A 55928-nucleotide genomic window follows, 5' to 3' on the forward strand; every position below is an offset into this window, starting at 1 on the left:
AATTTAGCGATCTCACCTCTAAACCCATTAAAGGCATTTCCCTCACTCAGATCATTTTCTCAGCTCTATTATTTTGATTAAGTCATTGAATGGTTGATGTAAATTTTATGATTTTCAATAAAATTAGAATAATATTGTTTATTATCAGTTATATATAAAATATAAGTACATCTTGATGATTTTTCAAGCTAGTATTTTAATTGGTTATTATTATATTAAATTTAATCAATCTTTTGCTTAGGCTATTTTAAGCGTTAAATTTAAACCTCAACTTGATTTAACCCATATCAGGCACAATTGGAAACGGATGCTGAGCATGTGCAAATGCAGAATCTGGCCACAACTCATAGATGGGAATCTTCACGTCCAATGCTAGCGGCAACTTTTTAGCATTAAATTGCATCTGTTGTAGATCGCGGCCCCATGCAATTAGATCAATATCTAAAGAAATATGATGCGAAGGTCGCACTCGTCCCGCTGCTATTTCCATCTGTTTAAGGTCAGATAAAAGCGCATCTAAGGGAATTTTACTTTTTAATATACATGCCGCATTCCAATAGTCCTCTCCCACGCCATCGCGACACGGAATCAGATAAATATTGGAAAATTGTGCGACGCCCAAAGCTGAAATACAGTGAATTGCATGTTGAAAATGCTGTTTGGGTTGACAGTTACTGGCCAGAGCTAAGACGAATATCGTTTCGGTGGCGTTCAAGACGAATTCCTACAGAATTTGCTTGCGCGATAATGGCAGGCTTGCGGACAGTAATCATAATCGATTCAACCGCAGGAAAGGTAGTAAAAAGCGCATTCAGCACAAGCTTTGCCGCATTTTCAATCAGTTTAGGCTGTGCAGCTTGAATGACGTTTGCTGATATTTCGCAAATTTCGGCATAATTTAGAGTATGTTCTAGCTCATCTGAATTAGAGGCTTGCTCTAAACTGCTATGAATAATTAAATCAAGCATCAAAGGCTGAATAATTTGACGTTCCCAATTAAAACACCCCACCACTGTTTCAACCTTTAGCCCTTCAATGATGATTGCATCCATGATTTTTTCCAATATGCATGTAGATCAAGAAATTCTTTTTTAAGAAAAAATTTAAAGAAAATAGTGTGGTTTTTAACGATCTATGACTAAACAAAATGCTATCTTGGCTGCTTAAAAAAGAACTGAAAACACCTCTCTTTTAAGCACCAACAACTTAAACCATTAGCTTTTTAACAATGAACTTGAATCAAGTGTTTGTATCATCTGTAAACGCTGATCGGCATAGATATCCGTATACGGCGCCAAAATGCGCATAAAGCGATCGAAATACAACATTTGTTTAAACAACAAGGCAAAGTCGCGTGGGAAACGGATGCCATGACGCTCACCCACAGTCACCATATCCATCATGATGTGGTTTAAATCGGCTGGATTTGAGCTGAGGATTTCATGTGGGTCGGTCAGTAATACCCCACTAAATAGACGCTCTAAGTCAGCGGCCAATACTTGCGTATCAATTTTTTGATCGGTCATGCCCATTTTTAGCATATTTTCAGCCATGAGATGATAGTCCGTTCTTTGCAGCGCATCCATAAAGGCAATACTGGCCGTCCAAACTTGAGGGTTTAACTGCCCCACAATGCCAAAGTCGATAAATCCAATTCGACCATCTTCAAGCAGCATCAGATTACCGGCATGTAAATCGGCATGGAAGCTCTTACACATCATTAAGCTACCAAACCAAGTATTCATGGCAGTAATTAACACCTGCGATGGATCTTTAGAGACTTTTTTCACCACATCAAAGTCGGTTAATGGCACGCCATATAAACGCTGCATGGTTAAAACGCGGCGGGTAGAATGTTGATGATAAACTCTTGGCGCTGTGGCTTGATGATTTTGCGTAACATTCAGATAGTTTACGAAATCATCAATATTTTGTGCTTCTTCAATAAAATCAACTTCGCGCACCATACGAGTTTTAATTTCATCGACAATATCCGCCAGTGAGGCAAATTTTACTTTTGGCACGACTTTTTCTAAAACCTTGGTGGCCCAGTGCAAAACATTTAAGTCGGTGTACAAAATGGTTTCTACACCGGGTTTTTGTACTTTAATGACCACATCTTCACCGGTGACCAATTTGGCCGCATGCACTTGTGCGATAGATGCAGATGCCAAAGGTTTTTCGTCAATTGAGGCAAAAATTTCATCTAAATTTCTACCGGCAAATTCAGAGGCTAAAACACTCTGCACATAACTAAAAGGCAAAGAAGGGGTTTGATCTAAACAACCTTGAAACTCTTCGACATATTCACGTGGAAATAATGACGGCGTACTGGCAATAAATTGCCCAAGTTTAATATAAGTTGAGCCTAATGATTCAAAAGTTTCACGCATAAGCTTTGCGTTGCTGGGTTTTTCTGTGGCGTATTTAATGCCGGCTTTTGCTGCAATAAATGCAGTTTCGCCCACACGGCCCACTGAACGCAGGCCATCTAACCAGATATTGTTTTTCATAATGTCAGCTTAGAATTAAATTATAGCGAGTGTAGCAAAAAAATATTCTTTTGCAGGATTATCTTGCCTGACAGTTGGGACAATCTGTATCTTTTTCGAAAGCCACAATACGCTGTTTCAGCGTCAGACCATCCCATAACATGAGTTTTTGCTTCAGCGCAGTGTTGTTTAAGCCTAAATACAATAAGGCATGATGTGCCTGTAAACTGGCCATGACATTTGGCGTGGTGGCCAACACACCTGAATCTGCGCAGCGTAAACTTTCACTGGCGTGCTGTTGTTTGGGAAATAGGCATTCATAGCAAGCCGACTGCCCTTCAACCATCAACAATTGTCCCTGAAAACCAATGGCAGACGCACTAATTAAAGGCACATTAGCTTGTTTACAGATCTGATTGACCAAGTAACGCGTAGTGAAATTATCACAGCCATCCAACACCAAATCTTGACTGGCAATAAGCTGCTGGGCATTCTGTTGATCTAATTTTGATGTTTCTACCAGCACACGAATATGTGGATTAATCCGCTTTAAGCGTTTGGCCAGCACTTCAGCTTTATAAAAACCGATATCTTCTGCTACATAGGCAATTTGACGTTGTAAATTACTCATCTCAACGGTATCCGCATCAATTAAAGTAATTTGTCCAACGCCAGCGCGCGCCAATAATTCTGCACTGCTACAGCCAATTCCACCACAGCCCACAATTAAGATATTGGCAAGTTTAAGTTTTTCTTGCGCGTCTATATCCCAACCCTCAAGCAAAATTTGCCGAGAATACAGATGCATTTCATCATCACTTAACGCTAAGTTCATGTCGATTGAATGAGTCATGAGTTTATTCCACTTGCAGCATTACTGATTTAAAAGCTGGGCGAATTATAAAGCATATTGAGCGATTATTCTGTGCCGTTTAAAATCAGCAGCGGATAAAGGCACGGCTATATAAAGACTTCAACACCCGAGCTTATTTTATTTAAATTGTTGAAATTTGACAAATTTTTATTAAAACGTATACTAGGTGCAGTATTCAGTTGATAAATGAATATCTTAGTCTGCCATTGACTAGGCCTTTATCCACTTATAACAAATTCATTTTAATACGCATCAAATAAATGTGATGCCTGTTGAATGAAGAGTCTTTCCAAAGAATCAAGCTGCAAGCTGCCCCGTCGTGAGACGTTTTTTATGTTTGGAGTACAAAATATGTTCGTCGTTGTTAAACAATTAATCTGTAGACATCAATTTATTGAATATGAAACCAAGCATTTATATGTCGCAGAATGCTTAAAATGTGGTCTAACCTTCCCGCATTAAGAAAATCAATACTTTAAAAAAACCGTCATTAAGACGGTTTTTTTAAGCGATCGTTATTGAATGGCTGCTAACCGACCTTTTGAATGCCCTGCGCTTTAGCAATTTCTTGCTGTTTAAGCAAATTACGTTGAATTTTCCCACTTGAGGTTTTTGGCAACTCGCTGACAAACTCAATTTCCTTCGGATAAGCATGTTTAGATAAACGTGAGCGCACATAGTCTTGCAGTTTATGATTTAGCGCATCGGAAGCTGAAAATTGCGCTTTAAGCACCACAAATGCTTTTACCACTTCAGTACGCTCTGGATCCGGCTTACCAATCACTGCAGACTCAAGCACTTCTTCGCATTCAAGTAAGGTACTTTCCACATCAAAAGGCCCAACACGATAGCCTGACGTTGTAATGACATCGTCTGCACGTCCAATAAAGTCGATGCCACCGAATTCATTTAAACGTACCGTATCGCCAGTTAAATAATAATGCCCGACAAATGATTTACGATTATGTCCATCGTAGCCATTAAACCAAGCCAAAGGTGACTGAGCGTAATCAATGGCCAGCGTGCCAATACCACCCGCCTCTACTTCTTGATGGGCATGATTTAACACTGCAAAACGGTGCCCCGGAATGGCATAACCTGCCGAGCCAACTTTCTTTTCATGCGCTAAAGCATGATGATTGGCAATCACCATTCCCAACTCAGTTTGACCATATTGATCATAAATATTAACGTTTAAATCGTGGTTAAACCAATGAATCACTTCTGGGGTTAAAGGCTCACCGGCACTACTGACCACACGTAAATGTGCTTTGATTGAAGGATCGAATTTTTCTTTAAAGCCAAAGAACATACGAAAAGCTGTTGGTGAACCAGTTAAGTTACTGACTTTATATTTTTGAATAATTTGCACGGCGTTATCTACGCTAAATGCACGTTCATCCATAATAATGCTGTGACCTAAACTTAACGGTCCGGCAATACCATAATACAAACCATAGGCCCAACCGGGATCTGCCAAATTCCAGAAAGAATCCTCTGCACGTAAATCCACCGCATAGGTCATATAGCCCTTAAAGGCCAACAATGCTTTAAGTGGCACAGGAACGGATTTTGCTAAACCTGTGGTGCCTGAGGTGAACATCATTAAAAAATCATCTTCAAAGCTTGCCATCACGGATTCAAAGCTTGCAGATTGTAAGTTGATTTCCGTCCAAAAATCATCATCTTGCTGACTTAAGGTGTCTAATTCATGCACCGTTAAAACATGTTCTATAGCAAGATTATTCAGTTTTGATCGCTGCTCTTCATTGGTGACAATTAATTGCGTTCTTGCCGTATTAATACGATGTTCTATGGCCTTGGATTCAAAAGCGGTAAATAACGGCTGGTAGATTGCGCCCATACGCCATGTGGCTAAAATGGTAATGAGTAACTCTGGAGTACGGGGCAGTAAACCGGCAATGCAATCGCCGGCTTTTAAACCCAAGGAACTAAAATAATGCGCCAATTTACCCGATGCTTCTGCCAATTGTTCAAAGGTCCAAGTGGCGGATTGACCATTTTTACCTTGCCAAATTAAGGCGGTTTTATTTAAACCGACGTAACGCTGGCAACACTCCACATAGGCATTCACAGCACCAGATGAACCCACCAGTTGTTCACTTAAAAATCTCTCAAAATCAAACTCTTGATGTGCTTGTTGTAATGTTTTCATCCTGATCCACCTCTTATCCATTTTAATAATAAAGACATAGCTTTCAGTGGCTATGCACGTATGTCCTATTAATCTATTTTGATTGTTGTTGTGAGTTTAAATACACATTACTTGCGTATTTTTTAAGTCGAAATCCAGTTCTTTAGCTAGCTAAACATTATTAACGATGTGCGACAATTTCCATATCCATCAATATAAATGCCACTTTTGGACAAGCACGCAAAATCAAAGATTCGTCGCTTTAGGTTTTGGTCACTTCACGCGCAATCACCAACCGTTGGATGTCTGATGCACCTTCATAAATTTGGCTGACCCGAACATCACGGTAAATACGCTCTACAGGAAAATCTGATACATAGCCATAGCCGCCATGAATTTGAATCGCATCTGAACAGACGCGCTCCGCCATGATAGATGCAAAGAGTTTGGCCATAGAGGCTTCTTTTAAACAGGCAAAACCGGCATCTTTTAAAGTGGCCGCATGCAATACCAACTGACGCGCCGCTTCAATTTGAGTGGCCATATCCGCCAAACGAAATGCCACCGCTTGATGCTGCACAATTTCCACACCAAAGGCTTTACGTTGATTGGCATATTCTACCGCCGCATCAAAAGCGGCACGTGCCATCCCTACCGATTGTGCAGCAATACCAATTCGACCAGACTCTAAATTAGATAAAGCAATCTTGTAACCTTCACCTTCTTGACCGAGTAAATTTTCCGCTGGAATACGGCAATTATCAAAGATAATAGTGGCGGTATCTGAACAATGTTGCCCCATTTTTTCTTCTAAACGCGAAACAATATAGCCCTCAGTATCGGTCGGCACTAAAAAACACGAGATCCCTTTTTTACCTAACGTTTTATCCGTCACCGCAAAAACCAAAGCAATTTGCGCATTTTTGCCGGTGGTAATAAATTGCTTGATACCATTTAGCACCCACTCATCACCTTGACGTTCGGCCTTACACTCCAAGGCGCTGGCATCCGATCCGGTTTGCGGCTCGGTCAGACAGAAACAGCCCAGCCATTCACCTGTCGCCAATTTGGTTAAATAGCGCTGCTTTTGCTGCTCTGTTCCGTAGCGCTGGGTAATGCCACACGGCAGTGAGTTTTGTACACTAACAATAGTGGAAATCGCGCCATCTCCGGCCGCAATTTCCTCTAAAGCCAGCACCAACGAAACATAATCTAAGCCTGCACCGCCCCATTGCTCAGACACGGTCATACCCAAAGCACCCAGCGCACCCAATTCTTTTAGTTCTTCCGCCGGAAATTGGGCCGTTTTATCGCGTTGTGCGGCCGTCGGTTTCAGCTTGTTTTGTGAATAACTGCGCAGCATTTGCTGCACCATTTTTTGTTCGTCATTTAAAATCATTGAGCATCCCTTTTCAGATTCATTTTCTTATTCAATTTTTAAAGCGCACGCGCCTTTAAATCACCACAGGAATCAGATTTATTTTTTAAATCTGATTCCAAAAAGAATTTTAACTCCAAGACAGCAAATCATTTTTGCTACGCATGCATCAAGCAAAGACATCGCCACTGTTGTGTTTTCATCATATCCAAACCACATCAATACAGCCTGATTTTCAGTTACTTTGGTTGCATACGAATTGCACCATCTAAGCGGATCACTTCACCATTTAAATAGCTGTTTTCAAAAATATGCCCCACCAAATGCGCAAACTCTTCAGGTTTGGCTAAACGGGGTGGAAACGGCACCATTTGCCCCAGTGCATCTTGTACATTTTGTGGCATAGCTTGTAACATCGGGGTTTCCATAATGCCCGGCGCAATCGTCATCACCCGAATTGCCTCACGTGCCAGTTCGCGTGCCAGTGGCAATGTCATCGCCACCACAGCACCTTTAGAAGCCGCATAAGCTGTTTGTCCAATTTGGCCTTCAAATGCCGCAACTGAAGCAGTGTTGATAATCACGCCACGCTCTTCTTCGCCCGCTTGCAGCGCGTATTTGGCCATCAGGCTGACTGCAAAACGAATCATGTTAAATGTGCCACTTACATTAATATTTAAGACTTTTTGAAACAGCGTCAGCTCATGAATAGCATCACGTCCTAACACTTTGGCCGATGGTGCAATGCCAGCACAATTTACCAGCCCATTAAGCTGGCCATATTGCTGTTCAATATTTTCAAAAAACACTTTAACTGCATGCTCATCGGTCACATCTAATTGTACAAATAAAGCATCTGGCCCTAGACGCTGTTGCATTTTTAAACCCAGTTCTTGATTCATATCCACCAGAATCACTTTGGCATTTTGACCCGCCAAATAAGTGGCCGTGGCTGCACCTAGTCCTGATGCTGCACCGGTAATGACAAATACTTTCCCTTGAATTTTCATTTTATTTTCCTATTCATTTTTTTGAATAAACACACGACTTAAGATGCAGAGTAAATCCAGTTCAGCTAAAGTACAATTTCCAAATATGGCATCTGATCTGATGCTTTTGGACAATTGAATTTATCTTCATCAAGCATAGACATAAGATGAGCATGGACAGCAACACATGAGTGACGTAAATCTAGAGGACAGCAAAGGTACAATTTCAATCAGTCTAGTGCATGAAGCACTCTGCTCTGCACAGCAACGCGGCCTAAATATAGAGGCAATGTTGCTTAAAGCCGGCATTACGCTTGAGCTACTCCACTCAGCAAAGGCGCGTGTTTCTATTTCTCAATACGCACAGCTTTGGGTAGAAATTGCCGATGTCATGAATGATGAATTTTTTGGCATGGACAGTCATGCCATGCGCCGTGGTAGCTTTAAACTTTTATCTCAATCCGTGATGCAGGCAGAAACCTTAAAAAAAGCACTACAGCATATTTTACAATTTTTAAACTTACTGCTAGATGATTTTATCAGCCAGCTTTTTGTGCAAGAAAACTATGCTTATATCGTTATTTATGAGCAAAAACAGACCAAGAGAATGTTCAGTTATGCCACCTATTTAATGCTCATTCATGGCTTAATGTGTTGGCTGGCTGGACAAAGAATTTTAATTAAACAAATCCAATTAAAATGCGATGCGCCGCTAGATGATCAAGATTATAAAGTGCGTTTTTGCCAAGATATTCAATATAATTGTAGTGAAAATTATATTCAGTTTGATGCTAATTATTTAAATATTCAGATTAAACAAGATCAGCAATCTTGGTATCGATTTATTCAACAAACGCCACAGAACTTATTGGTTCGTTTTAAAAATCCGCATGCTGTGAGTTCACAAATACGTAAACATCTGATGAATGTTGCACCTACTGACTGGCTAGAACTCAATGAAATTGCGCAGCGCCTGAATATGTCCGATGCCACCATTCAAAGACGTCTAAAAAGTGAAGGTGTGAGTTATCAACAACTCAAAAATGATATCCGCCGTGATAGCGCTATTGAGTTTCTAACCAAAACCGAAAAAAGTTTACAAGACATTAGCGATGAACTGAGTTTTCACGATCCCAGCGCATTTCATCGTGCTTTTAAGAAGTGGACCGGTGTCAGTCCGGGTGCATATCGACAAAATAAGCTCTAGTGGACAGTTTATATTTACTCAACGCCATTGGTTGTTAATAACCACTCAGTTTTTGATTGCTTTAAAATTAAAATAATCCACTTATCTGAAGATATTTGCAAAATCCCTTAAAATAGGTTATTTTTCACTCAATTTAACAGCATACTTTTATGCTGCTCCTGCTGTACTCTCCCTGTGAAACCACCTGAGATTAAAGGTTCTATCATGCTTAAAATGATTGATGTACTAGAACACAATTTAGTGCAAAATTTCTCCCACTCTCTTAATACGCACAGCGCTCAATTTGATGTGCTATTTCGTGACGGCATTTTAAATGCTCCAGATAACGCACTTCAAAATACTGTCGCAAGATTTTTTGCACAAGAGGATGCGATTGCAACGGCGCAAGCACTTGATATTACGCTGGAGAATATTCAAAACTTACAATCCGGTCTGGCCTTAAAAGAGGCTACATCGCTTGCAGATACTGCAAAAATTGTAGCACTGTGTTTAGCGCTTGAAACCAATGCACTTGCGCAGCTTGAAATCCCTGATGCTTTACATGATTTTCCGATGTAAAAAAGAATCAATAAAAAACGACTTAACCAAGTCGTTTTTTTAAATCAATCTAAACACCAAGATTTAATGTGTAATGACAAAAGAATGACATTGTGGTTACATATGTATATTTTTGATGCTGATGGGCTCAAATAAACAACGATTGTAATAGCTATCATCTCTACGCTTACGGCATTGATACCAATTCTGTATCATCGCCCAGTTCAGTCAATCATGTTTAACATCAGTAAAAACCACAGCAAAAACCACAGCAAAAACCACAAAAAATAACGTCATTTCAAACACATTAAGCCATAAAAAAACCCTATTCATAAGAACAGGGATTTTTGATTTTAAAACATTTAAGGCATCTTCAGAAAATTAATTCTGCCACTGCCCTAATGTCACACGGTCATTGCCGCCATAATCTTTAACGGTATCAATCTTACGAAAACCAGCATTGGTAAAGATGGTTCGCACCGCATCCGCCTGATCATAACCATGCTCAATGACGATCCAACCTCGTGCTGCAAGCCATTTTTTACCTTGCTGCACAATAAATTCAATATCTGATAAACCATGCTTGTCTGCCACCAATGCACGTTTTGGCTCCGCTGCCAAATTCGACATATGCTTGTCTTCAGCATCAATATAAGGTGGATTAGAGGCAATCACATCAAAGAATTGATTACGCTCTAATGCTTTAAACCATGAACCACAGGCAAATTTTACCTGCGTTAAATCATGCTGTTCCGCATTAAAACGTGCCACTTCTAAAGTGGGCTGATAAATATCGGTGGCCGTAATTGCCCAATCTGGACGTTCACTGGCAAGCGATAAAGCAATTGCACCGGTGCCTGTGCCTAAATCCACAATGCGTGCATCCTCAGGCAAATCTAAACGTAATACCGTTTCCACCAACACTTCGGTATCTGGGCGCGGCACCAAGGTATCTTTGGTCACTTTTAAATCTAACGTCCAAAATGGCTGTGAACCTGTGACATACGCCAACGGTTCACCCGCTTCAATACGTGCCAAACTGGCCACATATTCTTGCTCTTGCTCTGGCGTTAATTCTTGCTTTAATTTCATCACCAAATCAAAAGAATCAATTTTAGTAATATGTTCGAGCAACCACGCATTTTCTTGGCGCTCATAACTTTCTGCTTCACCACGTAAGGCCAACGCCTGTGCAATATTCATTAACCACCATTCTGCTGTGCAAGCATCGCCAATTGATCCGCTTGATATTCACGATGTAAACTGTCTAATAATTCGGTTAAGTCGCCTTCCATCACCGCATCTAACTTATACAAGGTAAGATTAATACGATGATCGGTCATGCGGCCTTGTGGATAGTTATAAGTCCGAATACGCTCTGAACGATCGCCGGAACCAACTAAATCACGGCGCATCTCTGAAGTGGCTGCATCTACCGCAGCACGTTTGGCATTTTCTAAACGCGACACCAATAAAGCCATCGCTTTGGCTTTATTTTTATGTTGAGAACGTTCATCCTGACATTCAACCACAGTACCCGTGGGTAAATGGGTAATACGTACAGCGGAATCGGTCTTATTAATATGCTGACCACCAGCACCTGAAGCACGGTAAGTATCAATGCGCAGCTCAGATGAATTGATTTCAACCGAGGTATCGACATCTACTTCAGGTAAAATGGCCACGGTACATGCAGAGGTATGCACACGACCTTGCGATTCTGTTGCCGGCACACGCTGTACGCGGTGCGCGCCACTTTCAAATTTTAAACGACCATACACGCCTTCACCATTAATCAGGCAAATCACTTCTTTGTAGCCGCCATGTTCGCCATTATTTTCAGACAACACTTCTAAACGCCAACCTTGGGTTTCAGCGAATTTACTGTACATGCGATATAAATCACCGGAGAAGATCGCAGCTTCATCGCCACCGGTTCCAGCACGAATTTCCAAATAGGCAGAGTTGGCATCATTGGGATCTTTGGGAATCATTAAGATATTTAACGCAGCTTCAAGCTGAGCAATAATGGCTTTATTGTCCTTAATCTCTTCTTGTGCCATTTCTTTAAAGTCAGGATCAGACAGCATTGCTTCTGCCGTTTCGATGTCCTTTTCTGCTTGGGTATACTTTTTCCAAACGTCAGTTAATTCTGATAAGTCATTGTGCTCACGTGATAATTGACGAAAGCGTTTATTATCAGAAATGACTTCTATATCTGCAAGTAATGCATTTAATTCTTCATGACGGTCAGAAAGTTGATCTAATCGTAAACGTAACGATTCTTTCATGTTAAAAAATATCTCAGTACAAAGGCCATCTCTATGTCTAAATTGAACATAGATCAGCGAAAAAATTGTGCTTAGTGTAACGATTCTACGGCTTAAATGACATAGATATCGTAAGCACAGCACCGTTTATCCAAAAGCCATGACAGACAAATAAAGTGAATAATTCACTATTTGATTAGCCTTTGCTCAACAAATACATCTTTCATGCACTTTTCTCCATCGTGTTAAAAAAAACTTACAAAGCAATCACCAAACCACATAACTCTAGTAGATGATCTCCATATTGTTTGAAAATATTTTTGTTACATTCACCTCATCGAAATAATTTAATTATAACGTCTGTTTCTTGGACACGGAGTTAATCATGAAAATGAATGCATTGTTATTAAGCGCGACATTGGCTGTATCTTCTATGATGGCAGTGAGCGCACATGCCAACAATACTGCTCGTGTTGCAGCCACTTCGGCATTAGGTAGTGTTGCAGGAACAGCGCTAGGTAAACAAATGGGCGGTAATACCGGCGCAATGATTGGTTCAGCCATTGGTGGTGCAGGTGGTGCAGCTATTTCAGCCAACAAACGTGATCGTACAGGTGCTGCAATTGGTGGTGGTCTAGGCGGTGTTGGTGGTTATGCAGTCGGTAAAAATGTCGGCGGAACAACCGGTGGTTATGTCGGTTCTGCTTTAGGTGCTGCTGGTGGTTCTGTACTGGGTAAAAAAGTATCGCAAGATCGTCGTGCTGACCAACGTTCATACAAAAAACGCTCTAAAAAACATTATCGTCATTATCGTTAATTCCCAGTGAGTTAACTAAAATAATATAAGCACCTTCGGGTGCTTTTTTGATGCGCAGCAAATTCCCGTCATCAATTGATAATCGTACAGCTTCAGGCAATAGCTTTTATTGAATAAAAATATGCGTCATCTGTCCTGTCTATCCTAACCTCTTACCTGAGATGTGAAATTTCACTCTAGATCAAGCAAATGTGGCTTGGATTGGATTGATTATTTTGTATCCGCAGCGATTGATTGCTCTTGGTTCACTTTTTATTTTTATAGTTTTACCGATTGGCAATATGTGGATTATTGCTCTATGAAAATAACGTAATAGTTCGCATTTAGAAATTATGAATGAAATAAGCAGATAAAAAATACAGAGCGCTAACATCCTATCCATCTTCCTTTCGAAATTTTTCATTACATTAGAATGAAGACAAAATAACACCTTCGCAAAGGAGTGTACGATGAAATTTAATTCAATTCTTTTTGCTGCTGTCATAGCAACTTCAGCACTCGGCGCAACCACAACCTATGCAGGCAATAGCACCAATGTCGCTTTAACATCCGCTTTAGGTAGCGTTGTAGGTACAGCCATCGGTAAAAATATGGGCGGCAATACCGGTGCCATGATTGGTTCAGCCATCGGTGGCGCAGGCGGTGCTGCTGTTTCAGCCAATAAACGCGACCGTACTGGTGCAGCTATTGGTGGTGGTTTAGGTGGTGTGGGCGGTTATACCTTGGGCAAAAATGTAGCAGGTACTACCGGTGGCTATGTGGGTTCAGCTTTAGGTGCTGCAGGCGGTTCATTATTAGGTAAAAAGGTCAGCGAAGATCGTCGTTATAATGATGATGACTACGACAATGACGACCGTTATCGCTATAATAAAAAAGGCTATCGCAACAGTAAATATCGTTACAACGATCGCAATTACAGCGGCAATTATCGTCGTCGTTAAACCTATACCAATCAAAGATTCATTAAATTTAAAGCACTTTTGAGTGCTTTTTTAATGCCGATCAAATTATAAAAACACATAAAGACCTCAATATATCGAAAAAAAACGATATACAAAATCAATCCATCGTCGTATGCTATTAGTTAACTCTAATGACTGAGAAAACAGATGCGCTTATTAAAAGACACTCCATTTTCAATTCTTGAACTTGCTCCTGTTCGTGATGATAAAAGCATTCAGTTTTCACTTCATCATGCACTGGACGTTGCAAAAAAAGCAGAACAATTGGGCTATAAACGGTTGTGGCTTGCAGAACATCACAATATGGATGGCATTGCCAGTTCAGCTACGGCAGTTTTATTGGGCTATATTCTGGCCAATACAGAAAGCTTAAAGGTGGGTTCTGGCGGTATTATGTTGCCTAATCATGCACCGTTAGTGGTCGCAGAACAATTTGGCACCTTGGCCACACTATATCCTGATCGCGTCGAATTAGGCTTAGGTCGAGCACCCGGCACCGATCAAATCACCATGCGCGCCCTGCGCCGTGGTCGCCAAGAAACCGAAGATCAGTTCCCGCAAGATGTACAAGAAATTCTACAATATTTTAAAGCACCCACTGCACAACAACGTATTGTGGCTACACCGGGTCAAAATACCCATGTACCAGTATGGTTGTTGGGTTCGAGCTTATTTAGTGCACATTTGGCTGCTAAATTAGGCCTGCCCTATTCATTTGCTTCACATTTTGCACCGCGCATGTTGCAACAAGCCATTCAAGTTTATAAAGAGAATTTTCAGCCGTCTGAATATTTAGATCAACCTTATATTTCTATGGGTGTGCCTGTGGTGGTGGCAAAAACGGATGAAGAAGCACAATACTTGGCCACCAGTGCTTATCAACGTGTACTGGGCTTAATGCGCGGACAAAGCTTAAAACTAAAAGCTCCTGTTGAGAGCATGCAAGGTTTGTGGTCGCCAGCAGAGAAAATGTCAGTCGATAATTTTTATGCAATGGCACAAATTGGTTCAGAGCAAACGGTTAAAGCTGGTTTGCAACAACTGCTAGAACAATACGACGTAGATGAGTTTATATTCACTTGTGATATTTACGATACCGATAAGCGTCTTGAGAACTTTGAACGCTTAATGAATATTAAAACGGCATAAGCCTGCTTTATGTTGTAGTGAAATAGCACCTATCTCAGGTGCTATTTTTTATGGTGCGTGATTCATGTCGCCCGATATCTGAGTTTATTTCAATCAGCGCAAACAATCTTTGCGATCTGCTGTAACTTCGGCATAATAGTGATATAAAAACAAGCTGATATAAAAATGGAAACCCGTATGAATCAATATATTAATAAACCAACCTCGGCATTCATTGCCGCAAGTTGGGTTGCCCTGATTGCAGGTGCTGCTGCTTATATTATTGGCTTATTCAATGCAGATATGCTGCTAAATGAAAAAGGCTATTATTTGATCTTAATTTTATATGGCCTATTTGCTTCAATTTCCTTACAAAAGATTGTCCGCGATAAACTTGAAGGCGTACAAGTTACCACTATCTATTATGGACTGTGTTGGGCCTCTATCATCATTTGCGTGGCTTTACTTGCAATTGGTCTATGGAATGCCTCACTTCAATTAAGTGAAAAAGGTTTTTATATTATGGCTTTTTTACTGAGTCTATTTGGGGCTGTGGCAGTCCAAAAAAACATTCGTGATTTAGATTATTTACGCACACATACCCAGCTTCCACATGTACCCAACTACGGCGCTAGCGAATTTGAAAAAATTCAGCACGATGATGATTAACATCACATTAAACTTTATGAAAACAGTAATCTAAGACCTACTGATCAAGTTCAATTTCTTACACTGTTTAATCTATTCGGTCAATTTATGGGTTAACCAATAACTTATTCAGTGTATTAAATCAAAGGCTATAAATTGCTTTATTCTGTCTCTTTATCTATAAAACACCATCTCGTTTTAAATCCGATTACAGCGTTATTTATAAAGACTCTAACCTTGTGATGACTGTCAAGCATGTACAAAAAACTTTACCAGAAGTTGAATGTTGGTTATATCAATAGCGATACAGCTAAAACATACAAGTACAACAAGGACGGATAGAAAAATGGTTAATAAGAAAAAAGATCCATTGGATGGTTTCTTTCAGAATTCAGCTGATTTTTTCCAAAATTTTAAAGGAACGCTACTAACTGCTGAGCAGATTAAAACTTTTGATTTTTCGGGTTTGACTGTGGCCATTGTGGGTGCCAACCAAATGACCGTGTGCCATTTAGAGCAGATTTGCAACACTGCCAAAGCAGTAGAAGTCTTTCAAATTATTCCACATTTTGTATTACCACATACCGAAAGAGGGATTCACAAACTACTTTCACATCCGCTAATGGTAAAGAATCGTCGTTTATTTAACAGCCGAATTAAATCCTTATTGGCCATTCGTCATCTTGAATCGCAAGTGACGGACAATTGGCTAAAAAGTCAACTGATGCCAAATTCAGCCAGTGAAAATAAAGTATTTTTTAAATCCGATAGTTACTATGCCGCGCTACAACGTAAAAACTGTAGGCTGGTGACTTGGCCGCTGGTAAAAATTAGCGATCACGCACTACAGAGCATGGATGGCGTTGAACATTCAGCCGATATAATCATTACCACATATTAAAATGCCACGATAAAAAAAGAGATCAATGGATATGGATCTCTTTTTTATACCCAACTATTTTCAATATATTGAGAATTATTTTTTGACAGCTTAAGTCGCTACCGATTAACTTAGTCTTTTGATCCAATCATTTAATGCAAGTCATAAAATAAGTGTCTGCATGTAGACTCTTATACGCATAAAATGTAATGACAATTAACCAATCCGACGTTTTAAACCGGTCATCTGTAAAACACGAGTGGAGATTTCCTCAATCGACATCTCAGAGACATTTAAATATTTAATTCCTTCTGAAATATAAATCCCTTCGACTGCCCGAAGCTCCATCTGGCACTGACTAAAACTGGCATAACGGCTATTGGCTTTGCGCTCAGTACGAATTGCAACCAAACGCTCAGCATCAATCATCAAACCAAATAATTTATGTTTGTGTGCTTTTAATACACTTGGTAAGCGATTGTCGTCTAAATCTTCTTCAGTCAAAGGATAATTTGCAACCCGAATCCCAAATTGTAAGGACAAATAAATGGAGGTTGGGGTTTTTCCAGAGCGCGATACGCCAATTAAAATTAAATCAGCTTTGTCGTAATGACGTGTACGTGCGCCATCATCATTGTCTAAAGCAAAATGTACAGCATCAATACGGGCTTTATATGACTCCGAATCGGTCACAGCATGGGTCTGCCCGACTAAAGTTGTAGGCGCTGTACCTAGCACTTCCGACAGCTTACCAATAAGCCCTTCAAAAACATCAAGATTGACAGCATTTGCAGTGTTAATAATATCACGCGCATACGGATCAATAAGCGTATCAAACACCAATGGCAGCTCTCCATCTTGCTCGGAACGTCGATTAATTTCCGCCACCACATTCATTGCCGCTTCTTCAGAGGTAATATAAGGAATGATATGAATGTCAAAATCAACATGAGGAAACTGAGCGAGCAAGGAGTGGCCAAGGGTTTCAGCGGTAATGGCTGTACCGTCTGAGATGAAAAACACGCTGCGCTTAATTTGTTTACCTTCTGACATTAAAATTCTCCTTAAATATTTGTCTAAGTGCTTTAAAATCTTTATAGTAAACCGATCTTACATGACTGTCGTTGCGTAAAACCAAAAAGCGAAGCGATTTGTTATAATTTGATGCCAAGATAGTGATTAATACTGCAAAAGTGGAGTAACAACTTTGGAAGCGCGCGTAATTGGTCTAGAAAAATTAGGGAAACACGACGTTGAACTTGTAGGTGGGAAAAACTCATCTTTAGGCGAGATGATCAGCCACTTATCTAATGCTGGTGTTTCAGTACCAGGTGGCTTCGCAACTACAGCTGATGCTTATCGTGAATTTCTCGAGCAAAGTGGGCTAAACGCTAAAATTCAAGCAGAGCTATCAACGTTAGATGTTGATGATGTAAACACGCTTGCAGAAACTGGTGCAAAAATTCGTCAATGGATTGTCGATACTCCGCTTACAGCAGAACTTGAAAAAGAAGTTCGTCACGCTTTCGCAGAACTATCTAACGGCAACCCTGATATCGCGGTTGCCGTTCGTTCATCTGCAACTGCAGAAGATTTACCGGACGCCTCTTTTGCCGGTCAACAAGAAACTTTCTTGAATATTCGCGGTATCGACAACGTATTGATCGCGATCAAAGAAGTATTTGCTTCTCTTTATAATGACCGCGCTATTGCTTATCGCGTACATCAAAACTTTAAACATGAAGTGGTTGCCCTCTCTGCGGGTATCCAACGCATGGTGCGCTCTGAAACAGGTGCAGCTGGTGTAATGTTTACACTTGACACTGAATCTGGTTTCCGTGATGTGGTGTTTATTACTTCATCTTATGGTTTGGGTGAAATGGTCGTTCAAGGTGCTGTAAACCCTGATGAATTTTACCTTTCTAAACCATTATTAAATGCAGGAAGACATTCAATCCTACGTCGCAACCTTGGCTCTAAACATCAAAAGATGATTTATGGTGAAGAAGGCGTGACTGGAAAATCAGTGATTGTAGTCGATGTCGACAAACAAGAACGTCAACAGTTTTCTTTAAATGATCATGAGTTGCAAGAATTGGCAAAACAAGCCTTGATCATTGAAAACCATTACGATTCACCGATGGATATTGAATGGGCAAAAGATGGCGACGACGGTGAAATCTATATCGTTCAAGCACGCCCTGAAACCGTTAAAAGCCGTGAAAATGTCGGCACCATGGAGCGCTATTTGCTTAAGCAAAAAGGCACCGTGATTTGTGAAGGTCGTTCAATCGGTCAGCGTATTGGTTCGGGTCGCGTTCGTATTGTGACCTCAATCAAAGAAATGGACAAAGTACAACCTGGTGACGTTTTAGTTTCTGATATGACCGATCCAGATTGGGAACCGGTTATGAAACGTGCTGCGGCTATCGTCACCAACCGTGGTGGTCGTACTTGTCACGCAGCGATTATTGCGCGTGAACTGGGTGTCCCAGCAATTGTGGGTTGTGGCAATGCAACTGAAGTACTGGTTGATGGTCAAGAAGTGACTGTATCTTGTGCTGAAGGTGATACGGGCTTTATTTATGAAGGTTCTTTGGATTTCGAAATTCAACGTAATTCAATTGAATCTATGCCAAAACTTCCGTTCAAAATTATGATGAACGTGGGTAACCCAGATCGCGCATTTGACTTTGCAACCATTCCGAACGAAGGAATTGGCCTTGCACGTTTAGAATTCATCATCAACCGTATGATTGGTGTGCATCCTAAAGCACTATTAAATATTGATAGCTTGCCACGTGAAACGCGTGCTGCGGTTATGGCACGTACTGCCGGTTACTCATCTCCAATTGAATTCTATGTTGAAAAATTGGTTGAAGGTATCTCTACCCTTGCTGCAGCTTTTGCCGACAAACCGGTGATTGTTCGTATGTCTGACTTTAAGTCAAACGAATATGCGAACTTAATTGGCGGTAAACTGTACGAACCAGAAGAAGAAAATCCAATGTTGGGTTTCCGCGGTGCAAGCCGTTATGTTTCTGATAATTTCCGTGATTGTTTCGAGCTTGAATGCCGTGCCTTGAAAAAAGCACGTGACGAAATGGGCTTGACCAACATTCAAATTATGATTCCTTTTGTGCGTACTGTGGCAGAAGCGAAACGTGTGATGGAATTGTTGGCACAAAATGGTCTTAAACGTGGTGAAAATGGTCTTAAAGTGATCATGATGTGTGAACTACCAACCAACGCATTGTTGGCTGAACAGTTCCTTGAGCACTTTGATGGCTTCTCAATCGGCTCTAATGACTTAACACAGTTAACGCTCGGTCTAGACCGTGACTCTGGTATTGTTTCTCACTTATTTGATGAGCGTGATCCCGCCGTAAAAGCATTACTGTCTATGGCAATTCATGCGTGCCGCAAAGCGGGCAAATACGTTGGTATTTGTGGTCAAGGTCCATCGGATCATCCAGATCTTGCAAAATGGTTAATGGAACAAGGCATTGAGTCTGTTTCTTTAAATCCGGACTCGGTTTTAGACACTTGGTTCTTCCTTGCTGAAGAAAAAGCTCAACAAGGTTAACAAAACGTGTTAAAAAAAGACCCATCCGTGGGTCTTTTTTTCAATTTCAATTTTTGAGATATTAATTTTATGCAAATTTACTTGGCTCGTAATAATCAACAAGCTGGTCCATACACCTTAGAGCAACTGAATCAAATGCTCACAAGTCAACAAGTTCTGCTTACAGACTTGGTCTGGCATGAAGGTATGACCGAATGGAAGGCTTTAGGTGAATTAACCCAAGGTAAGCTTGTATATCAACCGATAGGTTATAATCCCGCTCCATCTGAACCGACACACTTTCAGAATCAGGATGTTCATCAAGTAAAAATTGAAAAAAAGGCAGCGCTAAATAATGAACTGGCATCTATACCTACACGGGTATTGGCCAAAGTGATCGATTTACTTCTGTGGTTACCTGCCGCCGCCATTCCATCATTTTTCTTAAAAGCAGAGCAGTTTAATGAACTCTCTGAAATTCAACAAAAAATGCAAGCTACAGACAGTCCCAATCAAGCCGTGCAACTACAACAACAATTATTTACCCTTATTCCCATGGAAGCATGGCAAGCGATGTTCATTTATATTTTGATTATGCTTGGTATTCAAGCATTTATGTTGGCAAAATCGGGACAAAGCATTGGTAAAAAACTGACTAAAATTAAAATTGTAGATGCCGAAACAGGTGAAAAAGTAAGCCTCATGCGCGCCTTTACGCTACGTAGCTTTATTTTTATTATCTTAAATATGTTGTTTATGCCGATTATTACCATCATCGATCACATTTTTGCGCTGAGTGAAAAACGCCAAACATTGCATGATAAATTAGCCAAAACCAAGGTGGTAAAACAGTAGTTCATTACTTTAAAACAGGGATAACTGCACTTCCCTGTTTTTCTACAATATTGATATTTCATCAAATATCAACAGCAAAACTTGCGCTGCAAGCTCATAGATACGCCCTGATAACAGCCATTTAAAGCCACTTTCATATAGCTTAGTTTGCCAATATAAGGCATAATCCCCTACAACGTAGCGGTGTCTCATCATTGGGAGGCTTTTCTATGCTTGGACTTTTCAAGCGAAAGTTATTTCCAATTATGCGCGACACTATAATCGCTCTCCCATATTAAATTAGGGAATGGGACTCTTCACCGAGGTTGTAAAATGAGACAAACAATTTTAGCTGTATTGTCTTTATCTGCGCTAGCTGCACTCTTAACTGGGTGTGGTGGTGATATGGTACTTCTGAACTCAAAAGGTCCAGTTGCTGAAGGTCAAAGTGGCCTGATGATGACTGCGATTTACTTAATGCTTTTGGTGGTTATTCCATCAGTTATCATGGCATTGTGGTTCAGTTGGCAATATCGCGCATCGAATAAAGACGCAGACTATAAACCTACCTGGACGCACTCCACAGCTATTGAAATTGTAGTTTGGGGTATCCCCGTTATTATTATTGCTATTCTAGCGTGGCTAACATGGTGGGGTACGCATAAGTATGACCCTTACCGCCCGCTTGAATCTGATAAGCCAACTTTAAATGTTCAAGTTATTGCTGAACAATTTAAGTGGATCTTCATCTATCCAGAACAAAGCATTGCGACAGTAAACGAATTACGCTTCCCAGAGAAAACGCCGGTAAGCTTACGTGTTACGTCTAACTTCACAATGAACTCGTTCTTTATTCCTGCTTTGTCTGGTCAAATCTATGCCATGGCAGGTATGCAAACTCACTTGAACGTATTGGCTGATGAAACAGGTATATTCCGTGGTTTCTCATCTAACTATTCAGGTTATGGTTTCTCACAAATGCGCTTTAAAGCTCATTCTGTAACAGATGAACAGTTTGCAAATTGGGTAGCAGCAGTTAAGGCAGGTAATGGTACTTCAGTTAACCCTGAAGCAATTCAAAAAGGTATTTTAGACCAAACTGAATTTGCAACCTTACGTGATGGTAACCGCGGTAAGCACCAAATTGAAGCGTTAATAGCAAAAGCGACAACTCCAGAAGAAAAGGCTGCTGCCGAAGCGATGACGCCTTATCCAACTAAGCCACATCCAGTGACTTACTATTCTTCAGTTGAACCTAAATTGTTCGAATCGGTGATTAATAAATACATGAGCAACTATCACGGTGCTGATCACTCAGCAACGGTAGGTCATGAAGCTGCGGCTTCTGGCGCGCATGTAAATGTTGACCATGCGACTGCTTCTGTAGAGGAATAAGACATGAGCTTCTTAGGTAAGTTAGGACCCGATGTAATTCCATACGATCCAATCGTATTGGTAACAGTTGCAATGATGGTTCTAGGTGGCCTTGCTGTTGTTGCAGGGATCACCTACTTTAAAAAATGGAACTACTTGTGGACGGAATGGTTCACATCGGTAGACCATAAAAAAATTGGTATCATGTACATCTTTTTATCTGTAATCATGCTTGTGCGTGGTTTTGCAGATGCGATCATGATGCGCCTTCAATTGTTCCTTGCAAAAGGTGGCGGTGAAGGTTATTTACATCCCGAGCATTACGATCAGATCTTTACTGCGCATGGCGTAATTATGATCTTCTTCGTGGCGATGGGTCTTGTGGTTGGTTTAATGAACATCGCTGTGCCTTTACAAATTGGTGCGCGTGACGTTGCCTTCCCATTATTAAACTCTTTAAGCTTCTGGTTGTTTGCCGGCGCTGTCGGTTTAATGATGGCATCCCTTGCTTTAGGTGAGTTTGCTGCAACAGGTTGGATGGCTTACCCTCCACTGTCAGGTATTGAATACTCTCCGGGCGTAGGTGTTGACTACTATATTTGGGCACTACAAATTTCTGGCTTAGGTACGCTTTTAACAGGTGTTAACTTCTTTGTTACCATTATTAAAATGCGCGCCCCAGGTATGGCCCTTATGGATATGCCGATCTTTACTTGGACTGCACTTTGTACGTCTGTATTGATCATCGCGGCTTTCCCAGTGTTGACCGCCACTATTGCAATGTTAACCCTTGACCGTTACTTCGATTTCCACTTCTTTACCAATGACTTGGGTGGTAGCCCAATGTTGTATGTGAACTTGATTTGGACTTGGGGTCACCCAGAAGTATATATCTTGGTATTGCCTGCATTTGGTATTTACTCAGAAGTTGTAGCGACTTTCTCGCGTAAAGCATTGTTTGGTTATAAATCAATGGTGTATGCAACTGTTGCAATCACAGTATTGTCTTTTGTTGTATGGGTGCATCACTTCTTTACCATGGGTGCCGGTGCCAACGTTAACGCGTTCTTCGGTATCATGACCATGATTATTGCCATCCCAACTGGGGTGAAAATCTTCTCGTGGTTGTTCACCATGTATAAAGGTCGTATTACCTTTACCACTCCAATGCTTTGGACACTTGGCTTCCTTGTGACTTTTGGTATCGGTGGTTTAACAGGTGTATTAATGGCAGTTCCACCAGCGGACTTCTTGGTACACAACTCATTGTTCTTAATCGCTCACTTCCATAACGTAATTATTGGTGGTGTAGTGTTTGGTATGTTCGCAGGTATCATTTACTACTGGCCAAAAATGTTTGGTTGGAAATTAAATGAAGCTTGGGGCAAAGCTGCATTCTGGTTCTGGTTCTTCGGTTTCTACTTTGCATTTATGCCACTTTATATCCTTGGTTTCATGGGTATGACACGCCGCTTAAATACCTATGACAACCCTGAATGGGATCCGTACATTGCTATTGCTTTGTTTGGTGCGGTTCTAGTTGCACTTGGTATTGCATGTTTCTTAATGCAAGTCATTGTTGGTTTCTTACAACGCAACGACAACCTAGACCTTACTGGCGATCCATGGGATGGCCGTACTTTAGAATGGGCAACATCTTCACCTGCTCCGTTCTATAACTTTGCTCATCTTCCAGTGGTCAATGGTATTGATTCATTCTGGACTGACAAAGAAAATGGTATCGCATACGTTAAACCAACCCAGTATGAAGATATTCATATGCCAACTAACCGTGCTGCTGGCTTTGTTATTGCCATGTTCATTACTGTTATGGGCTTTGCTTTAATCTGGCATATTTGGTGGTTAGTCGCTATCGGATTCATTGGTGCTATCGTTTCGTTTATCGTAAGTTCATTCACTGAAAAAGTGGATTACTATGTGCCTGCTGCTGAAGTAGAACGCATTGAAAACGAACGCTATGCGATTCTTGAAAAACACTTGAGGAAGGACTAAGACAATGGCTGAAGTACTTCATCACGACAACCATGGCCACGATGAGCATCATCACCACGATGATACAGACATCACCGTCTTTGGTTTCTGGACTTATTTGATGAGTGACTTGATCCTATTCGGGACACTCTTCATCGCGTTCGCTGTATTAAGCAGTCACATTCCAATGGGCACACCAAGTGCAAAAGAGCTTTTTGGCGATTCTTTAGGTTTCGTTTTAACTGAAACTTTTGCGCTACTGATCTCTTCTGTGACTTTCGGTTTTGCCGTACTTGCTTCATACAAAAAAAATGTAGGTCAAGTTTTAACTTGGCTGGCGATTACTTGGTTATTTGGTGCTAGCTTCATCGGCATGGAACTCTATGAGTTTAGCCACTTAGTTCATGAAGGTCATGGCCCAACCACAAGTGCGTTCCTATCTGCGTTCTTTACTTTAGTCGGTACGCACGGTATTCACGTAACTTCAGGTTTGGTGTGGATGATCTTGTTGATGGTTCAAATCAAGAAAAATGGTTTGACTCTTGCCAACACGCGTCGTCTGGCTTGCCTAAGCTTGTTCTGGCACTTCCTTGACATCGTTTGGATCTGTGTATTCAGCGTCGTTTATTTGATGGGAGTTCTCTAATGAGTCACGATCACAACTCTGCTGGTGCATCGCACGGTAACGTGAAGCAGTATACTATCGGGTTTATCCTCTCAGTTATTCTCACGATCATTCCTTTTGGAATGGTCATGAGTGGCGGATTTTCACGTGGTATTTTGATTACTGTAATTGCTATTACTGCAGCTGTTCAGGTTCTAGTACAGCTTATGTTCTTCTTGCACATGAACTCGTCTTCTGAGCAACGTTGGAACGTGATTGCATTTATCTATACTGTGTTATGTATTGCTGTGCTTTTGATTGGTTCTGTATGGATCATGAACTATTTGCACTTCAACATGATGATCTAACCTGATTGACATGCTGAAAAAGTATTTATTCCTAACTAAACCAGGAATTCTCTTTGGTAACTTTGTTACCACTTTGGGCGGCTTTTTCTTAGCCGCTCAAGGTTCTGTAGATTTCCTTTTATTGCTTATTACCCTCATTGGTACCACTTTGGTGGTGGCCTCTGGTTGTGTGATCAATAACGTTATTGATCAAGACATCGACCAAAAAATGCAGCGCACAAAAAATCGTGCGATGGTCACTAAAACCATCTCTCCTGCTATTGCGTTAGCTTATGCTGCCGTACTGGGTGTGATTGGTTTTGCTATTTTATGGTTTTGGGTAAATGCGTACGCTTTTCTATTTGCGGTGCTTGGTTTTGTGGTCTATGTGCTTTTTTACAGCCTGTGGACAAAACGTACAACCATTCACCAAACTGTTATTGGAAGTATTTCTGGGGCCAGTCCACCAATAATTGGATACACCGCTGTTAGTCATGAATTTGACATGGCCGCACTGCTTATTTTTATTGGTTATGCGCTTTGGCAAATGCCACATTCATGGGCAATTGCAATCTATCGCTTTGATGACTATAAAAATGCAGGCATTCCGATTCTTCCTGTCGCACGTTCTATTTTACGCACTAAAATTGAATCACTGATTTATGTGGTTTTATTTACCATCGCTATGAATGCTTTATTTGTTTATGGTTATGCAAATTGGCTGTACTTAGTGATTTTAAATGCATTATGCATTTATTGGTTTTATATTGGCGTGCTTGGTTTTAAAGCTGAAAATGATCAATTATGGGCAAAACGTTTTTTCCTATTTTCTGTCATTTTAATTACAGTGATTAGCATCTGTTTTAGTTTTACCTCTACAGCACCCTTGACAAAAATCGTGTTTTTCTAAAGAGATAGAGTTGAACTCTATCTCTTTTTCTTTTTTAAATTTCTGTTTTATTTCACTTACCGCTTAAAATTGCTACACTCATCTCACAATAACAAATTCAATCCATGAGCCATGCATAAGCTATTAAAAACAATCCGCACCACTGTTTATCTTTCTATGTTGCCCCTTTGCGCATACACCATACACAGCCATGCCGGTGCAGATATCTCATGTCAGCCCAGCACCACACTCTCAAACAATCAATATACTGCCTGTGATAGCTTACCTGTACTTAGCCCCGCCAATGACAATCGCGTTAATATCCTATTGCTGTTAAGTGATAAGAACTTGGCGACGCTGTTAGCGCCCAAGCCTACCGCATCGCTTTGGAACACCGAATATAGTAGCGTACCTTTTGATGTAAACTCCTTTACTCAACGTGTTGAGAATAAATCCGCTTCCTCAGGAAAAAGTACATCTTCGGCGGCCTATTCTTATCAAGAGCATTGCAACTCAATAACCACAGGTTTATCCGATTTCACTCAACAGGTGAAAAATGATGCCCATATATCAGCCTCTGAAAAAGACATTCTGATTAAAGCACGCAGTAAATTACTTGAATGCACAGCGCCGCTGTCTTTAATGCGCATTGACCCAAACTGGTCGATCTATACACGGCAATATGCATCTTATTTAAATGCCAGTATCGCTTTTTATAATACGAATTTTTCTACAGCCACCAAAATTTATGCCTTACTGACTCAAGTCGATCAACCTTGGCTTAAAGAAACTGCGCAATATATGCTCATTCGCAGTAACTTAAATGCCGCCTATCAAAGTGGTTTGGCTGAATATGGCGATCTTGATGTAAACAAAATTAATCCAGTATTATTAAAAGACTTTTTTAACAGCATCACTCAATATTTTGAGCTTTATCCAAACGGGCGATATGTTGCAAGTGCGCGTGGATTGTTACGCCGTGGCTATTGGTTAAACAATCAACCTGATTTATTACGCAATGAATTGGCTTGGCAAATTAATCATCCGCAGTCTAAATTTTATAATTTAGATATGCAGAATGTGGCGTTTGAGATTGATCGTCATGTTTTTCAGACAGAAAATTTACATAAGAAGAAACTGGAAGACCCTTTCTTTTTAGTAATTTACGATTTAATGCAGATGCGTAAACCGGAAACTAAAGATGATACCGTCATCAGTTGGACTGAGCTGAATGCACAAAAAGATTCCTTCAAACAGCAGCCCGAATTATTTCAATATTTACAAGCCAATCATTTATTCTTTGTGCAAAACAAACCCCAAGAGGCTTTAAATTACTTACCTACAGAAAATCCAAAAAGTATCAGTACTTATTTACAACTGAGCCAAGCATTCTTAAAAGGCCGTATTTTAGATAAAATCGAGCCACAAGCGAATGCCCAGCGCTATTGGGAAAACCTGCTTGGGCAAGCAAAAACTGTATATCAACGCGGTTTATTTGAATTGGCACTCTATCCACATTATCTTAAACAACAAAACCTAGAGGCTTTTATTGGCGCTAATGCCAAAATCAAACAATTATCACTGCAAAAAAGCTTTATTGAGCAATCTGCTAATGAATACAGCTTAATCAAGATGGTTGAATCCTCTACAGCCAATATTGCACAGAAAAATTTAGCACTATACACATTGCTCAATAAGTCGCTGGTGCATCAAAATTTTAGTTTATTTAATCAGGCCTATCGCTCGCTTCCAACCCATGCAGCACAGTACAAAGGATATAACAGTGAAAGCACTATGCTTAAAAATTATCCTCCTTTGGCCAACTTCATTTGGAAAGGCAGCGTTATTACCCCTCAACTAAAGTGTCCAGAACTTAAACTATTGGGCTTACAATTAAGCGAAAAACCACAGGATCTGGACTTAAGATTATGCTTAGGTGAGTTTTTTAGAAGTGAACAAAGTTGGCAGATAAATAGGCTTACCGCTACAGAAAAACAGCACGCTACCGTGCAAGGCCCTATTTTTAAACGTGGCGAAGTTTATAAAGACATTATAAGTACGCCAAGCAAAAGCGAGATTAAAGCCTATGCTTTGTACCGCGCTATTCAATGCTATGCACCCGCAGGCGACAACGAATGTCATGATCAGGATGTCGCTAAAACGGTGAGAAAGCGCTGGTTTGATGAATTAAAACGTGATTACCCCAACAGCACATGGGCTAAATCGCTTAAATATTATTGGTGATTTAAAGCAATGATACGGCTTACTCAGACTATTTTACTGCTTTTTTTGAGCTTATTTTTGAGTGCGTGTCAGCCTACACAGTCGGCGACACCAATCAATCGTGTTGATGCAAAAGATTATTCCGCTTTTTGGATTTGGGGCGATATCTCAAGCGCGCCCTACTTAAGCAAAGCCCAAGAGCTGTATATTTTACAAGGTGAGATTATAGTTGATGCTACTAACAAAAAATCGATTCTCATACCGCAAGGTATATCCGTTTTAATACAGCCAAAGAAGAAAATTTGGTTGGTGTTTAGAACGCATCATCTCAATTGGACAACAGAGAATGTACAGCTCATCTTAAAACGAATAGCACAATGGGAAAATGCAGGTAATCACATCCAAGGCTTACAAATTGATTTTGATAGTAAGACCAAGAATCTAAAAGACTATGCGCTTTTTTTACAGAAAATTCGAACTCAACTGCCTCAAAAATATCAACTGAGTATTACTGGTTTATTGGACTGGAGCAACGTAAAAGACACCCAAACCTTAGATATATTGGCAAAAAACATTGATGAACTGGTGATTCAAAGCTATCAAGGCAATCATACCGTGAGCAACTATCTTGATTACTTAAAGCGCGTGACTGCGCTTAAGTTGCCTTATAAAGTGGGCTTGGTTCAACATGGTTTGATTTCAAAGCACCATTTTTTTGAAACCGATGTAAATTTTAAAGGCTATGTTGTTTTTCTACTGCGTTCTAAAGCGCGCAGCTAAATACACCACACATAAAAGATTCCCTTGTAATTTCAGGCTAAAAGCCCTAAAATCACGCTTCGCAATTTATGCGGCACGACTTAGGTTGTGACTCCTTGCCCCTGAGTCTTATTTAGTTAGGGGCTGTATAAACCGTAAGGAGCTGACAATGCGTCACTACGAAATCGTACTATTGGTACATCCAGACCAAAGCGATCAAGTTGTGGGTATGGTAGAACGTTACCTAACTCACATCAAAGATGCTGAAGGTCAAATTCACCGTCTAGAAGATTGGGGCCGCCGTCAATTGGCTTACCCAATTAACAAAATTCACAAAGCGCACTACATTCTAATGAACGTTGAATGTGGTCAAACTACGCTAAATGAATTAGAAGAATTGTTCCGCTATAATGATGCGATCCTTCGCAACGTCATTATTCGTCGTGAACACGCAATTACTGAAGAGTCGTTGCTTGCTAAAAGTGCTGAAGAAAAGCGTGCGCGTAAAGCTCAACGTGAAGAAGCACAACAATCTCAAGATTCTGCTGAAGCATAAGGAGAACATAAATGGCACGTTTTTACCGTCGTCGCAAGTTCTGCCGCTTTACAGCTGAGAAAGTTGCGTACATCGATTATAAAGATATCGATACTTTAAAACAGTACATCACTGAAAATGGCAAGATTGTTCCTAGCCGTATTACAGGTACTAAAGCTCGTTACCAACGTCAATTAGCGCTTGCGATTAAACAAGCTCGCTATTTGTCTTTGATCCCTTACACTGACAATCATAAGTGAGGTTGAGCTGTGGATATTATTTTACTACAACGCATTAAAAACCTTGGCAAATTAGGCGATAAAGTTTCAGTTAAAGCTGGTTACGGCCGCAACTTTCTTATCCCTCAAGGTAAAGCAGTAGCAGCGACTGAGTCGAATACTGCTGCTTTTGAAACTCGTCGCGCTGAACTTGAAAAGCAAGAAGCTGATATTTTAGCTGCTGCTCAAGCACGTGCTGACCAATTGAACGAAGTTAACATCGTTATCACTGCTAAAGCTGGTGATGAAGGTAAACTATTCGGTTCAATCGGTTCTCGTGACATCGCTGACGCGTTAACGAATGCCGGTCTTGAAGTTGACCGTGCAGAAGTTCGTTTACCAAATGGTGCGCTTCGCAACACTGGTGAATTTAACATCGCAATCCAATTGCATCATGATGTTATTGCTGAAGTTCTCGTTACTATCGTATCTGAGTAATTTTTGCACAAAAAAGAGTATGCTTTTGCATACTCTTTTTTTATCTCTAAAAATAGTCCAAATAGCTTATGTCAAGCATTTCACCTCCTGATCAAAATTTATTTTGACTGTTTTTAGCTGAATGAAATTTTCGATTCGCATTTTTTTTAAGAGCGCGTATTATCTGTTACTAGCACAATGGTTGAAATTTATTCTTTGTTGCAATTTTTCAAGTTATTTCTATATTGCATTTAAAAATTAGGGTTTTATATGTCACAGGCGAATGCCAATGCTACGTTTAGCGCATCTAAAGTAGACAATAAAGGTCATGAACCGAGCCAATTAAAAGAGTTCCGTACTCCGCCACATAACTTAGCCATTGAGCAAGCAGTGCTTGCAGCACTGATGACAGTGGCTGAGTCGTTTGAACAAGTGGGTGATGTACTGAGTGAAAATGATTTCTATGCCACACGGCACAAATATATTTTTCGCGCCATTGAAAAATTGACGCAAGAAAACTCTCCTTATGATGCGGTACTGGTCAACGACTGGTTAATTAAGCAAAATTTGCTTGATGCAGTCGGCGGTGAAGAATATTTAATGCAACTCATGGCAGACTCCCCTTCTAGTTTTTATAACCTTGAAACCTATGCCAATAAAATTAAAGAATTTGCAACGTTACGCGGCATGATTAAAGTCAGCTCTGAAATTTTACAAAATGCCTATGACACCAAAGGCCGGAGTGTCAGTGAAATTTTAGATCTGGCTGAAACCAATATTTTCTCTATCGCAGAACAGCATAATAATAATGCCAAGGCGCAAGGGCCAAAACCGATTAATGCAGTCGTTGCCGACGTGTTTGACAAACTAAATGAACTGTCACAAATGGAAGGTAGTATTACTGGTTTAACCACCGGTTTTATGGAATTAGATAATAAAACTTCCGGTATGCAATCTGGCGATTTAATTATTGTCGCCGCCCGTCCGTCTATGGGTAAAACCACGTTTGCGATGAATCTCATTGAAAGTGTGTTATTTAACTGTGACTTACCGGCTTTAGTATTTTCTATGGAGATGCCTGCCGATTCTATCGCTATGCGTCTAATTTCAGCCTACGGTAAAGTTCATCAAGGACACTTACGCTCAGGTAAATTAGATGGCGATGAATGGTCTAAAGTAACCGGTACAATTTTACAGTTACAAGAAAAAAATCTATATATTGATGATTCTTCTGCTTTACCACCGACTGAATTACGTGCGCGTGCACGACGAATTGCCAAAGCGCATGGCGGTAAAATTGGCTGTATTATGGTCGATTATCTACAACTGATGAAAGTTCCGGGTATGGGCGATAACCGTGTCGGTGAGATTTCTGAAATTTCTCGTAGCTTAAAAGCACTGGCAAAAGAAATGAAATGTCCGGTGATTGCTCTGTCACAGCTGAACCGTTCATTAGAAAATCGTCCCAATAAACGTCCAGTGATGTCTGACTTACGTGAATCGGGAGCGATTGAGCAAGATGCGGATTTAATCATGTTTATTTATCGTGATGATGTCTATAACAAAGACTCAAAAGAAGCCGGCACAGCAGAAATTATTATTGGTAAACAACGTAATGGTCCAATTGGTACAGTTCGTTTAGCCTTTGAAGGTCAATACACGCGCTTTAGTAACCTTTCACCCGAGTTTTACTCACAATACAGTGATGATGAATAATCACAATTTAAACGAGGCGATGGCCTCGTTTTTTTATATCTCTTTTATTGAAATTTAAACCTGCGTACTTTAAGTGCTTTTTTAATACAGTGCGTTTTAGAAAAGATCAATTTTAAGTGGTCTAAAATAAAAGTGCCTTGCGCATTTATTTCACTATTTTGCACAATCCAGTTTAATTTTAGGGTGAAACCGATACCTACATACTGTTTATTTTAAGCCATAGGCATACAATAAAACCCTTCATTATACTGATCATCTCACTCATAACATGTGGGCTTATTCATCTATAAATTGCGCTAATCATCATTTAACCATTTGATTAAATGATGATCATGCAAGCAATATTTTAAGGAGTCAAAAGGTGCGCCAAGCAACAGTTTATATTGATAGAGAAGCGCTGCAATATAATTTAAATCGCGTGAAACAACTTGCACCCACTGCTCAAATTTTAAGTATGGTAAAAGCCAATGCCTATGGGCATGGCGTTAAAGACTGTTTAACTGCCTTAAGTGAAACCGATGCTTTTGGCGTGGCTTGCCTTGAAGAAGCGCTGGAAATTCGCCAACTTGGCGATCAGCATCCTATCACCTTAATTGAAGGTGTTTTTTCGATTGATGAGATGCAACTAGCAATTGAACATAACGTTGAATGCATGGTGCATCATCAGCAACAACTAGACTGGTTATATGCCCATCAACAGCAGTATATTGCACAAAATTTAAAAGTCTGGGTCAAGCTGAATAGCGGCATGAACCGAATTGGTTTTAAAATTTCTGAGATTATTGAGGTTATTCAAAAACTTAAAGCCTCAGGATTTACCTGTGTACTGACCATGCATTTTGCCAATGCCGATGTAGAAAATCACCTCTTAAATGAGCAACAAAAAAATCAATTTCTTGCTGTTAAACAAGCATGCGCGCCCATTCTGGCCTCTTGCTGCAACTCAGCAGCGCTGTATCAGTGGCCAGAATTAAACTTTGATTTTGTACGCCCCGGTATTATGTTATACGGCGCATCGCCTTTTGCAGATCGAACGGCTGCTGATTTAGACCTTAAACCAGTGATGACCTTTACTGCTGAAATTATGGCATTAAACCAAATTGGTGTTGGTGAACACGTCGGTTATGGCTCGACTTTTACTGCTCAAAAAGACACTGAACTGGCCATTGTCTCCATTGGTTATGGCGATGGCTATCCACGGGCTTTTATTGATCAAAACTATGTGGTGATTAACGGTAAACAAAGACCGATTATCGGTCGTGTGGCCATGGATATGATTGCGGTTGATGTGACCGGACTTAATGCCGGAATTGGTACAGAAGTAGAGCTTTGGGGTAAACAGCGCCTTGTAGATGATGTCGCTAAAGCCAATGCCACAATTGGCTATGAACTTCTTTGCCGCTTAAGTGCGCGCCCAAAAAGAAAGTAAAAATCCTATCCAATAAAACCCAAGTTCTGCTTGGGTTTTATTGAATTGAAACCATCTGACCAGCGGCCAGACTAGAATATAAAGATTCATCTTTGCTTTGCCCTGCTCTTAATCAGAACACCATACGACTATTCTAGATAATCAGCCGTTGGAACAGGCAATTGTTGCAAACCTAGGCGTAAAGTATCTGACCACTCTTTACTCAGCTGCCTAAAATAAGGATCTTCTTGGTAAATACGTTTGCCATTGGAAATATGCAGCGAATCTTTTTTATATACAATAAGGTCCAAAGGCATCCCCACTGAAACATTAGAGCGCAAAGTAGAATCAAACGAAATAAGACAACAGCGAGCGGCTTCATCAAGTGGCATTTCATAGCTTAAAGCGCGATCGAGTATCGGTTTACCATATTTACTTTCACCAATTTGAAAATAAGGCGTATCTTCAGTGGCGCTAATAAAATTCCCTTGCGGATAGATATTATACAGTTGCATCGTGGTATTACCAATTTGCCCACCTAACAGTAAACTACAATAATAATTACTGCGCTCTTGAATATCGTCTGTGACATCCGTAATGACTTTTTTGAGCAGATCTCCCACCAACTCCGCCATTTCAAACATGGTATTAACGCTATATAGATTGGGCTCTACTTTTAATTCCAGATGATTGTTTAAATGACCAATGACCGCTTGCGTGGTGGCTAAATTTCCTGAAGTTTGTATGGTAATAAATCGCTCTCCCTCTATACCAAAAGTATAGAGCTTACGAAATACTGAAATATGATCTACTCCCGCATTCGTACGGGTATCACTGACAAAAATCAATCCATCTTTTAAACGTAACCCACAACAATAAGTCATCCACAACTCCTGAGGATTTTCTCTATCTGACATTCAGAGGCATTTCCAAGCAACCGCAACATGAGCTTAGCAAAGATGAACAGTGCTTATATTGAATCAGAATTGGAAATACAGGTTCAGCGCAAATAATGCATGAATAGTACCCAAACAATAGCACTTATTTTTATTAAATACTGTCATTCTCACAGAATCAATCAACCCAGATCTATCACGTGGATGATTTACTGCGCTTACGCACTTAACTCAAATAAATTCTCGATATGATCACTAAAATGATAAAAATGTGTACTGTCCGGATTTGATTTTAATTGTTGCCAGACTTTCTTTATCCGACTGCCTCGTATCTTAGACAACAAGGTAATAATTTTATCCAGCTCAATCAGTGTGGCGGTTTGGTCTTGTTTTAAACGAATTTGACGATTTAATTGTTCTATATTTTGACCTAAACTAAAAAATATGAAAATATCTTCAGATTCTAATTCAATGACTTCCTTACACTCGGCCGCTACTTCGCAGATATAAGCCGTATTATTATCAGCAGTGTGAATGAGTTGCTTGAGTTCACTATACGTTTGTGCAGAAAAGACCTCATCTAACGCTTGTATATTGTGCCGCGCAGCTTGAAATTGCTGAGCAAAAGATGAAGGCTGCTCCTCATCAAATAACAATACATTCAATGAACTGGCATCGAAGGCAGGTAAGCAAAAAGCATGTGCATATTGCAGAGCGGCTTGATTATCATAAAATGGAAACTGACTACATAAATACTGAATACGAGTTAAATATCGGCCCAACCAAAAAACATGTTGAGCCTTACTACTCTGTAATAAAATCACGATTTCACTCTCATGGTTAAATGTTTATCAATCAAAATGATGAATACATCCTGTTCTTTTATTTCACTGACCGCTCAATTATTCATGTTAAAAATAAGCGTATAAGATGCTATGGCATAAATAAAGCTGAAGGCAATTTAAGTAGACTATAAACCCCTCTCAAATCCGTTAAATACTCCTGACTGTTTACACATCTTCAAACGGCGTTAGATAATAAGAAATATCGAAAAATAGTGCGGTTTTGCTTAAGCACAAACTACAGCACCCAACTGCATTAGCCCGTATTTCTCACATAAACCTTATTTATACCTACAAAAAAGCGACATATTTTTACTCAATAGCCCAAATAGGACTTGTTTAAATTATTCTGATACAGAAATCTGCTGAAAAATGGCGATCTGATCATTGATCTCAAATATGGGCATTTTATAACTTCGATAAATTACATCTATCAAGGGTATTTTCATTATTGCAGATCACTTATTGGCTCTTTAGGCTAATCTGGGTCAGAATTTTACTATTACAGTTTTTATTTTTCATTTACAGATAAATAATCTATACAAATCAATAAGGAAATACAAACAGCATAAAATACTCAGTTTTCTTATTGTGTTCGTGATTTAATGCAGCTATAAACAATCGACTCCGTTTTTAATTTTAGTTATGTCTTTACAAGAAAAAGAAACCTCAAACAGTCTATATCGCCAATGGCAAATCCTATCGCGTCTGTCTACAGGTAAGTGGATGGGTACGCGTGAATTACAAGAGATTTTGCAACGTGAAGGCATTGATATCAGCCTACGTACCATCCAGCGCGACTTAAACCAGATTTCGTTACGTTTCCCAATTGAAAGCAGTAAAACCGTACCACAAGGCTGGCGTTGGCGCTCAGATGCCCCAATCCAAAGCCTACCGCATATGACCAGTTCGCAAGCAGTGACCTTTATGATGGTCGAGGAGCATTTAAAACATTTACTGCCGCCCAGTTTAATTGAAGAAATGAATCCGTGGTTTGATTTGGCACGGCGCAGTTTATCGACTCAAAATAATGTCCGACAATGGATTAATCGCGTGCGTATTGTTCCTGCCACTCAGCCGTTGATTCCGCCTGTAGTTGAAAAACAGGCGCAACAAGCAATTTATGAAGGCTTACTTCAAGACAAGCAATTAGAATGTGTTTATCAAGGCCGTAATCTGTCTGGTGAAGAAAAAACCTATATATTGAATCCGCTGGGATTGGTGCAAAAAGGTGCAATTATTTATTTAATTTGTACCCGACAAGATAAAACGGATATTCAAACCTTTGCATTACACCGCTTTAAATCGGCCAGTGTGTTAAATTCACGCGCCATGCATCCTGTCGATTTTGATATTGATGCTTATATCGACTCTGGGGCATTGGGTTTTAGAGTTGACTATAATCAAGCCACGCAAAATATTGTACTTAAACTGATTATGTCTGAACAAGATGCGCATTACTTTGATGAAAGTCAGCTCAGTAAAGATCAAACTATTGAGAAGTTAGCAGATGGTCTGGCGCAAGTGACGGCCAACGTGCCTTTTACCTCTCAATTGGTGTGGTGGTTAAGAGGCTTTGGCAATAAAATTCAGCAGATAGAACCGATTGAAGTGGCAAATGCAGTACGTCAACTTGTCGATTAAATTCAGCGCTTGAACCAAATTCTATACAGTCCCCATTCGTGGGACTTTATGTTTTATTGAGATCCTCTTTTTAAGCTACTCTGTTTAAATGAGGTAAATCGTGATTTTAAAAAAATGCCCTGTTAGACCAATAAAATTGATTTTAATTTTAGCTTAAGGTTTTGCTTACGATTCTGTTAAAAATAATATCGCAAATAGAGAATATTTTTAAATCAAAGAGTCCAACAACTAAGATTAAGTTTTAGTCCCAATGATCATTTATGATCGATAGAATAAAAAAGAATAATATGCTTCGAAGATGCAGGTGAAGTGTTTTACAAATCAAAACTTGTACATCATTTATAAACTAGGCACATTCAAGTGATTGATTATGCTATGGGGAAAAATTAAGAATGCCGGGTCCAGTTCAAATCGTTAGACATAAACTTTTAAATACTTTTTTCTCTCGTAATTCCGTGTGGTTGGCTTGTATTTTTATCGCTTTAACGATTACTTGGTTTCATCTGAATTACGCACCGCATTATATTTATTATTTTGTTTCAGAAACCCTATTAAATTCAATTTGGCTGATTTCTGGCCTTTTAAGTGTGATCGGTTTATATGATGTATTACAAAACAAGCATTCTATTTTAAAGAACTATCCAATTATTGGCCATTTTCGCTTTATTTTTGAAGAATTTCGGCCTGAAATTCGGCAGTATTTTATTGAATCCGATCAAGATGCTTTGCCCTTTTCACGTATGCAGCGCAGCTTAGTTTATCAACGTGCCAAAAATGAGAATTCAGATAAACCTTTTGGCTCCATTATTGATGTCTATCAAGAAGATTATCGTTTTATTACGCACTCCATTACACCGTGTGAACCTGCGCATCCGGATAGCTTTCGCGTCACTATTGGCAATCAGCAATGTAAACAGCCTTATAGCGCTTCCATTATGAATATCTCTGCCATGAGCTTTGGCAGCTTAAGTGCCAATGCAATTCGTGCCTTAAATTTAGGCGCTTATCAGGGTGGTTTTTATCACGATACTGGTGAAGGCAGTATTAGTCCGTATCACTTAGAACATGGCGGCGATATTGTTTGGGAATTGGGCAGTGGTTATTTTGGTTGCCGAACGCTAGAGGGACAATTTGATCCAGAGAAATTTACCCAACAAGCGCGTTTACCGCAAATTAAGATGATCGAGATTAAATTATCGCAAGGTGCAAAACCCGGTCATGGTGGTATTTTACCCAAAGATAAGATTTCTGAGGAAATTGCTCAAATTCGCGGTGTTAGTCGTGAACATGATTGTGTGTCGCCGTCTCAACATTCGGCATTTAGCACACCCATTGAAATGATGCAGTTTATTCAACAACTTCGTGAACTCTCCGATGGAAAACCAGTCGGTTTTAAATTGTGTATCGGACAACCTTGGCAGTTTATGAGCATTGTAAAGGCCATGCTGGAAACGAAAATTGTCCCCAATTTTATTGTGGTCGATGGCGCTGAAGGTGGAACAGGTGCAGCCCCCATCGAACTGATTGATCACATGGGTACACCGTTACGAGAAGGCTTGTTGTTTGTGCACAATACTTTGGTCGGCGCAGGACTTAGAGAGCAAATTAAAGTCGGTGCCAGTGGTAAAATCATCAGTGCTTTTGATATTTCAAGCACCATGGCACTGGGTGCCGATTGGGTCAATTCAGCGCGTGGCTTTATGTTTGCAGTGGGATGTATTCAAGCGCAAAGCTGCCACACCAATCAATGCCCTGTCGGTGTAGCTACGCAAGATAAAGACCGACAAAAAGCTTTAGATGTTCCCACCAAAGCTGAACGCGTGTTACATTTTCATAAAAATACCATGCATGCGTTATCCGAGATGATTGCCGCCGCAGGCCTTAAACATCCAGCAGATCTTAAAGCGCACCATTTGGCACAGCGCATTAATGACCGAGAAATTAAGAACTACGCACAATTGCACTTCTGGCTGCAAGATGGTGAATTGCTTCACAGCACCGATCAAGATGAGGAAAATTTTTATTCTCGTATGTGGAAACTGGCGCATGCCGATCATTTTTAAACAGATGAGCGCGGTCTAAACATTTAAATAGTGCTCAAGACTTTATTTGAATGTAAAAAAGAGATGAATACTGGAAAGTATTCATCTCTTTTTATTTAAAAATTTTAATCACGCGGGTATTTTAGTAATAACCATCTGAACCTTGTGCATGCAAAAAGGCCGGAATTAATCCCGTCAATGCGGCACGAATATCAGCACGTTCATTGATCAATTGATGCGAACCCTCTTCTAACATTAATAAGGTTTGCAGACGAAATTTGGCACGAATAAATTCAATATTATAACGCCAATCTACGGTCTGATCTTGCGCACCTTGCGCCAACCATACCGGAATGCGGCAAGCGGGACGGGCTTCCATTTGTTGCATCCATTTTGACATGGCCAAAATCCAATCCATGCCCATCATACGTGGCTGTAATGGATCTTTTAAGCGTACAAAGCGCAAGAATTCCGGATTGTGGTTGTTACGTTTAAAGTGGCGTGGCACTTGACGCTTAATACGGCGAATGATGCCTAAACCCATCGAATTATGCCACCACGCAGATTTGGCCGGTCGAATTAATGGAGACAGCAATAACACACGCTTAACATAGGGATCTTCACGGCGTTCGGCAAAGTCTAATAGATGATGTAGCCAAATTGCGCCACCGGTACTTTGTCCAATCCCGAGCCACGGTTTGGGCAGTTGCTCAGCATTTTTAACATAATGATAAACCGCTTGTAAAACCTGTTGATAATGGTCGAAGCTTTTAATACTTGCCGGTGAACCATCACTTAGGCCGTGTCCCGGTAAATCATACGTAATAACACTAAAGCCTTGTTCCAGTACTTCACGAATAATTGGTTGATAAATTCCACTATGTTCCAAATAACCGTGTAATAAAAATACTGTACCGCGAATTTTATTAAATGGCAGCAACGCTAAATTGGGCTGAAAGACTTGCACATGCAATTTAAACAAGGGCATTTGTACATAGCCTTGCCACTGCTGCCCCTCCAATACATCCAAGCCATATAATTTACGATAAGCTTGAATTTCTACGGAAGGTAAATAAGGTCGATTCAGATTTAAAGCTTCTAGCAGTTGTGGCGTACTTTCCCGACTGGGCACAGGTAAATTTAATTGTTTTAAAATGCTTGGATTTAGAAATGGGATATCCGGCATTAAGGCACCTCTCGACAATCGCTTGACCCAAACCAAACATCACGAATGGTGGCTAACATTTCATAATTGGCACGGCGACTATGATCATAATTTTGTTGGCTGGGCTGCCACTTGGTCAAATGGGTTGGAATCGGGGCTTCAATCGGCACTGTTTCAATCCCATTTAAAGCAAATAAACGCCGTGTCCGCGGCATGTGATAACGATCAGTAATTAAAATCACGCGTGGTGCTCCACCTTTTTTTTGTAATAATAACGAACTAAAACGAGAATTTTCACAGGTATTCATACTGCGATCTTCCAGTAGTTTAGCCTCTACACCGCGCTCTTTTAACCATTGCTGCATGTACGGTGCTTCAACCCCACTCAGTACAATAGGTAATTGATATTGTTTTTCAACAGCCAAGGTTTTTTCTAACCGTAGCCGCGTGTAGTTATTCACCACAATCTCTTTACTTTTCTTATCTAAGGTCAGTCCGCCGCCTAAAACCACAATAGCATACGGTTTTTCACCTTGTGGGATGACGGGCTGATTCTGCTCATTTAGTTTAATAATATCTTGGTAAGTGCTGTCATCAACAATAGGTTGTGTATCGTTTGGCTGCTCTGCTTCAATTTTATGCGTGTGTAAAAATTCTACATATTTTTCAATCAGTGCTTTATTTTCACTGCTGTTCACATCTAATAAGTCTTTTACGGTGGGTGTATTGTCCTCTGTCGACTGATTATCTTCTAATGACAGATGATCCTCATAGGATAAATCATTCTGTATGGGTTTAACCAGCATCGGAATACGTGGTTTGTCTTCCTGATTATTTTCTTGTTGTTCAGCTTCAATGACTTGCTGCAATGCTTTATAACGCGCTTGGATAATGGTGAAATCCTGTGAGTTATGGCTTTGTATCGCCTCTTGCATGACCTTTAAATACGCTTGGCGCGCAATCCAAAGCTTCGAACCGGGCTCTAAGCTTTCATGCTCACTAAGTCCGGCCATTTGCTGACTTTGTGCGGCCACAGGATTGACATCCACCGCAGCAAATTTATTTAAGGCGGCAACCATCCACTGCGAATAAAATGGCGAATAAATAAGAACCATAAAACAGCCGAAAAGCACGAACAGCCAAAGCGCTATACGTGTTAATCGAACCATCCAATGTGCTTTCGCCATCATTGCTTATTTCCCATGTGAACCAATCAAACCCAAGGTGTCAAATAATACGGGCTCAGGTGTCAATAAAATATTAAATTTTTGCTGCACATCGTGTTGTACCGCCTGATAAGTGGCTTGTACATCGGCTAAATTGGCCTGTCCATAGTTGACCAACACCAAGGCTTGTTTATGAAACATCCCCACCATGCCTAACTGTTTGCCTTTCCAACCGGCTTGATCAATTAACCAACCGGCAGCAATCTTAACGCCACCATCTGCTTGCGGATAATGCGGTAAATTGGGGAATTTAACCGCTAAATGCTGATATAAATCTTCATCAATAATTGGATTTTTAAAGAAACTGCCAACATTGGGATAATCTTTTGGATCAGGTAACTTACTCTGACGAATTTGAATCACCTGTTGTTGTAAATTTTCTGCAGTCTGCTCATCACCTACCGCCTGTTTTAAATCGCCATAATTGAGCATTAAATGGGCTTTTTTCAGTAATTTAAAGGTCACATGGGTAATCACAAAACGATTTGGATGATCTTTAAAAATACTGTGTCGATAAGCAAAATCACAATCTTTGGCCAAAATCGTTATAAATTCTTCTGATCTACGATCATACACCTGTACCGATTGAATGAATTGGCCGACTTCGACACCATAAGCACCAATATTTTGCACCGGTGAAGCCCCCACCAAACCCGGAATAAGCGCCAAGTTTTGCAAGCCATATAAGTGCTGTGACGTGGTCCACAGCACAAACTCATGCCAATTTTGTCCAGCGCCTACACAAACCGTCTGACTGTGCTCATCTTCAGCAAGACATTCAATGCCTTGAATATCCATATGCAGCACCAAGGCCTGAATAGATTGTGGCAACAGCATATTACTGCCGCCCGACAAAATTAGAATATTCAGCTGTTGCTGCTGCGCATAAGCCAATGCCTCAAGCACGTGTAGATTGGATTGCACTTTCATGTAGTGCGATGCGACGGAATCTAAGCTTAAGGTATTAAAAGGCTTAAGTTGCATTTGTGTTTGCATATTCATGAATGTTAAAGCCTTTATTTTACAGCAAGCCATTGTTTGAAGTGATTAACCCAACCTAAACTACTGGATTCACATTGATCCAAAACGCGTTCAAAGCCCGCTTCGCCGCCATAGTATGGATCAGGCAACGCCTGTTTGGGATAAATTGCATCGTACTCGCTCATTAAGGCAATTTCTGCACGAATTTGTTCTGCTGAATATTGTTGATGCGCTTGTTTAAACAAAGCCTGAATATTGAATAAATTTTCTTCATCCATGGCCAAAATAAGATCAAATTCAATAAAATCTTGTATTTTTAATTGTCGTGCACGCAAGCTGGATAAATCATAGCCACGTTGTAAAGCATGCTTTTGGCTACGCTGATCAGGTGCTTTATTCGGATGGTAATTACTAGTACCGGCAGAATCAATAAAAACATTAAGTTGTTGTTTATCACAAAAATGTTTCAGAATAACTTCAGCCGTAGGCGAACGACAAATATTACCTAAACATACACATAACACCTTATATGGCGTTTGGGATGACATAACAATCTCTCGCATTGCTTTATTTTATGGTGTCTTATGGTAAGTTATTTAGAGGATGAATCCTATAGAACGTCAAAACAATAATCTTGAATTTAAGATAAAAAGGATCTAATACATGAGTCATTTTCAGTTTCAGACGGTGGCGAATATTATTTCAGGGCTTGGCTCAATCGGTGAGTTAAAAGCTCTCCTGCATGCAGGTGGTTATAAAAAACTCTTATTGGTAACCGATGGCGGCATTATACAGCAGCAACTACATGCTCCGATTATTGAAATATTAGACACGCTTCAGCTGCACTATGTGGTGTATTCTAAAGTTCAAGCCGATCCCCCTGAACACATGGTGTTAGATGCGGTAGCGTTTGCACAACAGCAACAGATCGATATTGTGTTGGGTTTTGGCGGTGGCAGCTCCTTAGATGTTGCCAAAATTATTGCCATACTGGCGCATCCACAGCAGCAACAAGGCTTGCAAGACTTGTACGGTGTGAATCAGGCCAAATCTCCCCGCCTGCCGTTATATTTAGTGCCGACCACAGCCGGCACCGGTTCTGAAGTTACGCCTATTTCTATTGTGACAACCGGCGCAACCAGCAAAACCGGTATCGTGGCGCCCATTTTATTTGCAGATGTGGCGATTTTAGATGCAACCTTTACTCAAAATTTACCGGCACATATTACCGCTGCCACGGGTATTGATGCGATGGTACACGCCATTGAAGCCTATACCTCAAAAATCAAAAAAAATCCCTATGCCGATATGTTGGCTAAACAAGCCTTAAAACTCCTTGATCATAATTTAAGTTTGGTCTTGGCCGATGGCCACAATTTACCTGCACGGCAAAATATGTTGGTCGGTTCAATGTTGGCCGGACAAGCTTTTGCCAATGCGCCGGTCGCTGCGGTGCATGCTTTGGCTTATCCTCTCGGTGGACATTTTCATATTTCACACGGCCATAGCAATGCCTTGGTGTTAACTGAAGTGTTAAAATTTAATGCACCGCATGCTAAAGCACTGTATGCCGAACTGATGTGCTGCTTAGATGCGAAAAGTACCGGCAGTACTGAAGCCTTGTGTGATTTATTTATTGATCATATGCAAAATCATTTAGATCACAGTGGTTTAATCTTAAAACTTAAGGATTTAAAGATTGCTGAAAATATGCTGGAAAAACTGGCACAAGATGCCATGTTGCAAACACGGCTGTTACAGAATAATCCACGAGACATGACACAACAAAATGCCCTAGACATTTATCAAGCGATTTACGCATAATTTTATAAATAAACAGATCAGCACATTTCCGATAAAAGCATGTATTTTTCTTATAAGACTTTCACTTTTAAGCAATACGTTTAAAAAAAATTATAGATAAAACTCAATATCACTTATTTTTAGAGGTCTATTTACCATGAAGAAAACACCGAAAAAACGTTCTGATTTTTGTTATTTTTTACCGATACAAACGCGCTGGTCAGACAATGATATGTATGGACATATCAACAATGTGACCTATTACAGTTATTTTGATAGTGCTGCCAATGCTTTACTGATTGAAAAAGCCAACTTTGATATTCGCTACTCTGCTGTTATTGGCTTAGTGGTCGAGTCCGCCTGTAGTTTTTTGCAAGAATTGTCTTATCCAGAAATAATTGATGTTGGAGTCAGAATTTCTAAACTGGGCAATTCCTCCATACAATACGATTTAGCGATTTTTAAACAATTACACGATAGTGCCTCCGCGCAAGGACATTTCGTACATGTTTTTGTAGAGCGTACAAATAGAAAAAGCACCGCGATTCCTGTTGAAATGCGCGATGCTTTGGCTGAATACTTGGTGCCAGAATAAGGTTATTCCAGTTGAATATTCTGTATCTCACCTTCAAAGCTGTGTAACAGATCTTTCACTGCCGATTCTGCATGCAATAATTCAGCAGCACGTGCATAGGCTCTTTGTTTACGCTCATTTTGCATAAAGTACGGCGTGGTACTGGAAACATCAGCATATTTAACCTCAAACTGGGTATTTGCCCACTGCTCTTTTAAGGCTTGCTCTAAAGCATGTTGTAACTGATTAAGCAATTGCTCATACTTAGGGGCAATTTGAAACGTCGATTGGCCATCAATTTGACCGCTCATCACACCTTGTTGTGCCAACTCTTGTACCGCGGGACTTAAGCTGCTGTGCCTAAACCAATATTCCCACTTATCTAGCGTCCACTCACCTTCAAGCTGTTGCGGCGTTAATCTTAAAATATCTTGTGGCATGATATTGCAATCTTGATCCGGCACAACATCAATCACTGGTGTATTTTCATCCAGTATAGATGACTGCAACTCAACCACAGCGTGAGCTTGATCGGTAACATGGGCAGTTTCCACATCTACACTTTCAAGCGGTAACAGCGTTTCTGCTTGGTTCTGCACGGATGTTAAAAATAAATCACTCTCTAAAGCTACGACTGGATGAACGGTTAATTTTGGCTCATCGTGTATGTCTGCATGCGGTAACGGCGCAATCTCATCAAACAAGAAATCATCACTGCTCGGCTCATCATCGACTGGCCGATGTGTATTCTCATTGCTGTCATCTAAATCAAATAAAAGCTCATCTGCCGCAGGATCAAAAATAATCTGATCTAAGCTGGTGCTGCTTGGCTGTGCTGGCTCAGAAACCACCTCATCTAAAAAGTCATCTGAAGATGGTTCTTGAATAAGCGTACTGTCTACAGCTTGCGTTTCTACGGTTATGGCCGCTGCTGGCTGCGCATCTGCTTGTGAGCGCATCTGTTCTATCGGCGCTTGCACAGCAATTTCGGTATTTTGCAGTGTTGCTTGCTGCGCAGTTGAAACTAACACTTCATTGGGCTGTAGTGGACGAAACGCCAATAAGCGCAAGATACACATCTCAAAGCCTTGCTCTTGGGTGACAGCCAATTGCAAATCTGCACGCCCTTTACACGCCACTTGATAATACAGTTGCAAATCTTGCGCTGAAATCAGCTGCGACAAGTGCATGATTTTTTTATTAATTTCAGCACTGTATTTGAGGCTTAAATCAGGCAGATATTGCAACAAAGCCAATTCATGCAAAGTAGAAATCAACTGATCTAAAACCAATGAAACATCTAGCGCCTGTTGTCTAAATTGCATCAACAATTGGCTGACGCGTTGCTGTTGATTTTGATGAATCGCCAACACCAAATCATAAATAATGGTGCGGTCAATCAAGCCCAACATATCTTTAACATCTTGATGCTGAATCGCACCTTGACCATACGCAATCGCCTGATCGGTTAAAGACAGTGCATCACGCAAAGAACCTTGCCCCGATTCAGCAATTTGCCAAATGGCATCTTGCTCAGCTTGAATGTGTTCTTTGTTTAAAATATCGGTTAAATGTTCGGTAATTTCATCAATCGCCAACGGACGCAGAGTAAATTGCAAACAACGAGAAATCACCGTAATCGGTAGTTTTTGGGGATCAGTGGTGGCAAAAAGGAATTTAACGTGTGCTGGCGGCTCTTCTAATGTTTTTAGCAGCGCATTAAAGGAGTGCGTGGATAACATGTGCACTTCATCAATCAGATAAACCTTAAAACGACCTTGCGTCGGTGCATAAGGTACGTTATCCAGCAATTCCCGCGTATCTTCAACTTTGGTACGTGAGGCAGCATCAATTTCAATTAAATCGATAAAACGCCCTTCGTTAACGGCAGTACAGGTTGCACACACTTCACACGGCGTAGAGGTAATACCGGTTTCACAGTTCAAGCATTTGGCTAAAATACGTGCAATGGTGGTTTTACCCACACCACGTGTGCCGGTAAACAAATACGCATGATGTAAACGCCCACGCTCTAAGGCACTGGTCAGTGCTCGTGATACATGGTTTTGCCCCACCAATTCATTGAAATTTCGTGGACGGTATTTACGCGCAAGTACTTGATACATGTATGCTCCTTTTTACAGGCCTAAGCATACTGTTTTTTTGCCAAAGAGTGAACGTACAATCTGCAAAAGCTGAAGATCAAAATAGCCAGACTAGAAAGATAGCCACAAAAATGAGCTGTTATATGAATCGGACGATTTATCCAATCAGATTCAAAAAAAGTGAAGCTAAAATGCACCCAGTAATCTTGGGTTAACATTCATCCAAATCAGGCTATTAAAAATAGGATGCTGACCTTGTTGAGCTAACCTAAATTTAGGTCTAAAGACTTGGCACTACAAATAATATGCTGCATAAGCATGCGGAATTTATCTTACATTCTCCTTAAAAATTAGGCGGATTTTTGCAATAAAAAGGCATCTTCATCCTCATAGATATGACCGGTTTTATCTTCTAGAATTTCAAGTATTTGCTGCTCTAAATCGATATAAATTAAATTGCGCGTTTTAACCTGCACCAATTCAATTTGCGTCTGATCATTATTTTTAAATCGAAAGTGTCCGGTCAACTCTTCAATCTCATGCTGCTCATTTAAACGCTCACGCCTTAAATGATAGCTTTGGTCTGCGTTCAGCACCAAACCCACCGCCATTCCGGAACAGTCTTCACAGTGTGAAATACAGGTCATACATGGGGTATTGCCTTGATATGTCCCCACCCATTTTGCCGGCATAACGGTCTGCTCAAGCACCGTATTCAGTTGTTTGTGCGTACGCTCAGACGGCGCTGAATCATGACACCCTAACAAGACTGAACAGCTAATTAAAGGAATAAGAATGGGCTTTTTCATCACAAAAACGTAAACCACAAAAATTTAAACCCAGAAAATAGCACATTTTTAAAAAGAATTCTAAACAGCGCCTTAAGTTGTGTATTGAGGTCGATTGAGGTGACTTTAAAACCAACCTTTTTTTCCTTTTAATTGTTGGTCAGCACAGCGTAATGTCTCTTGTGTTAAGCCCCACAAACGATAATCGCCAGTAATGGAAGCGCTCGTAAAATTATGCGTATATGCAAAACTTAAATGACGATTTGGATCACACCATGCTCCTGAACCATTAAAACCCATGTGGCCGAAACCGTGTGTTCTTTTTCCTAAGCTTAAAATGCGGTGATAGCCTAAACGCCAGTGCATCGGTAACGGCATAATACGATCACGCTGGGTGTATTGAATGTGGCTTAATTCGTCAAAGACTTGTGCATTCATCAGTTCTTGGCCATTCCATACGCCTTTATTGGCCAGCATGGCATAAATTTTTGCCAAACTCTGTGCAGTAAACACCCCATTGGCAGCAGGAATAATCGCGCTTAGACCTGCATCACTAAAGAAACTAAAATCTTTCATGGCTTTGGGAATCATGGCATCTTGAAAGTCTTTGGGGTCTTGCCCTGACCATTGAATCACGCGATCAAAAATAGACAGCTTATGCGTTTTTGATTTTTTTGCTGGCGCTAATTTTTGTGCAGTTTGTGCTACTTTAAATGGCCGTGCAACCCGCTCTAATTGATCGCTTGGTACGCCAAAATAGGCACCATCTAATTGTAAGGGCTAAACCAGATAGTGCTGCATCAAGTCAGCTAGGCTTTGTTTGGTGGCTTTTTCCAGTACGCCGCCGACCAGCCAACCAAAGGTTAAAGCCTGATAAGCAGCATCACTTGCCACAGCAAAGCGCGGCGTCGCTTGAGCAATTTTATCTAGCATATGTGACCAATCAGCCATTTCCGCAGCCGTATCAATCAAATTACGGATATCATATAGCCCACTTTGATGGCTTAAAATATGCCGTAAGGTCATGCTCTGTTTGCCATTTTGTGCAAATTCTGGCCAATACTTAGCCACTGGTGTATCGTAATCTAGACGACCAGAACTAACTAAGATATGTGCTAAGGTCGCAAGTACGCCTTTACCCGTGGAATAACATACCGATAGCGTATCAGGCTGCCAATCCTCTACAGCGGACTTCTTACCGGTATAAATATCAACAACTTTCTGTCCTTGGAAATAAACCACCAAGGCGGCGCCACCTTGTGCAGCACGCGGCTGTTGCATACGACTAAAATGCTGAGCTAAACTTATAAACTGTGAATCGACCACACCTCGATAAGCATCAGTCGCAGCGCACAGATAGCTTTGTATATTATTCATCTTCAGTTCTGTCCTTAGTCTGAATTCAACGCGTAAAAAAGCCTAAATAAAATATTTAGGCTTTTTGCTTAGGTTAAAGTGCTTTTACACTTCCCACCACATGTGGCTTTTGATTTTTACTGCTTCGAATTAAGAAATCGGTATCTTGCGCAACTTGTGCGGTTAAAAACTCAACTTTAGACGGCAAGTAAATGGGCAATTTAAACCAGACATCGGCCTCATAACTCTCTGGTAAAGTCATGCTGGCCAACGCTCGCGCTTTGCTCCACATTCCATGGGCAATCGCTTGCTTAAAGCCAAAGGCTTTGGCGGTCAGCGCATGTAAATGGATTAAATTAAAATCACCGGAAGTTAACGCATAACGGCGGCCGATATTCTCAGAGATATCCCACTCAGCTTGAACTTCATAGGCGGGTACTGCGCTTTCTGCTGTTTTAGCCGCTACTTTTGCCGTACTTTTTTGACGCGCTAAATAGGTGGTGGTGCCTTGCATGACTATTTCTTTACCCACTTTAGCGGTGGTAATAAAGTCAAACTGCATCCCTTTGTCATGCGGCTGTAACTCGCCAAAACGACACGACAATGTCAACAACTCATTCACGCCCACTTTACGGACTTGCTTAATTTGATTACGAATATGCACCAAACCTAATACAGCAAATGGAAATGCCTCTTTGGTCATCATGTGCATTTGTAAGCTTTGAGACAATACCGCCAAATAAATTGCGGGAATATAACTGTTATTTTTAAAACCGCAGACTTCATTGTAGGCTTTAAGATGTTGATGATCGATTTTGAATGAATCCACCACATATTCAACTTGCGGCAGTACTTTTTCACCTTTTGCTTTTTTAAAAATTAAACCTTGAATGACTTTGGGATAGGCTAAATAAGGTTTTGGAAGTTGACTAAAGTGTCGAGTATGCATATTAAACCTTTCATGTTTTTATCACGATGAATGTAATTCTTTTTTAGGCATAGTCCTCGCAAGGAATATAAGCCTGCTTTGTCATTCTGAGTGAGGTCAAAAACCCTCCTTTTAAAAAGGAGAGTTTTTAAAGGGACAATATAAAAAATTAAGCCCCCAATAAACTTTGACCACAGACACGAACCACGTTGCCATTTAAACCTGTTGATGCACTAGATGCAAATAAAGCAATAGTTTCTGCAACATCAACCGGTAAACCGCCTTGGCTCATCGAGTTCATACGACGGCCCGCTTCACGAATTGCAAATGGAATTGCAGCGGTCATTTGCGTTTCAATAAAGCCCGGAGCAACGGCATTAATGGTCACGCCATTTTTTAACAATGGTGCCGTAAATTTAACCACGCCAATCACACCTGCTTTAGATGCTGCATAGTTAGTTTGACCCAAGTTGCCGGCAATACCTGAAATTGAAGAAACACAAATAATACGACCATTGCTGTTTAGACCGTCATTTGCCAGTAAATAGTCATTTACACGCTCAATCGCAGACAGATTGATGTTAATGACCAAATCCCACAATTCAGGCTTCATATTGGCCAGTGTTTTATCACGGGTAATACCCGCATTGTGGACAATAATATCTAAACCGCCCTGTGCTACAGCCGCGGCTTTAATTTTTTCACCTGCATCTGGCGCGGTAATATCGATGGCTAGAGTTGAACCACCAATTTCAGCCGCGACACGGTCCAAATCCGCTTGTTGCTGTGGTACATCTAAACAAATCACATGCGCACCATCACGGGACAAAACATGTGCAATGGCTTCACCAATACCGCGACTAGCACCGGTAACCACGGCAGTTTTTCCAGCCAGTGGTTTGGCCCAATCAATTTCAACGGTGTTGGCTTGAGAAACACGAATGACTTGACCCGACACATAAGCTGAACGTGAGGACAATACAAAACGTAAAGTCGATTCTAGATTGGCTTGTGCACCGTCATCGACATACACCAATTGTGCCGCAATACCTTTTTTAAACTCTTTACCAACCGATTTAACAAAACCTTCTAAAGCACGCTGTGCAATCGCCTGTTTAACCGTTTTTGCCGTTTCAGGCGTAATACCCACCACAATCACACGACCAGAAGCTTGAATCTGACGTGCGATTGGTTTAAAGAAGGCATATAAGCTATGCAGCTGTTCAGAGTTTTGAATGCCTGAGGCATCAAAAATTACCGCTTTAAACTTGGATTCTTTGTCGCCGTCATTAAATGCATTGAGGTTTAAACCCGATTGCGCTGCAGCTTGCTGTAATTCTGTATTGTTGCCGGCATAACTATTGGCATGGATATTCGCTAAAATCTGTGCAATCGCTCCAGATAACGTGCTGGCCGGAGCTGCTCCCAACAGCACAGCCCCTTTAACCACCGGTGTTACCGATTCAAAGCGTTCTAAAAAAGTAGGTGAAGGTAAACCTAAATTTTTGATGACAAGTTTACCAATAGGAGATTTTGCAAAGGCTTGATATTGGTCAGTCATGTTTATTATCTCTCATAGAAATTAATTTTTTGATGGTTTTAAAGGTATGCTTTTAACTTCAATATGATGTCAGATACTCTTATTTCAATAGACCCATCACTTTATATAGAATCATACTGGAGTTAAACCATGGATGTCTTGACCTGAATGCGCTGGGCAATGTCATTTTAGTCAATTCAGGCCATGCTCGATTGTGTTAATGTATTGCTTAAGAATAGTGTCAATATGCTTGGAAAAGCCTTATGAGCAAAACATCTCAAGAAAATCCAACACCCAAAAATTCAGCTGAAAAAACCGTGTCAAATACGTCAAAAAGAACTTCACGTACAAGTCAAAGTTCAGACACGGCAAATCCATCAGCAAGCAATATGACTCAAACGACTCAACCTCGTTCTACGTCAGCACGTCATAAAAGTACAGCTTCAACTTCAAAAAAATCTACATCAACAACTCAAACATCTGTTCAACAGGATAAAATCATGAGTCAAAACACAGTTCGCCGCGTCGCTATTTTGGGTGGTAATCGTATTCCTTTCGCGCGTTCAAACGGCGCATATTTCACTGCATCAAATTCAGATATGTTTACCGCTGCGTTAAATGGCTTGGTAGAACGTTTTAATTTACAAGGTCAGCGTTTAGGTGAAGTGGTTGCCGGTGCAGTGTTAAAACACAGCCGTGATTTTAATATGACCCGCGAATGTGTGTTAGACACGCAGCTTGCGCCTGAAACACCTGCCTATGATATTCAGCAAGCCTGTGGTACTGGCTTACAAGCAGCATTTATAGTTGCCAATAAAATTGCCCTCGGTCAAATTGAAGTGGGTGTGGCTGGCGGTGTGGACACAACTTCTGATGCCCCGATTGCTTTTGGTGATGGTTTACGTAAAGCTTTTCTTGAGCTCAATGTGGCTAAAACCGCCAAAGATCGTTTTAAAGCGTTAAGCAAAATCAATTTTAAAGACTTACTGGATGCACCTAGAAATGGTGAGCCACGTACTGGTCTTTCTATGGGCGATCATCAAGCCATTACTGCACTTGAGTGGGGTATTGCACGTGAAGCACAGGATGAGCTTGCAGCATCTTCACATCAAAAAATGGCCGCTGCCTATGAAGAAGGTTTCTTTGATGACCTTATCACACCATTCTTAGGTTTAGAGCGTGACAATAATTTACGTGCCGACTCTACCGTTGAAAAATTAGCAAAACTTAAGCCTGCCTTTGGTAAAGGCGATGCGCGCACCATGACTGCGGGCAACTCAACGCCATTAACTGACGGCGCATCTTGTGTGCTGTTGGCTTCTGAAGAATGGGCGAAAGCAAATGGCCATGAAGTATTGGCTTACTTAACCTTTACCGAAACGGCTGCAGTTGATTTTGTGGGTAAAAAAGAAGGCTTGTTGATGGCACCGGCTTATGCTGTTCCACGTATGCTTGAACGCGCTGGTATCACTTTACAAGATTTTGACTACTACGAAATTCACGAAGCGTTTGCATCACAAGTATTGTCTACATTAAAAGCGTGGGAAGATCCGAAATTCTGTAAAGAGCGTTTAGGTCTAGATGCAGCACTCGGTTCAATCGATCGTTCTAAATTAAACGTTAAAGGTTCATCTTTAGCGGCAGGCCATCCTTTTGCAGCAACCGGTGGTCGTATTTTAGCGTCTGCGGCTAAACTATTGAATCAAAAAGGTTCAGGTCGTGTTCTCATTTCAATCTGTGCAGCAGGCGGTCAAGGTGTCACAGCGATTATTGAAAAATAATTTACTGTTGCTTATGCCTTAGTGCTAAAAAGCCCCTCAAAGTTTAACGTTGAGGGGCTTTTTTAATTATTCGCTATGCCGCGAAACTAAAAAATTTACTGTCAATCAGACTTTGTTAAACAGTCGCTGAATGCCCAACACCAAAGTGTTTTTCGATCTGGTCATAACACCACTGAAAAATAAAGGTATACACCAAAATACATGAGGTCATGCTCAAGTCGAGCAGAATCGCCTGTCCAATACTCATGTTCATTGCATAAGCCACCATCGGAATGGTCACCAACATTAACCCGCCCTCAAAACCAATAGCATGCAAAATACGCACACCCACTGTTCTTTTTAAATGCCGTTTGGCTTCAAATTTTTCAAAAAAGTGATTAAAAACCATATTCCAAATGACAGAAGTCATCGCCATCGCTATACCGAGTGTTCCGGTAACCTCCATTGGCATTTCAAAAATAAAACTTAAAGCCAAGGCAATAATGATTAACAGAATAATCTCATAACTTAAGGCATGGATAATTCGCCTTTTAGAAAAAAACATTTAACAACTCTTTAGTTTGGATGCGTTGATTATATTTTGATATTATTGATTGATCGAATTAGATTGTTTCAAAAGTTTTGATAGATGAACATTAACCAAGAACAATTGATTATTTTCAAAACCGTGATTGAAACCGGTTCATTTTCAGCGGCCGCCAGACAATTGGGCAAAGTTCCCTCTGCGGTCAGTATGTCGATTGCCAATTTAGAAATTGATTTAAACCTATTGCTGTTTCATCGCGGTGGACGAGAGCCTGTCGCCACCACGCAAGCATTGACCTTATATGAAAAAACCGAACAGCTATTAATCGAGATTAATCAATGGAAACAACATGCATTTGCCTTAAGTGAAGGCCTAGAGTCGTCTTTAAATATTGTGGTGGTGTCTGAGCTGCTCCACGTACAATGGACAGATTATATTTCGCTGTTGGAACAACAATTCCCAGAACTGCAAATTAATATTTTTTCAGCACCGCAAGAAGATGCGTTAAAAATGCTGATGAATCAGACGGCGCAATTGGCCTTGATGTTTGAACGTGAGCAATTAGAAAGCCGTGAGCAATTTGTGGAACTCAAACGAGAAGCCTTGGTGGCTGTGGCGGCAACTGACTCCCCTTTGGCACAATGTGAACAAGTTAGCTATGAGCAAATTTTGCAAAGCAGACAAATTGCCATTGCCAGCCGTGACCGAACGCTTAAGCCTGAATTATTATTTTCAAAAAAATACTGGCGTACTGATAACAACCATTCTGCCTGTGCCATGATTATGCAAGGCTTAGGTTGGGGAGTTTTACCGGTCGAGATGCTCAATCAAAATCCGCACATCAAACAAAAACTGAAAATTCTGAACTTTTTAGATTTTAGTCCTAAGTTTGAATATTTTGTCGATTTGGTCTGGAGCCGTGAAAGCCAATTGGGCGCAGCCGCATGTTTTTTAATTCAACATATTCGTAATTCACGTAAAAACGTAAAATAGACAAGCCTTATACGTGCTTTTTACTTGGTAGAAAAGCAGATTGTGATATAACAAATATACGGGAAATAACTTTAAGAACTAGACTAATGACTCAATCCGCCTTGAACCAATTAAAAAATATGACCACTGTGGTTGCCGATAGTAGCGATCTTGCCGCCATTGAAAAATTTCGTCCATTGGATGCCACCACCAATCCATCACTAATTACTGCCGCTGCCCAGCAAACTGAAAATAAAGTCTTGATTGAAGATGCTTTTCAACAAGCCAAATCTGAAGGTTATAGTGGTGATGTTTTAGTTGAACGCGCGATTGATATTTTGACGGTAAAATTTGGGGTAGAGATTTTAAAACTCATTAAAGGTCGCGTATCAACTGAAGTCGATGCGGCATTGTCTTATGATACTGACGCCACCATTGCCAAAGCCAAAGAGCTATTGGCGCTTTATCAAACCTATGGCATCGAACAAAATCGTATCTTGATTAAAATTGCAGCCACATGGCAAGGCATTCAAGCGGCTAAAGCTTTAGAAGCGGAAGGCATTCATTGTAACCTGACCCTATTATTTGGTTTACCCCAAGCCCAAGCCTGTGCAGAGGCTGGCGTCACACTGATTTCACCTTTTGTCGGGCGAATTCTGGATTGGTATAAAAAGGCTGAAAAAGTCGAGCATTATCCTATCGATAAAGACCCCGGTGTACTATCAGTTAAGCAAATTTATCACTTTTATAAACAAAACTGTATCAAGACTGAAATTATGGGTGCCAGTTTCAGAAGCATTGAGCAGGTTTTAGGTTTAGCCGGTTGTGACTTACTGACCATTGCACCTAATCTTTTAGCAGAATTAGAACAGGATCAGCGTGAAGTGGTGACTCAACTTTCAGATGATCACGCACAGGCACATTGTCAACACACCGTTGCTGCTTTAAGCAAAGCAGGCTTCACCGAGCAGCTGCAACATGACTTAATGGCCTCACAGCTCTTACAAAGTGGAATTGATGGTTTTATTAAAGCGCGTGAGCAACTGAGTACATTATTGCGTCAATCTTTTGGGTTAGATGCGGAAATACAGCCTTAATTTAAAAAACTCTCTCTTTAAAAAAGCCGATTTTGCTATAGTAAGCCTATCGGCTTTTTTATCTCTTGAGCGTGTATTGTGTTTGGTATCACCGATCTTGGCACCTATATTATTGGCACCACCTTAATTGTGTTATTGCCCGGCCCGAACTCTTTATATGTGATGTCCATTGCTTCGCGCTTTGGCATTAAGGCCGGCTATAAAGGTGCGTTAGGTGTTTATACTGGCGACATGATTTTAATTATACTCACCGCTTTAGGCGCAGCCTCATTACTGCATGCTTTTCCATGGTTGTTTATTTTACTGAAAGTGGTTGGTGCGCTTTACTTAAGTTATTTGGGCATTAAATTATTGATCGCCGCATGGCATACGTGGACGATTGCC

The 55928-nt window shown here is 40.5% G+C and carries 50 protein-coding genes and 1 pseudogene; 29 read left to right on the plus strand and 22 right to left on the minus strand.

Features of this window, described 5'->3' with window-relative positions:
* Positions 1-277 precede the first annotated feature (277 nt).
* The 7 genes from SE27_RS08420 to SE27_RS08450 form a co-directional block, all read right to left on the minus strand.
* Positions 278-715, minus strand: coding sequence for a 2-amino-4-hydroxy-6-hydroxymethyldihydropteridine diphosphokinase (locus SE27_RS08420; RefSeq protein ID WP_039622541.1), 438 nt, complete (start codon positions 713-715; stop codon positions 278-280).
* Positions 672-1052, minus strand: a complete 381-nt coding sequence (gene folB, locus SE27_RS08425; protein ID WP_039622543.1) for a dihydroneopterin aldolase — start codon at positions 1050-1052, stop codon at positions 672-674. Before folB ends, SE27_RS08420 begins: the two co-directional genes overlap by 44 nt.
* Positions 1053-1214: 162 nt before the next feature.
* Positions 1215-2513 carry an ABC1 kinase family protein gene (locus SE27_RS08430; RefSeq protein ID WP_039622545.1) on the minus strand — a complete coding sequence of 433 codons (1299 nt, stop codon included), beginning with the start codon at positions 2511-2513 and terminating at the stop codon, positions 1215-1217.
* A 58-nt stretch (positions 2514-2571) separates the two neighbouring features.
* Positions 2572-3345, minus strand: a complete 774-nt coding sequence (locus SE27_RS08435) for a HesA/MoeB/ThiF family protein (RefSeq protein WP_039622548.1) — start codon at positions 3343-3345, stop codon at positions 2572-2574.
* Positions 3346-3895: 550 nt separating this feature from the next.
* The gene (locus SE27_RS08440; RefSeq protein WP_039622549.1) at positions 3896-5542 is read right to left on the minus strand and encodes an AMP-binding protein; all 1647 of its coding nucleotides are present in this window, start codon (positions 5540-5542) and stop codon (positions 3896-3898) included.
* Between the two features lie 241 nt (positions 5543-5783).
* On the minus strand, positions 5784-6920 hold the full coding sequence (locus tag SE27_RS08445; protein ID WP_039622551.1) for an acyl-CoA dehydrogenase family protein: 1137 nt from the start codon (positions 6918-6920) through the stop codon (positions 5784-5786).
* A 218-nt stretch (positions 6921-7138) separates the two neighbouring features.
* Complete coding sequence (locus SE27_RS08450; protein WP_039622553.1) at positions 7139-7909, minus strand: 3-hydroxyacyl-CoA dehydrogenase; 771 nt, start codon at positions 7907-7909, stop codon at positions 7139-7141.
* Positions 7910-8075: 166 nt separating this feature from the next.
* Between SE27_RS08450 and SE27_RS08455 the strand changes: the two genes are divergently transcribed.
* Both SE27_RS08455 and SE27_RS08460 read left to right on the plus strand, forming a co-directional pair.
* Complete coding sequence (locus SE27_RS08455) at positions 8076-9095, plus strand: AraC family transcriptional regulator (protein ID WP_039622555.1); 1020 nt, start codon at positions 8076-8078, stop codon at positions 9093-9095.
* 204 nt (positions 9096-9299) lie between these two features.
* Positions 9300-9653 carry a hypothetical protein gene (locus SE27_RS08460; protein ID WP_039622557.1) on the plus strand — a complete coding sequence of 118 codons (354 nt, stop codon included), beginning with the start codon at positions 9300-9302 and terminating at the stop codon, positions 9651-9653.
* 360 nt (positions 9654-10013) lie between these two features.
* Here SE27_RS08460 and prmC read toward each other — a convergent pair whose 3' ends face one another.
* A complete protein-coding gene (prmC, locus tag SE27_RS08465; RefSeq protein WP_039622560.1) occupies positions 10014-10835 on the minus strand; it encodes a peptide chain release factor N(5)-glutamine methyltransferase in 822 nt (273 codons plus the stop codon).
* On the minus strand, positions 10835-11923 hold the full coding sequence (prfA, locus tag SE27_RS08470) for a peptide chain release factor 1 (RefSeq protein ID WP_039622562.1): 1089 nt from the start codon (positions 11921-11923) through the stop codon (positions 10835-10837). The genes prmC and prfA overlap by 1 nt, the downstream gene beginning before the upstream one ends.
* Before the next feature lie 364 nt (positions 11924-12287).
* On the opposite strand from prfA, the gene SE27_RS08475 reads away from it, so the two are divergent.
* The 5 genes from SE27_RS08475 (at position 12288) to SE27_RS08495 (ending at position 16358) form a co-directional block, all read left to right on the plus strand.
* Positions 12288-12719, plus strand: a complete 432-nt coding sequence (locus SE27_RS08475) for a hypothetical protein (protein ID WP_039622563.1) — start codon at positions 12288-12290, stop codon at positions 12717-12719.
* 449 nt (positions 12720-13168) lie between these two features.
* On the plus strand, positions 13169-13660 hold the full coding sequence (locus SE27_RS08480; protein WP_039622565.1) for a glycine zipper: 492 nt from the start codon (positions 13169-13171) through the stop codon (positions 13658-13660).
* A 168-nt stretch (positions 13661-13828) separates the two neighbouring features.
* Complete coding sequence (locus SE27_RS08485; protein WP_039622567.1) at positions 13829-14830, plus strand: LLM class flavin-dependent oxidoreductase; 1002 nt, start codon at positions 13829-13831, stop codon at positions 14828-14830.
* 177 nt (positions 14831-15007) lie between these two features.
* Positions 15008-15478 (plus strand): inner membrane protein YiaA, encoded by a 471-nt coding sequence (gene yiaA, locus SE27_RS08490; RefSeq protein ID WP_039622568.1) that lies wholly within the window; start codon positions 15008-15010, stop codon positions 15476-15478.
* 325 nt (positions 15479-15803) lie between these two features.
* The gene (locus SE27_RS08495) at positions 15804-16358 is read left to right on the plus strand and encodes an NAD(P)/FAD-dependent oxidoreductase (RefSeq protein ID WP_039622570.1); all 555 of its coding nucleotides are present in this window, start codon (positions 15804-15806) and stop codon (positions 16356-16358) included.
* A gap of 195 nt (positions 16359-16553) precedes the next feature.
* On the opposite strand, the gene ppsR is transcribed toward SE27_RS08495, so the two are convergent.
* On the minus strand, positions 16554-17390 hold the full coding sequence (gene ppsR, locus SE27_RS08500) for a posphoenolpyruvate synthetase regulatory kinase/phosphorylase PpsR (RefSeq protein WP_039622572.1): 837 nt from the start codon (positions 17388-17390) through the stop codon (positions 16554-16556).
* Between the two features lie 154 nt (positions 17391-17544).
* Here ppsR and ppsA point away from each other — a divergent pair, with 154 nt between their 5' ends.
* The 14 genes from ppsA (at position 17545) to alr (ending at position 33299) form a co-directional block, all read left to right on the plus strand.
* Positions 17545-19923 (plus strand): phosphoenolpyruvate synthase, encoded by a 2379-nt coding sequence (ppsA, locus tag SE27_RS08505; RefSeq protein ID WP_039622573.1) that lies wholly within the window; start codon positions 17545-17547, stop codon positions 19921-19923.
* A 69-nt stretch (positions 19924-19992) separates the two neighbouring features.
* Positions 19993-20757: an RDD family protein gene (locus SE27_RS08510; RefSeq protein ID WP_039622575.1), complete on the plus strand. Its 765-nt coding sequence runs from the start codon at positions 19993-19995 to the stop codon at positions 20755-20757.
* A gap of 312 nt (positions 20758-21069) precedes the next feature.
* The gene (gene cyoA / locus SE27_RS08515; RefSeq protein ID WP_039622576.1) at positions 21070-22131 is read left to right on the plus strand and encodes a ubiquinol oxidase subunit II; all 1062 of its coding nucleotides are present in this window, start codon (positions 21070-21072) and stop codon (positions 22129-22131) included.
* Positions 22132-22134: 3 nt separating this feature from the next.
* Positions 22135-24123, plus strand: a complete 1989-nt coding sequence (gene cyoB, locus SE27_RS08520; protein ID WP_039622578.1) for a cytochrome o ubiquinol oxidase subunit I — start codon at positions 22135-22137, stop codon at positions 24121-24123.
* Between the two features lie 4 nt (positions 24124-24127).
* Positions 24128-24748, plus strand: a complete 621-nt coding sequence (gene cyoC, locus SE27_RS08525) for a cytochrome o ubiquinol oxidase subunit III (protein ID WP_039622581.1) — start codon at positions 24128-24130, stop codon at positions 24746-24748.
* Complete coding sequence (locus SE27_RS08530) at positions 24748-25074, plus strand: cytochrome o ubiquinol oxidase subunit IV (protein ID WP_039622582.1); 327 nt, start codon at positions 24748-24750, stop codon at positions 25072-25074. Before cyoC ends, SE27_RS08530 begins: the two co-directional genes overlap by 1 nt.
* A gap of 10 nt (positions 25075-25084) precedes the next feature.
* Positions 25085-25963, plus strand: a complete 879-nt coding sequence (cyoE, locus tag SE27_RS08535) for a heme o synthase (RefSeq protein WP_039622585.1) — start codon at positions 25085-25087, stop codon at positions 25961-25963.
* 111 nt (positions 25964-26074) lie between these two features.
* Positions 26075-28186, plus strand: coding sequence for a hypothetical protein (locus SE27_RS08540; RefSeq protein ID WP_039622587.1), 2112 nt, complete (start codon positions 26075-26077; stop codon positions 28184-28186).
* A 9-nt stretch (positions 28187-28195) separates the two neighbouring features.
* Positions 28196-28945, plus strand: coding sequence for a DUF3142 domain-containing protein (locus SE27_RS08545; protein WP_039622588.1), 750 nt, complete (start codon positions 28196-28198; stop codon positions 28943-28945).
* Positions 28946-29093: 148 nt separating this feature from the next.
* On the plus strand, positions 29094-29480 hold the full coding sequence (gene rpsF, locus SE27_RS08550; RefSeq protein WP_039622590.1) for a 30S ribosomal protein S6: 387 nt from the start codon (positions 29094-29096) through the stop codon (positions 29478-29480).
* An 11-nt stretch (positions 29481-29491) separates the two neighbouring features.
* Positions 29492-29719 carry a 30S ribosomal protein S18 gene (rpsR, locus tag SE27_RS08555; RefSeq protein ID WP_004648825.1) on the plus strand — a complete coding sequence of 76 codons (228 nt, stop codon included), beginning with the start codon at positions 29492-29494 and terminating at the stop codon, positions 29717-29719.
* A gap of 9 nt (positions 29720-29728) precedes the next feature.
* Complete coding sequence (rplI, locus tag SE27_RS08560) at positions 29729-30175, plus strand: 50S ribosomal protein L9 (protein ID WP_039622594.1); 447 nt, start codon at positions 29729-29731, stop codon at positions 30173-30175.
* A 249-nt stretch (positions 30176-30424) separates the two neighbouring features.
* On the plus strand, positions 30425-31870 hold the full coding sequence (gene dnaB, locus SE27_RS08565) for a replicative DNA helicase (RefSeq protein WP_039622595.1): 1446 nt from the start codon (positions 30425-30427) through the stop codon (positions 31868-31870).
* 361 nt (positions 31871-32231) lie between these two features.
* Positions 32232-33299, plus strand: a complete 1068-nt coding sequence (alr, locus tag SE27_RS08570; RefSeq protein WP_039622597.1) for an alanine racemase — start codon at positions 32232-32234, stop codon at positions 33297-33299.
* A gap of 128 nt (positions 33300-33427) precedes the next feature.
* Here alr and SE27_RS08575 read toward each other — a convergent pair whose 3' ends face one another.
* Together SE27_RS08575 and SE27_RS08580 are read right to left on the minus strand one after the other, a co-directional pair.
* Positions 33428-34162 (minus strand): proteasome-type protease, encoded by a 735-nt coding sequence (locus tag SE27_RS08575; protein ID WP_039622599.1) that lies wholly within the window; start codon positions 34160-34162, stop codon positions 33428-33430.
* 230 nt (positions 34163-34392) lie between these two features.
* A complete protein-coding gene (locus SE27_RS08580; protein ID WP_039623896.1) occupies positions 34393-34995 on the minus strand; it encodes an alpha-E domain-containing protein in 603 nt (200 codons plus the stop codon).
* Between the two features lie 666 nt (positions 34996-35661).
* Between SE27_RS08580 and SE27_RS08585 the strand changes: the two genes are divergently transcribed.
* Together SE27_RS08585 and SE27_RS08590 are read left to right on the plus strand one after the other, a co-directional pair.
* Positions 35662-36660 (plus strand): helix-turn-helix transcriptional regulator, encoded by a 999-nt coding sequence (locus SE27_RS08585; protein WP_039622600.1) that lies wholly within the window; start codon positions 35662-35664, stop codon positions 36658-36660.
* A gap of 392 nt (positions 36661-37052) precedes the next feature.
* A complete protein-coding gene (locus SE27_RS08590; protein ID WP_039622602.1) occupies positions 37053-38723 on the plus strand; it encodes an FMN-binding glutamate synthase family protein in 1671 nt (556 codons plus the stop codon).
* Between the two features lie 121 nt (positions 38724-38844).
* On the opposite strand, the gene SE27_RS08595 is transcribed toward SE27_RS08590, so the two are convergent.
* From SE27_RS08595 to SE27_RS08610, 4 genes are read right to left on the minus strand one after another with little or no spacing between them, the layout of a single operon-like run.
* Positions 38845-39888, minus strand: coding sequence for an alpha/beta hydrolase (locus SE27_RS08595; protein WP_039622604.1), 1044 nt, complete (start codon positions 39886-39888; stop codon positions 38845-38847).
* On the minus strand, positions 39888-41054 hold the full coding sequence (locus SE27_RS08600) for a YdcF family protein (RefSeq protein ID WP_039623898.1): 1167 nt from the start codon (positions 41052-41054) through the stop codon (positions 39888-39890). The genes SE27_RS08595 and SE27_RS08600 overlap by 1 nt, the downstream gene beginning before the upstream one ends.
* Before the next feature lie 6 nt (positions 41055-41060).
* Positions 41061-42128, minus strand: coding sequence for a UDP-N-acetylmuramate dehydrogenase (gene murB / locus SE27_RS08605; protein WP_264673630.1), 1068 nt, complete (start codon positions 42126-42128; stop codon positions 41061-41063).
* Complete coding sequence (locus tag SE27_RS08610; protein WP_039622607.1) at positions 42110-42622, minus strand: low molecular weight protein-tyrosine-phosphatase; 513 nt, start codon at positions 42620-42622, stop codon at positions 42110-42112. The genes murB and SE27_RS08610 overlap by 19 nt, the downstream gene beginning before the upstream one ends.
* A 115-nt stretch (positions 42623-42737) precedes the next feature.
* Between SE27_RS08610 and SE27_RS08615 the strand changes: the two genes are divergently transcribed.
* Both SE27_RS08615 and SE27_RS08620 read left to right on the plus strand, forming a co-directional pair.
* Positions 42738-43898 carry an iron-containing alcohol dehydrogenase gene (locus tag SE27_RS08615; RefSeq protein WP_039622609.1) on the plus strand — a complete coding sequence of 387 codons (1161 nt, stop codon included), beginning with the start codon at positions 42738-42740 and terminating at the stop codon, positions 43896-43898.
* A 136-nt stretch (positions 43899-44034) separates the two neighbouring features.
* On the plus strand, positions 44035-44472 hold the full coding sequence (locus SE27_RS08620) for an acyl-CoA thioesterase (protein ID WP_039622611.1): 438 nt from the start codon (positions 44035-44037) through the stop codon (positions 44470-44472).
* Positions 44473-44474: 2 nt separating this feature from the next.
* On the opposite strand, the gene dnaX is transcribed toward SE27_RS08620, so the two are convergent.
* From dnaX to SE27_RS08650, 5 genes and pseudogenes are all read right to left on the minus strand, one after another.
* Complete coding sequence (dnaX, locus tag SE27_RS08625; protein WP_039622612.1) at positions 44475-46577, minus strand: DNA polymerase III subunit gamma/tau; 2103 nt, start codon at positions 46575-46577, stop codon at positions 44475-44477.
* 329 nt (positions 46578-46906) lie between these two features.
* Entirely contained in the window at positions 46907-47365 is a 459-nt protein-coding gene (locus tag SE27_RS08635; protein WP_039622616.1) for a copper resistance protein NlpE N-terminal domain-containing protein, read from the minus strand.
* Between the two features lie 105 nt (positions 47366-47470).
* Positions 47471-48721, minus strand: a pseudogene (locus SE27_RS08640) (serine hydrolase domain-containing protein).
* A gap of 73 nt (positions 48722-48794) precedes the next feature.
* Positions 48795-49649 (minus strand): MaoC family dehydratase, encoded by an 855-nt coding sequence (locus SE27_RS08645; RefSeq protein WP_039622618.1) that lies wholly within the window; start codon positions 49647-49649, stop codon positions 48795-48797.
* A 148-nt stretch (positions 49650-49797) separates the two neighbouring features.
* On the minus strand, positions 49798-51189 hold the full coding sequence (locus tag SE27_RS08650) for a 3-oxoacyl-ACP reductase (protein ID WP_039622620.1): 1392 nt from the start codon (positions 51187-51189) through the stop codon (positions 49798-49800).
* 242 nt (positions 51190-51431) lie between these two features.
* On the opposite strand from SE27_RS08650, the gene SE27_RS08655 reads away from it, so the two are divergent.
* Positions 51432-52949, plus strand: coding sequence for an acetyl-CoA C-acetyltransferase (locus tag SE27_RS08655; protein WP_039622622.1), 1518 nt, complete (start codon positions 51432-51434; stop codon positions 52947-52949).
* Positions 52950-53064: 115 nt separating this feature from the next.
* Here the strand turns inward: SE27_RS08655 and aceI are convergent, their stop codons facing one another.
* Positions 53065-53493, minus strand: coding sequence for a chlorhexidine efflux PACE transporter AceI (aceI, locus tag SE27_RS08660; protein ID WP_039622624.1), 429 nt, complete (start codon positions 53491-53493; stop codon positions 53065-53067).
* Positions 53494-53577: 84 nt separating this feature from the next.
* Between aceI and aceR the strand changes: the two genes are divergently transcribed.
* The 3 genes from aceR to SE27_RS14475 form a co-directional block, all read left to right on the plus strand.
* A complete protein-coding gene (gene aceR / locus SE27_RS08665; RefSeq protein WP_039622627.1) occupies positions 53578-54468 on the plus strand; it encodes an HTH-type transcriptional regulator AceR in 891 nt (296 codons plus the stop codon).
* Between the two features lie 86 nt (positions 54469-54554).
* Positions 54555-55544, plus strand: coding sequence for a transaldolase (gene tal / locus SE27_RS08670; protein WP_039622628.1), 990 nt, complete (start codon positions 54555-54557; stop codon positions 55542-55544).
* A gap of 78 nt (positions 55545-55622) precedes the next feature.
* On the plus strand, positions 55623-55928 hold a 306-nt coding region (locus SE27_RS14475), incomplete at its 3' end, for a LysE family transporter (protein WP_264673631.1).

Source organism: Acinetobacter harbinensis (genome assembly GCF_000816495.1).
GTDB lineage: Bacteria > Pseudomonadota > Gammaproteobacteria > Pseudomonadales > Moraxellaceae > Acinetobacter > Acinetobacter harbinensis.

Excerpts from the sequence above, each read along its gene's own strand:
- cyoB (WP_039622578.1), top strand. The coding sequence starts at position 22,135 with ATGAGCTTCTTAGGTAAGTTAGGACCCGATGTAATTCCATACGATCCA.
- SE27_RS08600 (WP_039623898.1), bottom strand. The coding sequence starts at position 41,054 with ATGGCGAAAGCACATTGGATGGTTCGATTAACACGTATAGCGCTTTGG.
- SE27_RS08545 (WP_039622588.1), top strand. The coding sequence starts at position 28,196 with ATGATACGGCTTACTCAGACTATTTTACTGCTTTTTTTGAGCTTATTT.
- SE27_RS08540 (WP_039622587.1), top strand. The coding sequence starts at position 26,075 with ATGCATAAGCTATTAAAAACAATCCGCACCACTGTTTATCTTTCTATG.
- cyoE (WP_039622585.1), top strand. The coding sequence starts at position 25,085 with ATGCTGAAAAAGTATTTATTCCTAACTAAACCAGGAATTCTCTTTGGT.
- SE27_RS08435 (WP_039622548.1), bottom strand. The coding sequence starts at position 3,345 with ATGACTCATTCAATCGACATGAACTTAGCGTTAAGTGATGATGAAATG.
- SE27_RS08610 (WP_039622607.1), bottom strand. The coding sequence starts at position 42,622 with ATGTCATCCCAAACGCCATATAAGGTGTTATGTGTATGTTTAGGTAAT.
- cyoC (WP_039622581.1), top strand. The coding sequence starts at position 24,128 with ATGGCTGAAGTACTTCATCACGACAACCATGGCCACGATGAGCATCAT.
- SE27_RS08495 (WP_039622570.1), top strand. The coding sequence starts at position 15,804 with ATGGTTAATAAGAAAAAAGATCCATTGGATGGTTTCTTTCAGAATTCA.
- SE27_RS08650 (WP_039622620.1), bottom strand. The coding sequence starts at position 51,189 with ATGACTGACCAATATCAAGCCTTTGCAAAATCTCCTATTGGTAAACTT.
- rpsF (WP_039622590.1), top strand. The coding sequence starts at position 29,094 with ATGCGTCACTACGAAATCGTACTATTGGTACATCCAGACCAAAGCGAT.
- SE27_RS08575 (WP_039622599.1), bottom strand. The coding sequence starts at position 34,162 with ATGACTTATTGTTGTGGGTTACGTTTAAAAGATGGATTGATTTTTGTC.
- SE27_RS08475 (WP_039622563.1), top strand. The coding sequence starts at position 12,288 with ATGAAAATGAATGCATTGTTATTAAGCGCGACATTGGCTGTATCTTCT.
- dnaB (WP_039622595.1), top strand. The coding sequence starts at position 30,425 with ATGTCACAGGCGAATGCCAATGCTACGTTTAGCGCATCTAAAGTAGAC.
- SE27_RS08635 (WP_039622616.1), bottom strand. The coding sequence starts at position 47,365 with ATGAAAAAGCCCATTCTTATTCCTTTAATTAGCTGTTCAGTCTTGTTA.
- dnaX (WP_039622612.1), bottom strand. The coding sequence starts at position 46,577 with ATGTATCAAGTACTTGCGCGTAAATACCGTCCACGAAATTTCAATGAA.
- rpsR (WP_004648825.1), top strand. The coding sequence starts at position 29,492 with ATGGCACGTTTTTACCGTCGTCGCAAGTTCTGCCGCTTTACAGCTGAG.
- SE27_RS08455 (WP_039622555.1), top strand. The coding sequence starts at position 8,076 with ATGAGTGACGTAAATCTAGAGGACAGCAAAGGTACAATTTCAATCAGT.
- SE27_RS08530 (WP_039622582.1), top strand. The coding sequence starts at position 24,748 with ATGAGTCACGATCACAACTCTGCTGGTGCATCGCACGGTAACGTGAAG.
- SE27_RS08620 (WP_039622611.1), top strand. The coding sequence starts at position 44,035 with ATGAAGAAAACACCGAAAAAACGTTCTGATTTTTGTTATTTTTTACCG.
- SE27_RS08585 (WP_039622600.1), top strand. The coding sequence starts at position 35,662 with ATGTCTTTACAAGAAAAAGAAACCTCAAACAGTCTATATCGCCAATGG.
- SE27_RS08445 (WP_039622551.1), bottom strand. The coding sequence starts at position 6,920 with ATGATTTTAAATGACGAACAAAAAATGGTGCAGCAAATGCTGCGCAGT.
- SE27_RS08510 (WP_039622575.1), top strand. The coding sequence starts at position 19,993 with ATGCAAATTTACTTGGCTCGTAATAATCAACAAGCTGGTCCATACACC.
- SE27_RS08430 (WP_039622545.1), bottom strand. The coding sequence starts at position 2,513 with ATGAAAAACAATATCTGGTTAGATGGCCTGCGTTCAGTGGGCCGTGTG.
- aceI (WP_039622624.1), bottom strand. The coding sequence starts at position 53,493 with ATGTTTTTTTCTAAAAGGCGAATTATCCATGCCTTAAGTTATGAGATT.
- SE27_RS08480 (WP_039622565.1), top strand. The coding sequence starts at position 13,169 with ATGAAATTTAATTCAATTCTTTTTGCTGCTGTCATAGCAACTTCAGCA.
- SE27_RS08615 (WP_039622609.1), top strand. The coding sequence starts at position 42,738 with ATGAGTCATTTTCAGTTTCAGACGGTGGCGAATATTATTTCAGGGCTT.
- SE27_RS08590 (WP_039622602.1), top strand. The coding sequence starts at position 37,053 with ATGCCGGGTCCAGTTCAAATCGTTAGACATAAACTTTTAAATACTTTT.
- prfA (WP_039622562.1), bottom strand. The coding sequence starts at position 11,923 with ATGAAAGAATCGTTACGTTTACGATTAGATCAACTTTCTGACCGTCAT.
- aceR (WP_039622627.1), top strand. The coding sequence starts at position 53,578 with ATGAACATTAACCAAGAACAATTGATTATTTTCAAAACCGTGATTGAA.
- SE27_RS08440 (WP_039622549.1), bottom strand. The coding sequence starts at position 5,542 with ATGAAAACATTACAACAAGCACATCAAGAGTTTGATTTTGAGAGATTT.
- SE27_RS08460 (WP_039622557.1), top strand. The coding sequence starts at position 9,300 with ATGCTTAAAATGATTGATGTACTAGAACACAATTTAGTGCAAAATTTC.
- murB (WP_264673630.1), bottom strand. The coding sequence starts at position 42,128 with ATGGCTTGCTGTAAAATAAAGGCTTTAACATTCATGAATATGCAAACA.
- tal (WP_039622628.1), top strand. The coding sequence starts at position 54,555 with ATGACTCAATCCGCCTTGAACCAATTAAAAAATATGACCACTGTGGTT.
- ppsR (WP_039622572.1), bottom strand. The coding sequence starts at position 17,390 with ATGTCAGAAGGTAAACAAATTAAGCGCAGCGTGTTTTTCATCTCAGAC.
- SE27_RS08645 (WP_039622618.1), bottom strand. The coding sequence starts at position 49,649 with ATGCATACTCGACACTTTAGTCAACTTCCAAAACCTTATTTAGCCTAT.
- cyoA (WP_039622576.1), top strand. The coding sequence starts at position 21,070 with ATGAGACAAACAATTTTAGCTGTATTGTCTTTATCTGCGCTAGCTGCA.
- folB (WP_039622543.1), bottom strand. The coding sequence starts at position 1,052 with ATGGATGCAATCATCATTGAAGGGCTAAAGGTTGAAACAGTGGTGGGG.
- SE27_RS08595 (WP_039622604.1), bottom strand. The coding sequence starts at position 39,888 with ATGCCGGATATCCCATTTCTAAATCCAAGCATTTTAAAACAATTAAAT.
- prmC (WP_039622560.1), bottom strand. The coding sequence starts at position 10,835 with ATGAATATTGCACAGGCGTTGGCCTTACGTGGTGAAGCAGAAAGTTAT.
- SE27_RS08450 (WP_039622553.1), bottom strand. The coding sequence starts at position 7,909 with ATGAAAATTCAAGGGAAAGTATTTGTCATTACCGGTGCAGCATCAGGA.
- yiaA (WP_039622568.1), top strand. The coding sequence starts at position 15,008 with ATGAATCAATATATTAATAAACCAACCTCGGCATTCATTGCCGCAAGT.
- SE27_RS08485 (WP_039622567.1), top strand. The coding sequence starts at position 13,829 with ATGCGCTTATTAAAAGACACTCCATTTTCAATTCTTGAACTTGCTCCT.
- SE27_RS08655 (WP_039622622.1), top strand. The coding sequence starts at position 51,432 with ATGAGCAAAACATCTCAAGAAAATCCAACACCCAAAAATTCAGCTGAA.